This is a genomic window from Deinococcus sedimenti, assembly GCF_014648135.1.
Taxonomy (GTDB): domain Bacteria; phylum Deinococcota; class Deinococci; order Deinococcales; family Deinococcaceae; genus Deinococcus; species Deinococcus sedimenti.
The window spans coordinates 1-57,671 of the sequence record NZ_BMQN01000012.1 but is presented as its reverse complement, the minus strand read 5'-3'; the positions used below and the strand labels follow the sequence as shown (position 1 = coordinate 57,671).

Below are 57,671 nucleotides of genomic sequence, written 5' to 3'. Positions count from 1 at the left end.
GTGAGTGCGACGTCGTCCACGCTGACGACGATGTTGAACCTGGAGAACTTGCTGAGCGGGTACGCCTACAGCATCACCTGGGGCGATGGAACCACTGAAGCCCTCACACCCACAGCTGCCACCGCGCAACTGACCCACACCTACGCGCAGCCCGGCAAGGTGACGATCGGGGTCACGCCGCAGGGCGGCGTGACCGTGACGACCACCGCCACCCTGTCCGCTGGAACCCCCACGCTGACCGTCACCCCGAGCAGCGCTCAGATTCGCCAGACGGTCACGGCCACCCTGAGTGGCCTCGTGCCCGCCGTGACCTACGCCCTCGACTGGGGCGACGGCACCACCGAGACGCTCACCGGGACTGCCACCGCACAGAGGACGCACACGTACGCGATGCCGGGCACGTCTACGGTGACGCTGACGAGTGCCAGCACCACGCCGGTCACCGCCACCGTGACCACCACGGTGCCCGCCCCGACCGCACGCGCCACCGGAAATGGACTGACCGCCACGCTGAACCTGGGGAACCTGCTGAGCGGGTACGCCTACAGCATCACCTGGGGCGACGGAGCCACTGAAACCCTGACCCCCACGGCTGCCACCGCGCAGCTAACGCACACCTACGCGCAACCCGGCACGGTGACGATCGGGGTCACGCCGCAGGGCGGCGTGACCGTGACGACCACCGTCACCCTGTCCGCCGGAACGCCGACCATGACGGTCACCCCGAGCAGCGCCGAGATTCGCCAGACGGTCACGGCCACCCTGGGCAACCTCGTGCCCGCCGTGACCTACACCCTCGATTGGGGCGACGGCACCACCGAGACGCTCACCGGGACTGCCACCGCACAGAGGACGCACACGTACGCGACGCCGGGCACCTTCACCGCCAGACTTACCTCGAACGCCACCGCGACCGTCACCGCCACCGTGACCACCACGGTTCCGACTCCGACGGTGAATGCAACGTCGTCCACGCTGACGGCGACGTTGAACCTGGGGAACCTGCTGAGCGGGTACGCCTACAGCATCACCTGGGGCGACGGAAGTATCGAAACCCTGACGCCCACGGTCGCCACGGCACAGCTGACGCACACCTACGCGCAGCCCGGCGGCTTCACCATCCAGGTCACGCCGCAGGGCGGCGTGACCGTGACGACCACCGCCACCCTGTCCGCCGGAACGCCGACCATGACGGTCGCCCCGAGCAGCGCTCAGATCCGCCAGACCGTCACGGCCACCCTGGGCAACCTCGTGCCCGCCGTGACCTACACCCTCGACTGGGGCGATGGTACGGTGGCCGAGACGGTCACCGGAACGGCTGCCGCACAGAAGACCCACACCTACGCGACGCCGGGCACCTTTACCGTAACGCTGACGAGTGCCAGCACCACGCCGATAACCGCCACCGTGACCACCACGGTGCCCGCCCCGACCGCAAGCGCCACCGGAAATGGACTGACCGCGACGCTGAACCTGGGGAACCTGCTGAGCGGGTACGCCTACAGCATCACCTGGGGCGACGGAAGTATCGAAACCCTGACGCCCACGGCTGCCATGGCACAGCTGACGCACACGTACGCGCAGCCCAGCACGGTGACGATCGGGGTCACGCCGCAGGGCGGCGTGACCGTGACGACCACCGCCACCCTGTCCGCCGGAACGCCAACCATGACCGTTACCCCGAGCAGCGCTCAGATTCGCCAGACGGTTACCGCTGCCCTGGGCAACCTCGTACCCGCCGTGACCTACACCCTCGACTGGGGCGACGGCACCACGCAGACGCTCACCGGGACCGCCACCGCACAGAGGACGCACACGTACGCGACGCCGGGCACCTTCACCGCCAGACTTACCTCGAACGCCACCGCGACCGTCACCGCCACCGTGACCACCACGGTGCCCGCCCCGACCGCAAGCGCCACCGGGAATGGACTGACCGCGACGCTGAACCTGGGGAACCTGCTCAGCGGGTACGCCTACAGCATCAACTGGGGCGATGGAACGACTGAAACCCTGACGCCCACGGACGCTACGGCGCAGCTAACGCACACCTACGCGCAGCCCGGCGGCTTCACCATCCAGGTCACGCCGCAGCGCGGCGCCCCTGTGGCGACCACTGTCACGCTGAAGCTGCCCACTGCAACCCTGAACGTGACTGCCCTGCGACTGGACGCGGCGGCTGACCTGGCGCAACTCGTGGCCGGTCAGACGTACGCCCTGAACTGGGGAGACGGCACCACCGACACGGTGACGCCTACGGGTACTGCGGCCCGCCTGACGCACGCGTACGCTCAATCCGGCTCCTTCACGCTTCGCCTGACGGCCCAGGGGATGACCCCGGTCAATGCCACCCTGTCACTGAGTGCGCCCCCCGCCCTGAGCGTGGAGGCCACCGGTCTGACGGTCACGGCCCGGGTCTCGCAGCTGGTCACGGGCCTGACATACACCGTGACCTGGGGTGACGGGAAGACGGAAGCCCTGACGGCCACGGCCGCGCAGGCGACACTGACGCACCCATACGCACGCCCCGGCACGTACGCCGTGCGCGTATCCATGAGCACGGGTGAACGGGCCGACGCAACCGTGACTGTGACGGCCCCGGCCGCCACCCTGTCGGTCACGCCCACGGACGTGGCCGTCGGTGAGCCCGTTACGGCGACCCTCTCGGGCTTGACGCCAGGCCTGACCTACACGCTGGCCTGGGGGGACGGCACCACCGAGACCCTCACCGGCGTGGCCACTGCCACGCGCACGCACGCGTTCAATGACGGTCAGAAATACCTGACGGGCACCTTTGCCATTACCCTGAGCGCCCAGGGCGTGATGCCCGTCACGGCCCTCGTCACGGTCAGCGTACCCACCCCGACTCTCGCTTTCCGGGAGAGTGACCTCAGGGTTACGCTGACTGTCGGCCACCTGATCCCGGTGCCGTCTTCCGACTACCCGTACAGCGTGGAGTGGGGCGACGGGTCCGTGCAGACGTTTGTGAGTCCCGGGAGCGGCCTGACCGAGATCCTGACGCACGAGTACGCCAGGAACGGCACGTACACGGTGACGGTCAGGAATGCCGGGGGCGGCACGCCGGCCCAGGGCACCGTGACCCTGAACTATCAGACCCCGGTGCCTACGCTGACCTTTGCGCCCAGTGACCTTCGGGTGACCGTGACGGTCGGCAACCTGATGAGGACCACCTCGTCCGTCGATGCCTACCGGGTGGACTGGGGCGACGGCAGCACCGACACGTTCCTGAACCCGAACGGTGACCCGGCCGTGACGCTCGTGCACACGTACGCCCGCCCGGGCACCTTCCGGGTGGAAGTCCGCCACCCGCGCGTGAGCACCCCGGTGGTGGCCAGCGTCACGGTGTCCGTGCCCGACGCGACCCTGACGGTCACGCCTACGAGCGCGGCCATAGGACAGACCATCACCGCCAGTGTGACGGGGCTGTATCCCGGCCAGGACTACGTCCTCAACTGGGGCGACGGCGCCGCCGACACCCTGAGCGGCAGCGCAGATGCGCAGCGCACCCACGCCTACGCGGAGGCAGGCACCTCCGGGGTCACCCTGACCCTGAACGGTTCCACGGTCGCCTCCGCCACCGTCACGGTGACCATTGCCACCCCGACTGGCACCGCCGCCGCCACCGCTCCCCTGACCGCGACCCTGAACCTGGGGAATCTGCTGCCGGGCTCCGAGTACACGGTCACCTGGGAGTACGGCGTGACCGAGGTCGTCACGGCCACGGCCACCACCGCCAGCCTCACGCACACCTACCCGCGCCCCGGGCAGTACGGTATTTCCGTGCTCGCCACGGGCAGCCGGGCAGCTTTCAGCACGGTCGTGACAGTGGTCGCGCCGGTGCCGGTCCTGACCGTCACGCCCGCCTCCGTCACCCTGGGTACCCCGGTCACCGCTGGTCTGTCCAACCTGATGGCCGGGAGTTATAGCCTCGAATGGGGTGACGGCACCTCTGAAGTCGTGACCGTCGCCTCGGGCGCAAGCACGGCCCAGCGCAGCCACACGTACGCCGAACTGGGCCGCTTCACGGTGACCCTCAGCTCCTCGTCCACCGTGACCGTGACGGCCACGGCGACGGTCACCGCGCCAACCCCGGTGCTGGACGTGACTCCTGCCACGACCTTCGTGCGGGATGCCGTCACCGCCCGCCTGTCCACGCTGGTCCCGAGCGTGACGTACACCCTGGACTGGGGTGACGGCACCAGGGACAACGTGAGCGGCACCAGCACCACCCAGAAGACCCACGCCTACGCCCAGCCCGGCTCCTACGCCGTGACGCTCGGCTCGGCACAGACCACGCCCGTGACCGCCACCGTGACGGCCACGATTCCCACCCCCACCGCCACGGTCTCCGGGCAGGACCTCTCGGTCATCCTCAGTCTCAGCCATCTGCTGATCGGCGATTCCTACACGGTCAACTGGGGCGACAGCGTCACTGAGACGTTCGTGGCGACGGACCGGACGTCGGTGGTGAGGCACACCTACGCTGACCGCGGCACCTTCACCGTCCAGATCACGCACGCCGGGACGCCCCCGTTGAGTATCGACGTCACATCCAATCTGCCCCGCTACGACCTGCTGGTCGGTCTTGCGGCCACGGGTTCCGCGACGGTCGATCTAGGGCAGACCGTGACCGCCGAGCTGCTCGACCTGGTCGAAACCGCCGTGTACACCCTGAACTGGGGTGACGGGACGGTCGAGACGGTCACGGGCGTGACAACAGCCACGCGGTCCCATGTCTACCTGACGCCGGGACTGTTCACCATCTCGTCCCCTGGCACGGCCCGCTCGTACGCCCTGACCGTCAGGGTGCCTGAGACCTCCTCGATCTGGTCCCTGACCGCCGACGGCCTGACCGTCACGGCGCGCCTCCGTGAACTGATTCCCCAGCTGACGTACACCCTGAACTGGGGCGACGGCAGCCCGGAGACCACCGTTACCGGTGTCACCACGGCCGACGTGACCCACCAGTACACCACCGTCGGCCAGGGGGTCGACCGGGGTTTCCGGGTGGCTCTGAAGGTCAGCGGCCAGGCGTCCAGCGACAAATTCATCGTTCTGAACGTGACGACCACGATTGCCCTGAGCGCTGACCACCTGAAGGCCACGGCCAGGATCTCGGGCCTGGAAGCTGGCCTGACGTACGCCCTGGACTGGGGCGACGGCACGACCGAGACCGTCACGGGCACGACTTCAGCCGCCAGAACGCATGAGTACGCGCTGCCCTCCGACTACACGGTCACCGTCCGTGCCACGCGCGTCGATCCGGCGAGCGCCAGCATCGCCATCACAGCCCAGCCTGCCGTCCTGACCGTCACCGGCGGGGGGAACACCACCCTCACCGTGACGGCCCGCCTGAGTGGCCTCGTTCCTGCGGTCCGGTACACCGTCAACTGGGGCGACACGAGTGACACCGTGACCGGACAGACCGAGGTGACCCTGACCCATGCGTACACGACGTTCGGTCGGTACACGATCACGGTCGGCCCGGAACGTTCCGACCGACTAAACCTGGAATCCACGACGGCGGACGTGGCGGTGGGGCTGCTGGCCACTGAAAGCATCCGGGTGGCCGAAGTGGACGACAGCGGCGTCGGCTACCGGTTCGACCTGAGCGGCGTGCTGCCGGGCATGGAATACATCATCGACTACGGCAACGGCGTGCAGCGCTCCACCACGACCGACACCGTCCTGCGGACCCTGTACACCCGGTCGGGGACTTACGTGGTGACCCTCCTGGCGTACGATCCCCGGCGTACCCTCGTGCCGCGCGCCACCCTGACCATTCAGGTCAAGGTCACCCTCCAGCTGGGCCGCGCGTCCGTGCTGTGGGTGCAGCAGGGCGGCCGCGTCCTTTCCGAGAACGACTTCTTCACTCTGACCAGTTCCCAGCCCTTCCGGGTCACGCTGGACCTTCCCTTCGTCGGAGAGGGCCGCGTGTCGGGCCGCTGGCTGATCGACGGCCAGCCGGTCAGGACCACGACCCTGGACCTTCAGGGCGACGCGAACCCCCGGACCAGGGAGTTCACCGAGGAGTTCACGGAGCAGCGTCCTGGGCGCCACACGCTGACGTTCGAGTACACCCAGCCCGGCCAGTCCGCTCCGGTCCGGCTGGACCTCGATTACCGTCTGGATGTCCCCGAAACCGTGCGGTTCGGCGGCACGGTCGTGCAGGTCACGTCCCTTGAGAACGCCAACCCCGATGGCCTGACCGGCCGCGGCGTGGTGAATTCACTGGTGGTCGCCGGCCGGGACCTGGGGCGGTACACGGTCGACTTCGCCAACGTGCAGGCCACCGTCAGCGGCAGCGTGGCCCGCGTGGTCGGCACCCCGACGGCAGTCACCGTGGATCTCGGGTCGCGGCGCCTGAGTCTGGCGGCGCTCGGCGACGCTGCGGTCACCCTCGGCACCCTGAGTCTCAGCCGCGACGGTGTGGCCGTGAGCGGCACCGTGACGCTTCCAGTAGCTGGCGGCAACGTCAGCATGGCCCTGAACAGCACCCCGCTGGACGACAACGGCCACCTGCTGGCCCCACTGGCCCTGAGCGGCCCGCTGACGACCCCCCTGGCTGAAGACGGCCTGACGCTCAGTGCCAATACGGCCATTCTCGACCTGTCGGGCAGCAGGAATGCCGACGAACTGGCCGCCGCCTCCGGGAATCAGGTCGCCCCATCAACCGACTGGATGGGTCTGGTGTTCCCGGCCGCGAACGTCACGGTCGGCAGCCCCATCCTGACGTCGCCTCTGACCGTGACCGGGGCCGCCGCGTACAACGTGTCCGGGTTCGTCACCACCTTTGACGTTCCCACGGCTCAGACGGACCTGCTGGGCTGGACCGTGAGTCTGAGCAAGCTGCGCGCCGAGGTCCTTGCGGGGCGCATCTCGGCCCTGAGCAGCACCGGGTCGCTGCCGCTTCCCCTGGTCGAGAAGACGATGGACCTGAACATCGGCTGGGATGCCAGGGCGGCTGCCGGGGCGAGGTGGACCGTCCGTGCGAACGGACCGGTCACCCACACCTTCGGCCAGACCACCCTGGAACTGGGGACTGGCACCTGGACCGTCCAGGCCGGACGCCCGGTGGCCGACATCGTCTTTGCCAACGCCCACTGGAAAATCGGGAAGAGCGGAGACGTGCTTCTCAGCAATCTCCGCATGGACCCCCTGGGGAATGTCAGTCTGGACGGCCAGGCGTGGCGGGGTGCCACCTCGGGCCTGACGAGTCTGTACGGATACCCCTTCTCGATTGCGGAGGTGGGTATCGAGCGGCAGAGCAGCGGAGGCTACACCCTGGGACTGAACGGGCGCCTCGAAGTCAATTCCAAGCTGCCCGTCGAGCAGAACACCAAGTCGCTGTTCTGGGTGAACGGCGGGAAAGACGTGCGGTTTACCACCGAGCGCATCCACGCGGCCAACCTCATTTACGACATCACCCTGGACGGTGTGATCAACGATCAGGGCGCACTGACGTTTACCGGTGGAGGCCGATTGAAAGTGCTGGGCTTGCTGGAAGCCGACGCGAAGGCGACGTTCGGGCGGACCGGCCCAACCCCTAACTTTGTGGCGGACAGCGGCACCGACTCGGTCGGGTACGGGTCCATCCTGTTCCACGTTGCCTCCGGCTTCGACAACCTGACCGTGGGCATCAAAAACGTCGAGGTGTACGAGCTGTTCGGTGGGTACACCGTGAACATGGACTGGCCCAATGGACTGGACCGCGATCCGGTGTTCCGGACTGCCGGGCCGTACGAGGCCGTCCAGGGGGGCATGACCCTCAGCATGCTGGTCGAGCCCACTCAAGACACCAGTCGTCAGGGTCTGACGGGTCCGCCGATCGCGCCGCCCAAGACGTATGTCAGGGGGATCATCACCGGCAAGGGTGGACAGGGACAGGGCGGAGTGGACCTCACGGGTGATCTCTGGGTGGTCAACAGTGGCGATACCTGGGACCGCAAGACGCCCCAGGGCCGGGCCAAACTCGACGTCAACTCCCAGGGCGGCCTCCTGCTTCAGGGCTGCGTGGGCTCTGGAGGCGTCACAGCCGTGGCCGGGCTCGACTGCTCGAAGCTCCCTCCCCTTACCTTCGGCAGCATCATCAAGCTGAGCGGATTCCTGGAGCAGTACGCGGGCGCCCGTGGAAGCCACCTGTACGTCGGCACCAGGGAAAACCCCATCAAGGTCGAGGTCAAGAACGTCACGTCGGGCAACGGCTACCTGATGATCAATCCGGACCGTATCCGCTTCGGTGTCGGGGTCAGCAAGGAGTTCTCGCTCAGCGGGCAGAAGAGCTTCTTCCTGTGCACCGCGAAATACGGCATCTCTGGAGCGTACAGCTCGAACCTCGACCTGGGTATCCAGTCCGCTCCCTTCGCGCTGGACGGCGCGGTGTCGTTCAGCGCCGCGGCCAGAGCCTCCGGTGAATGCGGGAAGATCAAAGCCTCGGCCGCCCTGTCGGTGACCCTCAAGGGCAACGTGCATCTGGCGGACAACGACAGCTACTTCACAGGCAAAGCGTCCGGAACGATTGATATTTCCGGCATCCCCGATATCACCATCAGCACCGACGTCACGCTGAAATTCTGACGACGCGCGGGCTGCCGTGAGGTGGCCCGCGCATCCGTTCAAAGGAGCCCATGCGCACCCTGACCACCCTGATTCTCCTCAGCAGCGTCGGCCTTGCCACGGCCCAGAGTGGCCCCGACCGGACCACCGTGACCCAGACCACGCCAACCAGAACCGAAAAGACCGGCCTGGTCGTCCTGCCGACCCCGGACGGAGCCCACCTGCGGTGGTACCTGCCCGGAGACGTCATTCCGACAGGCGGGTTCGTCGTTCAGGTGACGGGCACGTCCCAACGTGACATTCCCGTCGCCTCACCGCAGCCCTTCACGGCGGCCTCCGGCATCTCCCGTGAGGAGTACGACGCCATTACCTCCGTCTACACCGCACCGCTCACGGCCGACAGCAGTTTCGAACGCGCCATCTTCAACCTGAACGTGGTGGCCCGCCCCGCCCTGGCCCGCGCGCTGGGCATTCAGACCACCCTGACGGGCCTGCAGCCGGGCGCCTACACGGCCACCGTGTACGCCGTGAACGGGGGCGCCCGCACCCGCGTGGGCGGCGCCAGTTTCCGCACCGGCCCCACCCCGCCGGTTCCCGCCCCGACCAACCTGACCGTCACGGGTGGAGCGCCGGCGCGCCTGACCTGGACTGCCGCGCCCCCCGACGACAGCCACGCCGTCGTTGCCTACAACGTGTTCCGCGCCGCCGCCACCGGCAGTTACACGCGACTGGAACCCGCTCCGTTCTTCATCACCCGGGAACCGGGAGGGGACGTCTTCACGGACGAGGAATCCAGGCCCGGCCAGACGTACCGGTATCAGGTCAGTGCCGTGGACCTGTTTGGCCGGGAGTCCGCGCCCAGCGCGCCCGTCACCCTGACCGCCCGCGAGGACACGCCCATCCCCAGCCCGGAAATCGCCAGCGCCACGCCGGGAAACCGCACCGTGACGCTGGCCTGGACGCCCGGAACCGACCCGCGCGTGCGCTCGGTGATCGTGCTGCGCGGCACCACGCCGGACACCCTGACGGCCGTGGCGAAGCTGACCCCCACCGACCGCAGCTACGTGGATCAGGTCGAGGGCGGCGTACCCTACCTGTACGCCCTGGCCGCCGCCGACGACACCGGGCAGGTGAGCGGCCGGGGCACGCTGACGGCCGCCACCGGACAGAACCTCACTCCGCCCGCCGCACCCGCCGGAGTGACCGTCACGCCCGGCCGGGACACCCTGACCCTGACCTGGACGGCGAACACAGAACGCGACCTGACGGGGTACTGGGTCTACCGCTCCGAGGGGGACCCGCCCACCGCGCCGGAATTCCTGCTGACCGGCCTGCCCATCACGGGGACCACGTACGTGGACGCCATCCCGCAGGGCGTGCAGACCCGCTATCACTACCGCGTGCTGGCCGTGAACTCCAGCCGCGTCAATTCCCTGCCGTCTGCTCCGGCTGCGGCCGCCCTGCTGGACGTGACCCCACCCCCACCACCCTTACTGCAACCGGCCGCCGTGACCGCCGCTGGCGTGACCCTCACCTGGGCGCAGTCCGAAGTGCCGGACCTCGCCCGGTTCGAGATCACCCGCGCCGCCCCGGCGTCGGACCCGGCGGTCGTGGGCAGCGTGGACGCCCCGGCGCGCACATACACCGACGCCACGGGAGTCCCCGGCGTGGCGTACCGCTACTCCCTGCGGAGCCTGGACCGCACCGGCAACCGTTCGGAACCTGCCGCGCCCGTCACCGCCAGCCGACCCGCACCGGCAGGCAGCACCCGGCCCACGGACGTGCGCGCCGCCCTGCTGCCAGAAGGGGGCGTGCGCCTGACCTGGACGGCCGGCGCCGCACCCGCGCGGTACGTGGTGTACCGCCTGGACGGCACCCGCCTTCTGGAAGTCTCGGACGTGCTGCCCGACCTCACCTACACCGACCCGGACGGCAAGGCCGACTCCCGGTATGTGCTGCGGGCCCTCAGCAGCGAGGGGGAGATCAGCGCCCCGACCGAAGAGGTCAGTGTGACCCCGTGACAGTCAGCTCCCTGTGAGTCCGGCTTCCCGATGACGGTGATGCCCGCGTTGATGGTGTCGGCGGTCATGCGAACGCCGGAGTCTGGACTTCGGTCTGGCCAATGCCGGTTGGAGCCGTGCTCCGAATTACGGCATCAGGACAGCAGGCGTCTGATGCCCCCATTTTCTGCTTCGCAACGGTTCCATTCCGTCCTGGTCTGTAAAATTCACTCGCTCTCCTGCACAGCTTCACAAGTCCGCCTGGCCATAGTGAACAGCTCTTTCGGAAAGACGCTTTAGGGGGGTGCAGCGGTGGCCGCGCTCGCGCTGGGACATGGGCCGCATATGCAAAGGGGATGATCTGATCGTGATTGGCGCAGATTTTCTATAGAAGTGAACTATATTACAAGCTGCGGTCAGGCGAGTGTCACGCCTGACCTACGGTGCGCGCATGACCAGCACGTACGCCCCGGACGACAGGCCGGACCACGCCACTGACCCGCAGCGGACGCCCCGCAGCTGGCATAAATCCCACCGCCTCACCGCGCTGCTCGCCGAACTGCAGGCCCGCCCCCAGAGCACCGCCCAGCTGGCCGAGCGGTTCGGTATCGGGCAGCGCAGTGTCCAGCGCGACCTCGAAGCCCTGCGCCGGATGGGACACCCCGTGCACGAGCAGACGCCCGGGCAGTACGTCATCCCGCGCAGCGGGACCCTCCTGCGGCCGACCGAGGTGCTGGCCGCCTACACGGCGCTGCGCCTGGCGCATCATCATTCCCCCGCGCTGGGCGGCCACTACCGGCAGGCGCTGACCACGCTGTCCCTCGCGCTGCCGGAACGGGTCCGTCACACCCTGAACGCCAGCCTGCGTGGCGGGGGCGGCACCATGTTCACCGACCGGCAGATGGAAGTCATCGGCAGCGCGTGGCTGGACGGGCAGGTGCTGCACTTCGATCACCGCGAGGGCAACGGCATCCTGCGCACCGGCGTGGAACTGTGCGTGTACTTCGTGGAGATCAGCCGCACGAACCTCGCCCCGTTCGTGATCGGCCTCAACCGCGCCACGGACCGGGTAGAGATGTTCAAGCTGGCGCGCATGACCAACCTGCACCTGCTCGCCGAACGGTACGACCCCGATCCCGGCTTCGACCCGCAGGCGTACCTGTCCGACGCCTGGGGCGTCATCGGCAGCGAGCAGGGCGTGACCGTCACCGTCCGCTTCGACCCAGAGGCCGCCTACCGGGTGCTGGAGGGCGGCTTCCCGCAGGCGACCCTGATCCGCGGGGACGGTTTCGTCGACATCGAGTTCTACGCCGGCGTGGACGAGACCGGCCTGCCGCGTGACCTGATGCCGTTCCTGCTGTCGTGGGGCGCGCGGGCCGAGGTGCTCACTCCCCTCGACGTGCGCGCCGCGTGGCTGGCCGAGATGCGAGACGCCCTCGCCCGGTTCGGTGGCGCCTCCCTGGCGGCCGACTGACCGCCGCCGCCCGGGACCCGCACGTGGCCACGGGGGCCGGCCGCAGGGCCCGCTGCTGGCCCCAGGGCCTTACCTCCAGCTGCGGTCAGTCCGGATCGCCGAGCAGCAGGTGCTGCTCCCGGTCCAGCACCCACGGAAAGGCATGCACGCCCCGCAGGAACGCCGGGATGGGCTGCCCGGCCCGCTGCAGGTTCAGGATGTCGTACGACCAGGCCGCGCCGGGATCAAGCTGGTACCGGCCCCGGACGTGCGTGACGCTGCCGGGCCAGCCCAGCCCGCCGCGCAGGGCCTGCAGCGCGCGCGACACCCGCTGCGCCCGCTGCCGGGCAGACCGGGGCGCGTCGTCGCGCACGGCGTCCGCCAGCGACTCCGCGTCGAGGGTGCCACCCGCGTCCAGCAGCGCGACCAGCGCCACCACCGCCAGGTCCGGCAGCGACACCGGGCGCCCACTGACGCTCACCTCGGGGTACCCGGCCGCCGTGACGGTCACCTGCAGCGTCCCGGCGCGGGGCAGGGGAGAGGGCGCGTCCGGGCCCAGCAGCGCGAACAACTCCGGCTGGGCCGCCGCTTCCTCCCGCGTCCACAGCATGCGGGGGTTCAGGTCCCGCAGCAGCTGCCGGGCGTGGTCCAGGTGCCCCTGCCGTCGCGCGAGTTCCGCGCGGACGATCACCGCGCGGGCCGCGTCCTCACTGCCCAGCGGGCCCGTGCGGTCCAGCAGGTCCGTCACGTGTGCGGCGTCCAGCTGGGGGAGGAAGACGTGCGCGGCCGCGAGGTCCACGTGCACCCAGCTGTGGCCGTGGTCCCGCTCGGCCGGGATGGTCACGGCCGCCTGCGTGAGCCACTCAATGGCGCGCAGCCCCTGCCCGCGCAGGCGCGCCGTGTGGCCCAGGCCGCGGCGCGCCTGCTGCAGGTGGTGAAGGTCCCCACTGTCCTGCGCGCGGGTCAGGGCCTGCTGGTACAGGGCCTCGGCGCGGTTCCATTCGCCCCGGGCGCGCAGCACGGCCGCCAGCCCGGTGTGGCCGGACCCGCGGAAGGTCGGTGCCAGCCGCAGGCAGGCCTCGAAACAGTCCTGCGCCTCGTCGAGTTCGGCGTGGTGCAGGTGCGCGTAGCCCTTGGTGCTGACCACCCAGCCTTCCAGTTCGTCTCCGCGCGCCCCCAGCGCGGCCCGGGCCAGGAGTTCCATGCCCTCCGCGTGCCGCTCGGTGTGCAGCAGCGAGACGCTGTATTCCATGGTCGTCAGCGTACGGGCGCGGCCCTCCGTGAGGGGCAGGGCGGCGCGGTAGTCGTCCTCCCAGCCGGGCAGGTGCAGGCGCAGCCTCGCCTTGGCGCGCGCCCGCAGGGCCATGCCGTGCTCGTAGTCGTTGAGGCGCGTGACGTCCTGCAGGGCGAGCTCGGCGGACGCCAGGGCCGGCCGGAAGTCGCTGGACGTGATGCTGTGCGACCAGGCAAGCAGGGCGTGCGCGTTCGGCGCGGTCGCGGGCCGCTGCGCGTACATCCGGGCGACCCGTTCGAGGTCCGGTTGCAGCGGCACGTTCGCGTGCAGCCGCAGGTGCAGCCGCGCGGCGGCGAGATCGTCCGGACCGGCGGGCGGCAGCGCCTCGAACCAGCGCAGCAGCTGCGTGAAGCGCGTCCCGGTCCGCGCGACCGCAAAGGCCGCCTGGATGGTGCGCCGGGCCGCGTCCCACTGCGCCAGGTCGATCAGGGCGGTGATGGAATCGGCGAAATCGTCACGTTGCGCGGACCGGGAGGGCACGCGAGCATGCTAGGGCACCGCGACCCCGGCCCCGTCGAACTCCGGCGGTCCTGCCCGCCGGCCCCGCCTCAGGGCGCGCCCGGACGGCTGCCCGTGACCCTCTGAGGCGCGGGCGGCCGTCCGGGCAGGTAAGCTGAGCGGTACCGTGGTCACGCCCCCTCCGGCATCCCCGTTTCAGGCCCTGCTGGTGCGGGTCGGGCAGGCCCGTTTCCTGATGCCCCTGGCGCGGGTCGAGCGGCTCTACCCGATGGTGCACCTGCCGCCCGGCCCGCCCCGCGTGCACCTGAACGGCGAGACCCTCAGCGTCGTGGATCCGCGCCCCGCGTGGGGGCAGGCGCCGACCGAACCGGCAGCCGCGCAGCGCCTGATGGTGCTGCGCGCCCCCACCCGCGAAGTCTGGTGGGTGGACGAGGTCGGCCCGATCCTGGATGTCGAGCGGCCCGGCCCGGCCGTGATCGGCGGGCAGGTGGTGAACGTGCTGTGGTGACGCTCGAGGACCTGCTCGAACGCACCGCGGGGCTGCGCTGGACCGCGCCGCTCGACCGTCTGGCCCGCTCGCGCCTGCAGCGGCTCACGCAGGCGCACGGCTCCCCGGACGCGCTGCTGCAGGTCGCGGCCGCGCGGGCGGACCTGGCGGCGGACGTCGCGGCGGCCTTCACGGTCGGTGAGACATGGTTCCACCGTTTCGGTGAGCAACTCGACGCGGCCGCCCTGGCCCTGCGCGCGCTGGGCCGGCCGGTCCGCGGCTGGAGCGCCGGCTGCTCGACCGGGGAGGAAGTCTGGGCGCTGCTGGGCGCCTGCCTGCACGCCGGCGTGGACGCGCGCGTGCTGGGCACCGACCTGAACCCGGCCGCCCTGGCCGCCGCGTCGGACGGCGCCTACCCGCGGCGGGCCCTGCGGGCCGCGCCGCCTGAGCGCGTGACGCGGGTGTTCACGGCGGGCGGGCCGCGCGTGCAGGTCCGGCCGGAGGTGCGGGCCCGCGCGCAGTTTCAGGTGCACAACCTGCTGCGCGACCCGCCCGGCCGCGGCTTTGACGTGATCGCCTGCCGCAACGTCCTGATCTACTTCACGCCCGCCGCCGCGCGGGCGGTGGGCGAGCAGCTCACGTCGGCGCTCGCGCCGGGCGGCCTGCTGCTCCTCGCGCCGAGTGACCCGCGCCCGCCGGCCGTGCGGCAGCTCGAACAGGTGCGGGTGGGCGGCACGGTTCTGCTGCGCCGCCCGCTGGAGGCCCCGCCGGTCCCTGCCCCCCCAGGCCCCACCGCGCCGCTCCCGGTCCGGCGTGACCCCGGGCCCGCGTCCGCGCCGCGCCCGGCGCCGGAGCGGCCCGACCTTGCCGGTGCGCGGCAGCGGGCCTTCGCCGATCCGGAGGACGCGCAGGTGCACCTCGATCTCGCGCAGGCGTTCCTGCTGGCCGGGCAGCCCGCGCGGGCCGCGTCGAGCCTGCGCGGCGCTCAGGCGGCCCTGGACGGGCAGGCGGACTCCTGGCAGACCGTGCGTCAGCTCGCGCGGCTCGATCAGCTGCGCCGTGAGGTCCGCGCGGCCGGCGGTGAGGCGTGAACCGTCTCGAGGCGCGCGCCGCGGCGCTGGCCGCACCGGCCCGCGCGCAGCGGCCCGCCGTGGACGCCGTGGTGGTCACCGTGCGCGGCGAGGCGTTCGCCGTGCCCCTGCGGGCCCTGCGCGCCGTGCTGCCCGCCGCGGTCACGCCGCTGCCGCTCAGCGCGCCGCACGTGGCGGGCGTGCAGCCCGTCCGGGGCGGACTGGTGGGCGTCGTGCGGGCCGACGTGCTCCTGACCGGGCAGGCAGGCGGCCCGCCCGGACCGGACGCCCGCGTGCTGCTGACCGCCACGCAGCCCGGGGCGCTGGGCCTGCTGGTCGACGCGGTCGGCGACCTGATCTGGACCGGAACGGTGCGCGCGCCGGCCACGTTCGGCACGCCGGGCGTGCTGGGCCGCACCGCCGCCGGCCTGGCCTGCCTGGACCTCGACGCGCTCGTGCAGCATCTGCCGCCGGCCTGGCCGGCCCGGACGGCCGACCCGTGACGCGCCGCGCCCCGCCTGATCCGACCGCCCCCAGTCCCGTCCTGCCCGTCACTGGTCCCGTCCCCGCCCTGTCCCCGCTGGAGTGCCCATGCCCATCCGACTGAAACTCGCCGGCGTCCTGCTGCTGCTGCTGCTGCCCCTGATCGTCACGGCCGTCATCTCCGTGCGGGCCCTCAACGAGGCGGCCGGGATCAGCGCCGACCTGAACCGTGGCCTGATTCAGGCGCGCACGCTGACGAACCTGCGGGCCGCCGCCAACCGCGTGACGCTCCTGAGCGCCGAGCAGCTGCTCGTGCCGGGCGGCGCGTGGCTGAACGTACAGGACGCCCGCAGCGACGCCCTCAAGGAACTCTCGGCCCTGCCCGACAGCGCCCGCCTGACCGCCGTGCGGCAGGACTGGACCGCCTTCGACCGGGAACTGGGCCTGGTTCTCGACCGCACCGCCAGCCGCGCCCTGACCCTGCAGCGCTTCGAGCGGAACCTCGAACCCGCCCGGCAGCAGTTCGGCCGCTCCGTGAACGCCTACCTCGACGCGCAGGAAGCGGCGCTGAACGCCACGCGCGCGCAGCTGCAGACGGACCTGAACCGCGACCGGCTGACCGTCCTGATCGCCAGCCTGCTCGGCGGCCTGATCGCCGCGCTGGCCGCGTGGTGGATCACGCGCCGCCTCGTGCACGCCATCGAACTCGTGGAACGCTCGGTGGGCCGCCTGGCCGACGGGTACCTGGACGACATTCCCGACACCCGCAGCCGCGACGAGGTGGGCCGCATGCTGCGCGCCCTGGCCCGCCTCGCCGCGCACCACCGGCAGCTCGTGCAGACCATGGAACTGCTCAGCCGCGGCGAACCGCAGCCGCCCCTGCCGCTGCGCCACCCGGACGACACCCTGAACGTCGCCGTGCAGAACCTCAACCGCCACGCGCAGGAAACCGCCGCCGCCGCCCTGGCCGTCGCGGGCGGGAACCTCGCGCACACCGTCCCGGTCCGCTCGGACCGCGACGCGCTCGGCGGGGCGCTGCGCGACATGATCGGCCAGCTGCGCGCGTTCGTCCTGCAGAGCCAGGACGCCAGCGCGCAACTGTCCCTGGCCAGCCAGAGTCTCGTGGCCGCCACCGCCCAGCAGAGCACCAGCGTCCACCAGCAGTCCGCCGCGATCGCCGAGACCACCGCCGCCGTCGAGGAGGTCCGCACCACCAGCCGCCACGCCGTGGACCTCGCCGGACGCGTCGCCCGGCAGGCCGACGCCGCGCGGCTCGTCGCCGAGCAGGGCGTGCAGGCCACCCAGGACGCCGAGCAGGGCATGCACGCCCTGCAGGGCCGCGTGGACACCATCGCGCAGAACATGCTGCACCTCTCCCGCCACTCCCGGCAGATCAGCGAGATCGTCGAGACCGTCAGCGAACTCGCCGATCAGTCCAACCTGCTGGCCCTGAACGCCGCCATCGAAGCCAACCGCGCCGGTGAGCACGGCCGCGGCTTCGCCGTCGTCGCGCAGGAGATCCGCACGCTGGCCGAACAGTCCAAGGAGGCCGCCCTGCAGATCCGCCGGACCCTCGAAGACGCCCAGCAGGCCACGAACGCCGCCGTGCTCGCCACGGAGGAGGGCAGCAAGCAGGCGCAGGTCGGCACCACCCTGATCGACCGGGCCGGGCAGACCATCCAGGAACTCGCGCGCGTGAACGACGACGCGGCCCGCATGGCCTCACAGATCGCCGAGGCGGTCGAGCAGCACGCCCTGAGCATGGAACAGATCGCCGTGGCCATGAACGACATCAACGAGGCCACCGCGCAGCACCTGAACGTCACGCAGGACAACCAGCAGGTCGCGCGCCGACTTCAGGACCTCGTGAGCGACCTGAACGGGCATGCCGGACGCTACCGCACCTGAGCTGCGCGCGGCGCTGCAGGCCGAACTGCGCGCCGCCGAGCCCGACCTCACGGCGGGCGGCCCGGCCGCGACCCGCGCGCTGCACTCCCTGCACGCCGCCGCTGCCGCCGCCGGTGACGACCCGCTGCGCGCCGCCCTGCGCGCCGCTCAGACCTTCCAGGCCGCCGCGCCCGCCCCGGCCGCGCTGCGCGAGGAACTGCGGCGCCTGGCCCTGCTGCCCACCGACCCGGCCCCCAGCGCCGACCCGCCCGCCACGGTCCGCGTCGACGTGCGCAAACTCGACGCGCTGCTCGCCCTGGCCGGCGAACTCACCAGCGCCCGGCTGCAACTCGCCGAGCGTCTCAGTCGCGCCCGCAGCGGCGAGCCGGGCGCGTGGCGCGACGTGCGCGGCGCCCAGCAGACCCTCGCGACCCTCACCGACGACCTCGCGCGGGAAGTGCTCGCCGCGCGGCTCGAACCCGCCCGGCCGTTTCTGCAGTCCTTCGAGCGGGCCGTGCGGGACGCCGCCCGGCAGGCCGGCCGGCGCGCCCGCCTGCACGTCGACGCGGCCGACGCCGAACTCGACCGGCACGCCATGGACCGCCTGCGCAGCCCGCTGCTGCACCTGATCCGCAACGCCGTCGACCACGGCATCGACCCGCCAGACGCCCGGGCCGCGCGCGGCCAGGACCCCACCGGCACCGTCACCCTCAGCGCCTTCAGCGCCGCCGGGCAGGTCACCGTCACCGTCCACGACGACGGGCCCGGCGTGAACTACGCCGAGATCGCCCGCCTCGCCGCGCGCGCCCCGGGCCGCAGCGAACCGTTGAGCGAATCCGAACTCACCGACCTGCTGTTCACGCCGGGCTTCACGTCCCGCAGCGAGGTCACCGACCTCTCGGGGCGCGGCGTGGGCCTGGACGTCGTGCGCACGCAGGCCCGCGCGCTGGGCGGCGACGTCACGCTGCGCAGCGGCCCGCACGGCACCACCGTCACCGTCCAGTTCCCCCTGACCCTCGCCACCACCCGCGTGGCCATCGTGCGCGCCGCCGGGCACCTGCTGGGCATCCCGGTCCGCTGGGTCGACCGCGCGGGCCGCGCCCAGGTGCACCAGCGCGAGGGCCGCCCCGCCGTGCAGATCGGCGAGCAGGTCGTGCCGGCCGCGTCGCTGGCCGCCGCGCTGCACCTCGGCCCGGCCCGCGACGGCGCGTACCTGCTCGTCCGGCAGGGCGACGCGCCCCTGGCGCTGCTCGTGGACGCCCTGGTCGGCGAGGAGGAACTCGTCATCAAACCCCTGGCGTTCCCGCTGGCCGGCGCCCCGCACCTCGAGGGGGCCGCGCAGCGACCCGACGGGCAGATCGTCCCGGTCCTGAACGTCCGCGCGCTGCGGCCCGCCGCGGCCCCCACCGCCCCGGCCACGCCGCTGCGCGCGCCCCGCGTCCTGCTGGCCGAGGACACCGCCGTCACCCGCCAGCTGCTGCGCGGCATCCTGACCGGCGCGGGCTTCGACGTCACGGCCGTCGAGACCGGTGCGCTCGCCTGGGAGGCCCTGCAGCGCGCCGCGCCGGACGTGCTGCTCACCGACGTCGAAATGCCGGGCCTGTCCGGCCTCGACCTGACCCGGCAGGTCCGCGCGCATCCGCCGCTGCAGCACCTGCCGGTCGTGCTGCTCACGTCCCTGGCCCGGCCCGAGGACCGCCAGCTCGGCGCTGAGGCCGGCGCCGACGCGTACCTCGTCAAGGGTGAATTCGACGAGGCCCGGCTGCTCGCCACCCTGCGGCGGCTGCTGTGACCCTGGTCGTGCTGCTCGCCCCCGGCGACCTGGGTCAGGTCCGCGCGCTGCCCGCCCCGCGCCGGCTGTGCACGTCCCTGAGCGCCGCCCTGGGCGAACTGCGCCGCGCGCCCCCCGGCGCGACCCTGCTGATCGTCACGCCCGACCCGGACCTCGACTGGACCGCCCTGAAAGAGCAGCTGCGGCCCCTGCGCACCCGCCTGATCACCTGCGGTCCGGCCGCCCCGCCCGGCGTGCGCCACGCCCCCACCCTCGACGCGGCCCTGCCCCTCCTGACCGCCCGCCCGGCCCCGCCCGGCGCGGACGGCCCGCCGCCCGGCAGCCCCCTGACCGGCCGCGCCGACCCGGGCGCCCCTCTGAGCGGCGCTCCCTCGGCCGACCCCACCCCGCCCGCCCTGTCCGGCGCCTCCGGGCGCGCGCCGACCCTCACCCTGATCGGCGCGAGCACCGGCGGCCCCCGCGCCCTGCAGGACCTGCTGCGCCACCTGCGTCCCCGCGGCGCCATCGTGATCGCCCAGCACCTCTCTGAGGGATTCAGCGACAACCTCACCCAGTGGCTCGGCACGCTGACCGGCGCCCCGGTCCTGAGCGCCTCCAGCGGCGAGCCGCTGCGCCCCGGGACCCTCACCGTCGTGTCCGGCACGCACGCCACCCTCAGCGGCGGCGCGCTGCACCTGCACGCCGGGCAGCCCGGGCGGGAGTACCTGCCGTCCATCGACCGGCTCTTCCAGTCCGCCACCACCTGGCGCGCCCCGGTGAACGCCCTGCTGCTCAGCGGCATGGGAGACGACGGCGCCGCCGGCCTCGCCGCCCTGCACGCCGCGGGCGCCCGCACCGCCATCCAGGATCCCGCGACGGCCACCGTGCCCTCCATGCCCGCGCAGGCCCTGGCCCGCACCCGCCCCAGCCTGCTGGCCGACCTGCGGGGCCTGCGGTCCTTCCTGGAGCGGCACGCATGACCGGGTCCCCCCACGACTTCATTCCGCTGTTCGCCGAGGAAGCCCGGACGCAACTCGACGCCCTCGACGCCGCGCTGCACCGCCTCGAGGATCAGCCGGACGACCCGGCCGCCATCCGCGCCGCGTTCCAGGCGGTGCATTCCATCAAGGGCGGCGCCGCCATGCTCGACCTGCGCGCCCCGCAGCAGCTCATGAGCGCCTTCGAGGACCTGCTCGCGCACCTGCGCGCCGGCCGGCCCCCCCCGGACGCCTGGCTGGAGGCGGCCTTCGTGGCCCGCGATCAGTTGATCCGGCAGCTCGGCGCCCTGGCGCCCGGCACGCCCCCCCACCCGGACGACGAGCGTGCCACGCACGCCCTGCGCGCCCTGCTGACCCCACCCGGCCCCGACCCGAGCAGCGGCGCAGCGGAGGTGAGCCGCGCGGACACGGTCCAGCCGGACGTGCAGCCGCCAGACGCCCGCCCCCCAGACGTCCGCGCCCCAGACGCCCGAACCCCGGAGTCCGGCGCGGCCAGCCAGGACACCGCCCCGGCGCTGGCGGCCCCGCTCCCGGGGGCGTCCGGGCCGGACGCCCGTGCACCGGTGGCTCCCGCCCCCGGCGTCCCGGACGCCTCCGGTGCGGCGCCCAGAACGGCGCCCGGCGGGCGCGCGCTCCTCCAGGCGCTGGTGCTCGACGTCAGTGCCCTGAGCCGTGACGTGCTCGCCCGGCACCTGCGGGCCCTGGGGTACGACGTGCACACCCACGGGCACGTGCCCGCCCCGACCGGCGCGACCCTGGTGCTGGTCAGCGCGGCGCTGCTGCCTGCCGCGCTGGAGGCCGGCTGGCCGGCGCGGGCCCTGCACGTGCTCAGCGAGGACCCGCAGCGCCGCGCCGACGCCCACGCCCGCGGCCTGAGCGTCAGCGCCCGGCCCGCCCACGACACGCGCCCCCAGGACCTCCCGCCCCGCTGGACCCCGGACCTCCCATGAACATCCTGATCATCGACGACAGCGCCCTGATCCGCGCCCTGCTGACCCGCACCCTGACGCCCCTGGGCACCGTCCACGCGCCGCCGGACCTGCACGGCGCCCGCGACCTGCTGGGCTTCCACACCGGACACTGCGACCTGGACGTCGTGCTGCTCGACCTCGAGATGCCCGAACTGGACGGCCTGAGCTTCCTGCGGGACCTGCGCGCCCATCCGCACCTCGCGGACCTGAGCGTCGTGATGGTGACCAGCACCCAGGAAACCGAGCGGCTCGACGACGCCTTCACCGCCGGCGCCACCGACTACGTCACCAAACCCGCCCACGACAGCGTCCTGCGCGCCCGGACCCTCAACGCCGCGCGGCTGTCGCGCGCCCTGCGCGCCGCCAAGACCCGCGAGCGCGAACTGGCCGCCGCGAACGCGCAACTCGAGCAGCTGTCTCGCACCGACGCGCTGACCGGACTCGCCAACCGCCGCGCCTTCGACCAGCAGTACGCGCACACCCTGGCCCTGGCGCAGCGCACCGGCGTCCTGGCCACGCTGATCATGGTCGATCTCGACCACTTCAAACGCTACAACGACACCCTGGGCCACCCGGCCGGCGACACCTGCCTGCAGCAGGTCGCGCGGATCCTGCAGGCCAGCTGCCAGCGCCGCACCGACCTCGCCGCCCGCTACGGCGGGGAGGAATTCGCGCTGCTGCTGACCGACACGGACCTCGCGGGCGCGCAGCAGGTCGCGCAGCGCGTCCACAGCGCGCTGCAGGCGGCCGCGATCCCGCATCCGGGTCACCCGCTCGGCCGGGTGACGGTCAGCCTCGGGATTGCCAGCACGGCCGCGCCCGACCTCAAGGACGCCGCCGATCAGGCGCTGTACCGCGCCAAGGCCAGCGGCCGCAACACCACCGCCACCTGATCCGCCCTCTCCCGGGGTCCGCGCGGTGCAGCCGGGTCAGGGGGTGGCGATGAGGGCGCGGCCGGTGCCGGTCAGCGTCACCCGCTGCGCCCACGCCGGGACCAGCACCGTCCCGAACGGCGCCACCTCCACCCGCTCCCCGCCGGCCTCCACCGTCAGCGTCCCCTCTACCACGGTCACCAGTCCGAACGACCCGCCCAGTTCGGTCGTCTCGCCCCCCCGCACGCCCACCAGCGTGAACTGGGCGCAGCGCACCAGTTCTCCCACGCCCCCCGTCTCGCTCGCCGCCGTCCACGCCCCACCCAGGTCCGCGCGCGTCACCGCGACCGACTCCTCCAGGTGCAGCGCCCGCCCCGCACTGGCGGGCCGGTCCCAGTCGTACACGCGGTAGGTGGTGTCGCTCGCCTGCTGCACCTCGTACAGCAGCAGACCCGGCCCCAGGGCGTGCAGCGTGCCGGCCGGGATGAACAGCGTGTCACCCACCACCACGCCCGCGAGGAGTTGCGCGCCGGGGTCGACGTGCAGGAAGTGCCACGCTTCGGTCTTGCCGCGCTCGCCGGGGCTGACCATGGCCTGGGCCTGGGCGTCGTCGGGGTGGACCTGGACGCTGAGCCAGTCGCGGCAGTCGAGGAGCTTGATGAGGAGGGGAAAGCCGGAGGCGGGGTCGAGGCGGGGGCCGAGGAGCTCCCCCGGGTGAGCGTGGAGGAGGTCCTGCACGGTGTGGCCGGCGAGGGGACCGGTGGTGACGACGCTGTGGCCGTCGGCGATCCAGGCCTCGCCGACGGGGGTGTCGCCGATGGGGGGGCGAGGCGGTCGCCGCCCCAGACGCGGGCGTGATACCGGGGCGCGAGAGGCAGCAGGGCAGGGAGGGTGCGCGTCACGCGGACCTCACCGGGTCCCGCCCGCTCAGGGCGGCCGCGCCGAGCAGCGGGGCGAGTTCGAGGTGCGCGCTGCGCCGGACCTGACAGGCGCCGACGTTCAGGGTGGGGGCGAACAGGTCGAACGCCTGGCTGACGTTCCCGCCCAGCACGAGCACCTGCGCGCCGAACGCGTCCGTCCAAGGCTGGAGCCGCTGCCCGGCGTGGCGGCCGAACTCGGCCCACACGGCCAGCGCGCCGGTGTGGCCGTGCCGGGCGGCCTGCGCCCAGTCGGCGGCGCTGCCCTGCCGGCCGGTCAGGGTCGCGCCCAGGCGCGTGACGGCGGCGCCGCTCAGCGCGTCCTCCAGCTGGCCTTCCGGGGTGGGCACGTTCCACAGTTCCCCGCCGGGGGGCACGCCGGGTCCGGTGTGCTGCGGCTGGCCGCGCCGAATGAAGCCTGAGCCGAGTCCGGTGCCCAGGGTCACGCCGAGCAGCCGCTCGGGCCGGTCGGCGCCGCCCCACCACTCGCCCAGGGCGAAGAGGTCCGCGTCGTTCCCGAAGTGGATGGGCAGTTCAGGAGCGAGGGTGCCCGCGAGGGCGGCGCGCAGGGCCGGGCGGAGCGGCACGCCGCGCAGCGCGGGGAACTTGTGGGTCATGTGGGACGTGCCGTTCGGCGCGTCGAACGGGCCGGGGACCGCCAGACCCAGGTGAGTCACCTGCGGAGCCTGGGGTCCGGCCGCCTCCAGCGTGGCCTCCGCCCAGGCGCGCAGGATGGTCGCCATGGGCGCGCTGTGCGGCACGTCCCGGCGGGCGGTGCGCTGCACGTGGCGGGTGTCCACGTCCACGAGGCCCGCGGTGACGTGACTGCCGCCCACGTCCAGGCCCAGGGCGAGCCGAGTCACGCGCCCCCCCGCGTCAGGCGGACGCTCAGGACCTCGAAGGGCCGAACCGGAATCTCCACCGGGCCGGGCTGCGCCGGGCCAGCCGGGTCCTCGAGCAGATTGACGACCTGCGCGGTGCCGAAGGCGCCGGGGTCGAGCCGCAGGACGCCGCGCCTCCCGTGCGGTTCGAACACGCGCAGGATCACGCCGTGGCCGTCCTGGGCGTGTTTGAGGCTGCTGAGCATCACGTCCAGGCCGCTCAGGCGCGGCGGGGCGGCCAGGGTCAGCGTGCCGGGGTGGGCCAGGAGGGGACTGTTCACCTCGAAGCCCGCGCGGGGGGCCTGCGCGGCGCGCCAGTCGCCCGCGTGGGGCCGCAGGGCGAGGCGGACCTCGTGCGCGCCCAGGTCCGCCTGCGGGTCGGGCCACATGGGGCCGCGCGCGAGGCTAAGCGCCACCGTCTGCCCGCGCACGCTGTGCCCGTAGCGGCCGTCGTTCAGGAGGGTCAGGCCGAAGTCGGGTTCGCTGAGGTCCAGCCAGCGGTGCGCGCTCACCTCGAACTGCGCGGCGTCGGCGGGCAGGTTGCGGTGGGTGGGGCGCGGCTGGGCGCCCATCGCGGTTTCCGCCCAGGCCTCGTGCGTCAGCACCGGCACGTCCGTCTCTGCGCGCAGCAGCGTGTGCCGCTCGTGCCAGTCCAGCGTGACGGTCACGTCCAGCTGCGCCGCGCCCGCCTGGAGCGCGAAGGTCTGCGTGACGACCGAGTCCCGCCAGCGGCGCGTGACGCGCACGGCCGCGCGGCACGGTCCGGTCTCGGTGACCTCCAGCGTGCAGGGGCCGCCGAGCGGCTGCCCATCCTGGCCGACGTCCCGCGCGACGTCCCAGGCGTCCCAGGCGTACGGCAGGTCCGGGTACGCCACGAGCCGGTGCCCGGCAGGCCCCAGCGCCTCGCGGCCCGTGGCGCGGTCGAGCAGGCGCGTCACGCGCCCGTCGTGGGCGATCTCGGCGCGCAGTCCGGCGTGCTCGAGGATCACACGGTCCCCCTCGTCGTGGACCATGACCGGGCGCTCCGGTGCGGGAGAGAGGTCGGCCGCGCCCGTGCCGGCTCGCGTGTCTTTGTCGGTCCGCGCGTCCGTAACGGTCAGCGTGACCGTGCTCAGCGCGGGCACCGTGACGTCATGCGCGACGACGAGCCGGCCCCCCTCGACCGCCTGGGTCGCCAGCGGCTGGCCGTCCAGGTTCACGCCGCCGGTCACGCCGGGCAGCGTCACGGCGAGCGGGCGGTCCCAGGTCACGGCGTTGAAGACCGTCCAGGTCGCCCCGCCCGCGTCCCAGTGCGCGCGGGTCAGGTTGGCGGCGCGCGAGGTCACGTGCGAGAGTTCCGGCAGGGCGTCACGGTACACCTCGTGAATGCTGGACCCGGGCAGGATGTCGTGGAACTGGTTCAGCAGCGTCGTCTGCCACAGGCCGTCCGTTTCACTCGGCATGGCGGGGGAGGCCGGGTGCAGCGCGCTCACGGCCTCGAGTTCCAGCAGGCGGTGCTCGGCCTGCCGGTTCAGCCGCTTGATCGCCGACTGCGAGGTCAGCGTCCCGCGGTGCAGCTGCAGGTACAGTTCACCCACCCACACCGGCAGACCCTCCCTGGGCAGCGCGCGGTAGTAGTCGTCCACGCGGGTCATGCGCAGCGCGGGCAGCGCCGGGAAGGCCTTCAGGGTGTCGTAGGCGCGCAGCATCGCCTCGCTGGGCCCGCCGCCGCCGTCGCCGTACCCGAACGTGAACAGGCTCTCGGGCGCGTGGTCCCCCCAGGCGCGGCTGGTCTTCGTCCCGAAGCGTTCCCAGGTGCCCAGCAGGTCGCCGGGGCGCACGTCGCCGTTGTACCCGCCCAGGCCGGGGCGGCTGCCGCCGGGGTTGTTCAGGCTGTGGGCCAGGACGCGCGTGCCGTCCAGCCCCTGCCACCAGAACAGGTCGTGCGGGAACGGTGTCTCCTCGTTCCAGTTGAGTTTCGTCGTGAAGAACCCCGTGACGCCCGCCTGGGCCAGCAGCTGCGGCAGGGCGGGCGTGAAGCCGAAGGTGTCGGGCAGCCACGCGACCTCGCAGGTGCGCCCGAACGCCTGGCGGAAGTACGTCTGGCCGTACAGCAGCTGACGCGCCAGGGACTCCCCACCGGTCATCTGGCAGTCCGGCTCGACCCACATGCCGCCCACCGGTTCCAGCCGTCCCCCCGCCACGTGGGCCTGCACGCGGGCGAACAGTGCCGGGTCGTCCTGCTCCAGCCACGCGAACAGCTGCGCGCTGGACTGATTGAACGTGAAGTCCGGGAAGCGGTCCATCAGGCCCGTGACGGTGTGCAGCGTCCGGCGCGCCTTGCGCCGCGTCTCGTGGACCGGCCACAGCCAGCCCAGATCCAGGTGCGCGTGCCCGGTCAGCGCCAGCGCCCCACGCGCTGGAAAACGCGCCCGCAGGGCCTGCAGCCCCGTGAGCATCTGCCCGTGCGCGCGGGACGTGCGGGCCCTGAGCCCTTCCGGCAGCGGCGCCCGCGCCGGGCGGATGTCCGGCAGCGCCCACAGGCCCTGCGTGAAGCTCTCCCCGCCGCCCAGTTCCCCCAGGCGCGACAGGTGCGCGTCGGCGCTGCTCGTCCAGTCCAGGCTCCGCAGGACCTCCTCGGCGAGGTTCAGGAGGTGCCCGGCGACCTCGCTGCCGCTCTCATGGGCTGACGCGTCACGGCCGCCCTCCAGCCCCTCGCGGCCCAGCGTGCGGATCGCGGCGGCCGTGACCTCCAGCGCGTCGTGCAGCGCTGTCACCTGCACCTGCGGCACGCCCACGCGCGCGCGTTCCAGATGCGGGCGGGGCGTGGGCGACCCGAACAGGCCGCGCGGGACCGCCGTGATCTGCACCTCCAGTGTCGCCCCGCCCCGGAGGACCCCCAGCGGGAAGCGGCGGTGGTACGGGTTCAGGCCGCCACTGGCGACGACCTGCCCGTCCAGCGTGGCCGTGACGAGCGCCTCGCCGCCCACGTCCAGGTCCAGCTCGCCGCTCTGTCCGTCCAGCCCGGCGGGCACCGTCCAGCGGGTGCGGAACGCCACGGGCTGCTCGCGCAGGTCCCGCGCGCCCACCGGCCAGGGTTCACCCGGCGCGAGGGTCACGGCCGACTGGCCGGGCGCCTGGAAGGTCCAGTCGGGCAGGGGGTGCAGGGCGTCGTCGCGCCACGCGCCCAGCCGCGCGATCTGCGCGTCGAGTTCCCGCAGCCTCCGCTCGAAGCGTGTCAGGGTCACGCGCGCTCCGTCAGGACGTCCAGGTGCGTCCGGATCGTCTCCGCGAGCAGGCTGTTCGCCCACGCGAACCACGGGCGGCTGAACTCCGCGGGATCGTCCGGGTGGAAACTCTCGTGCATCAGGTCCGTCCCGGCGGTCGTGGCGGCCAGCGTGTCCAGCAGCGCCCGGATCTCCGCGCGCCCGTCCGGCGTGAGCGGGTCGGCGGTCAGGGCCTGCATGCACAGCGCGATCGGCCACACCCGCCGGCCCGGCGTGTGCGGACTGCCGATCCCGGCGGCGCGGGCGCCCGCGTGGTAGTGCGGGTTCTCGCCGCTCAGGATCAGGCGCCGCGTGTTGAGGTACGTGGGGTCCGTGGGCGCGCAGTATCCCAGGTACGGCAGCGACAGCAGGCTGGGCACGTTCGCGTCGTCCATGAACACATGATTCCCCAGTCCGTCGGTCTCGTAGGCGTACACCCGCCCGAACGTGGGGTGCTCGGCGGTGCCGTGCGTCTCGATGCCCTGGCGGATCTGTCCGGCGGTCGCCTCACAGCGCCCCGCGAGTGCCTCGTCGCCGTACACGGCGCGCATCAGGTGGGCGGCGCCCTCCAGCGCCGTGACGGCGAACGCATTGGCGGGCACCAGGTACGGGTACGTGCAGGCGTCGTCACTGGGCCGGAACCCGGTCCAGACCATCCCGGTCGGGCGGTGCGCCGCGCCGCGCCCGCCGCGCGGCAGGGTGTCACTGGGCAGCACGCAGTACTCGGCGGGCCGCTCGAAGGTGTAGGCCGAACGCGCGTCGTGGTCCTGCTCGGCGTGCATGACGTCCAGCACGGTCCGCAGCATCGGGCGCAGGTCCAGCGGCACCTCGCCCGTGACCTGCCACGCCCGCCACGCCAGCCACAGCGGGAAGCACAGCGAGTCCAGCTCGAACTTCCGCTCCCACACCCACGGGCCCGGCGCGGGCCGGTCGAAGTGGTACTCGTGGCCGGGCTCGCGGTTGAACGCGTTCGCGTACGGGTCCACGCCCAGCAGGTGCGCGTGCTGCCGGATCACGCCGTCCACCGCGGCCCGCACGACCGGGTCCGACGCGCACAGCGGCAGGTACGGACTCATCTGCGCCGCCGAGTCCCGCAGCCACATGGCGGGAATGTCGCCGGTCTGCACGAACACCCGCCCGCCGGGCAGGTCATGGAGGGTCGTCTGCCAGGTGTTCGGGTAGCAGCGGCTGAACAGCGCCGCGAGGTCCGCCCGGCTGCTCAGGCGGGCCTGAACCTGCGCCATCAGCTCGGACTGCGGCGCGGTGAGAGGCTGGCGGGGCGCGGGCATCGGGTCCTGATGGACAGGTGGGGCGGTCACGGTGTGGGTCATGGGGGCCTCTTGGGAAGACCCGCAGGCCCCCACCGGTGATGGGGACGGCCTGCGGGGCGGGAACTTATTTGCAGCTGGACTTGTACACGTACTGCGCGAAGGCGGGCAGGCCGATGTTTGCGCGGGTCAGGCCGACCCCGCCGGTGGGGATGGACTTGGCCACCGACTGGCCCATCAGGGCCTTGCGGGCGGTCTCGACGGCCAGGGCGCCCATCTGGGCGGGTTTCTGCGCCACGATCGCCTGGATCTGGTTGCTCTTCAGGGCGTCGACGAGCGCGGGGGCGGCGTCGAAGCTGACGACACTGATCTTGTCGCGGCGCGCGGCGGGCAGCTGGCGGATCGCGCCGGCGGCGACGAGGGCCTCGTTGTTGGCGATCAGGAACATGCCGGTGATGTCGGGGTTCGCGGCGAACGCGGCGCTGAACGCCGAGGCGTCCTCGCTGACGCCCTTGTAAGCGATCCTGATGTTCTTGTGGTGGGCCTTCATCTCGTCGATGAAGCCCTGGATGCGGTCGGCGACGGTGGTGATGCCGGGCGTGATGGGCGGAATCAGAGCGGTGCCCTTCTCACCCATGAGTTTGGCGAGGGTGCGGGCCGCCTCGGCCCCCAGGGCGCGGTTGTCCGAGGAGATGTTGCTGGTCACGAAGCTGGAGTCCGCGAGGCGGGTGTCGACGCCGATGATCTTGATGCCCTTGTCGTGGGCGGCCTTGAGCGGCGCGAACAGGGCGCGGCCGTCGTTCACGGCGATGGCGATGGCCTGCGCGCCGCTGGCGGTCACGGCGTTCACGACCGGCGTCTGGAGGGTGGCGTCCCAGCGGGGCGCGCCCTGCACGGTCAGTTCCACGTCCCCGAATTTCCGGGCGGCTTCCACGGCGCCGCACTGCATGGAGGTGTAGAAGTTGTCGGTGGTGGTGCCCAGGATCAGCGCGATCTTGTACTTCTTGGGGGCGGTCTGGGCCTGCGCGGGCTGCGCGGCGGTCAGGAGAAGAAGGGTGCTGAGGGCGGCGGTGCTGAGGTGGCGCATGGTCCTCTCCTTGTGGGTGGTCCCTGGGACCAGGTGGGGGATCGGGATGGGGTGAAACTCGGACCCGGTGCGTTAACCGCCTTCGGTGCGGCCCCGGCGTTTGACGAGATTGATGTAGACCACGGCGATCAGGACGATGCCGACGATGATGTACTGCCAGTAGGGAAGGACCTGCATCATCACGAGGCCGTTGGAGAGCACGCCGGGGATGAACACGCCGACGGCCGTGCCGACGACCGTGCCGGTCCCGCCGAAGAGGCTGGTGCCGCCCAGCACCACGCCGAGCAGCGCGGTGAGGTTGTCGTTCTGATGGGCGGCCAGGGTGGTCGAGCCGTAGCGGGCGAGGCTCATGAAGCCCGCCAGGCCGGCCCCGGCGCCGGAGATCAGGTACAGGGTGATCGCGACGCGGTCGATGTTGATCCCGGCGCGGCGGGCCGCCTCGGCGTTCGAGCCGGTGGCGCAGGTGTACTGCCCGAAGCGGGTCTGCGAGAGGACGAACGAGCCGATGGCGACGGCCAGGGCGGCCACGACGATGGGGATGGGCAGGCCGAGCAGCTTGCCCTGGCCGATGTGGTCGAGCATGACCTTGGGCACGGCGTACAGGTCCACGCCGCCGGTGAGGACGTACGCGGCGCCCTGCGCGACACTGAGGGTGCCGAGCGTGACAATGATGCTGGGCACGCGCGCCTTGACGATCAGGAGGCCGTTGACGAGTCCGGCGAGCAGGCCCGTGCCGAGGCACACGGCCAGTCCGATCAGGACGACGCCCCAGCCGCCGCTGGCGCCTCCCAGGGCGCCCATGGCCTTGGTGCCGAGCACGCAGGAGAACACCAGGACGGCGCCGACCGACAGGTCGAAGCGGGCGCTGGTCATGATGAACGTCAGGCCCACGCCGAGCAGGACGATGCCGGAGTAGTCGACCATCAGGGTCTGGAGGTTGTACAGGGTCGCGAACTTGCCGGGGAACAGCACGGTGAACAGCGTCATGACGACCAGCAGCGTGCCTGCGGTGAGCATGGCCTGCGAGGCGAGCACGCGGCGCAGCGCGAGCCGGGCGGGGGCGGGTGGGGTGGGGCGGGTGGTGGTCATGCGGCTCCCGTGACGCTCAGGCCGGTCATGTCGGCCACGACTTCCTCGATGCTGGTGTCGGCCTTGCGCCGCGCGGCGACCCGCTGGCCCAGGCGCAGGACCTCGATGCGGTCGGCGACCTCGAAGACGTGCTGCATGTTGTGGCTGACGAGCACGACGGCCACGCCCTGGTCGCGGACGCGCAGGATCAGGTCGTTGACGTGCCGGGACTGCACCACGCCGAGCGCGGCGGTGGGTTCGTCCATCAGGACCATCTTGCTGGCCCAGACCATGGCGCGGGCGACGGCGACGCCCTGGCGCTGCCCGCCGGACATGCCGATCACCTTGGCCTGCGCGTCCTGGATGTTCACGCCCAGGCGGGTGAAGGCCTCGACGGTGCGGTCGTGCATGGCGCGGCGGTCGAGCATGCCCAGGCGGCCCAGCAGGCCGGGGCACAGGAGTTCGCGGCCCAGGAAGAGGTTCCCGGCGGGGTCCATGTCGGGCACGAGGGCGAGGTCCTGGAAGACGGTCTCGATGCCGAGGGTGCGGGCGTCGAGGGGCGAGGTCATCTGGACGGGCCGCCCTTCGAAGAGAATCTGACCCTCGTCGGGCTGGATGGTGCCGGTGATGGCCTTGACGAGGGTGCTCTTGCCCGCGCCGTTGTCGCCGAGCAGGGCGACGACCTCGCCGGGGTAGACGGTGAAGTCGGCGCCGCGCAGCGCCTCGACGTGCCCGTAGCGTTTGGTGATGCCTCGGGTTTCCAGCAGGGGTGGGGCCGACATGAGTTCCTCCGGGGGCGTGCAGGGGACGGCGTCACGGCGGGGTGGCCGGGACGGAACGGGGGTGATCCTGGGTGGGATCCAGACTGTGTGACAACGTTGACATGACAGTAGGCGGTGGAAGGAGGGAAGTCAATGGATGCCCGTCTTCCCTCCCCCGAATTCCCCCGAAATTCGTCTATGCTCACGCGCATTGCTCACCCGTGGTCATCAAAAAACGTTCGAATTGAACCGGGTCGAGACAGCGTTGACATGACGTCCTGGCGGATGCGTAGCGCCCGCCCCCGCCCGGCGGTACACTGCCCCCATGAACGCCCGACCCACGATGCAGGACGTCGCCCGCCTCGCCGGCGTCAGCATCAAGACGGTCTCCCGCGTGGTCAACCAGGAACCCCGCGTCGACCCCGACACCCGCGCGCGCGTGCAGGCCACCATCGACGAACTCGGCTTCCGCCGCAACGAACAGGCCCGCAGCCTCCGCCCCGGCCAGAGCAGCTCCCTGATCGGCCTCGTCAGCGGCGACCTCGGCAACCCCTTCTACTCCGCCATCGCCCGCGGCATCGAGGAGATCACCTACGGACACGGCCACCTGCTCCTCACCGCCAGCAGCGAGGAACAACCCGCCCGCGAACGGCAGCTCATCGAAACCTACCTCCAGCACAACGTCGCCGGACTCATCGTCGCGCCCACCCTGGACGCCGCCCGGACCATCACGCCCGAACTGCTGCGCGGCGTGCCCCTCGTCAGCGTCGACCGACCCGTCAGCGACCCCGACCCCTTCGACACCGTCCTGCTCGACAACCGCGCTGGCGCCCGCCGGGCTGTCACCCGCCTCATCGAGGACGGCCACACCCGCATCGCCATCATCGACGGCAACCCCCGCGTGTACACCGGACAGGAACGCACCGCCGGATACCTCGACGCCCTGCGCGAAGCCGGCATCGCGCCCCAGCCGAACCTGATGATCCACGGCCACCACGGCGCCCGCCACGCCGAACAGGCCACCCACGACCTCCTGAACCAGGACCAGCGGCCCAGCGCGATCTTCGCCACGAACAACCGCATCGCCACCGGCGTCATCCGCGCCCTGCACGCCCGCCGCCGCACCCTGGCCGTCGCCAGCTTCGACAACTTCGAATTCGCCGACGTCATCAACCTCCCCCTGACACTGGTCTCCTACGACGCCATGGACCTCGGCCGCGCCGCCGCCAAGCGACTCATGCAGCGCATCCAGGGCGACGGCGGCCCCCCACAGCGCCTCATCCAGCCCGTCACCCTGCGCGTGCCCGGCGAGCAGCCGTAGAACCCCCGCTGGCCTCCGCGGCCGGGGCCATTCAGCGCGGCGACGCACAATCGGATGCATCTCGATCGCCGGCACACCGGTGGGCGCATCCCGCAGCAGGCACGGCCGACGGGAAAGCGGCGATCGCGCGTGTGGCCGTCACGGGACTAGACAGCGCTGGGATGCCCGTCATCAGGTACGCCTCGGCGATCAAGTGCCCGAGTGAACCCCCACAGCGCTCTATCACGTCTCATCGTCAGTCTGCGCATAAGGCAGGCCTACTGGCCCGCTACTCTGTCCTCCATGAGTTACCGGATCCAGCTGAGTGAAGAGAGCAGTGGGGGCCTGAGGGCCGAGTTGTACGCGATCTGCAAAGTCACGTCTCAGCTCGTGCAGGGCACATCCGGCGCCACCCCGACCTTCAGGGATATCTATACCGATACCGGCCAGCGCCAGCTCAAGTTCACGCTGCAGGACGACAGCGTGGTGCTTGAACCCGGCATCCTCTCCTACGCGCACGGTCGGCTGAAGTTCGAAGTCATCCAGCAGCAGGCCGGGGGCGGCGGTTTCCTCGGGCGCGCCATGCGCAGCGCAGGCACAGGAGAATCGGCCTACGGCACCCGCGTCACCGGGACTGGCGAAGTTTGGACGGAGCCCACCCATAAACATTTCGTCTTCGCGAATATGGAAAGTGGCGACAGTATGCTCGTCGACGACAAAGCGTACTACGCAGCGCAGGGCTCCCTGCGCCTCAGTACCCATCAGCATGCCAGGGTGCAGGGCGCCGTCAGCGGGAACGGCCTGATGCAACCCCGCCTGGATGGGCGAGGCCTGCTGGTCATCGAGTCGCCCGTCAGCGTCCATGAGATCGAGATGCTGGACGTGCCCGCTGGGGAGACCGTCACCGTTGACGGGGACATGATGCTGATGTACACCGCCACCATGAACCCCCGCCTGGGGCCGCTGGTGCGCGGTCTGCGAAATTCACTTCGCAGCGGCGAAGGTCTCGTGTATACCCTGGATGGTCCGGGGCAGGTGTTCCTGACGCCCACGCACGTTGCCACTGGCAGCTTGGCCTGACGATCACCGTCCGAGTCCGCACGTGGTGATGCTCCCGTCGCCAGGTGCCCTCGCCCCTGTTCATCCTCACCTCACTGCCTCAGGAGTTTCCATGCGAGCCTACTTCAACAAGAATTTCACCGGGACGGCCGATCAGATCCGCGCCCTCCAGTACAGCGGGCACGACGTCGTCGTCTCACACACCGACCCCGCGCACGCCATGCTGGACGCCGCGAGGGGGTGCGGGATGACCGCCATCGTCGAGCCCCGCAACCTTGAAACGGCCCTCTATCTGGACTACATCGCGAATCTGCTCCGCGAGCAGCGGATTGACGCATTCATTCCAGGAAAGCTCGCCGAGCAGTTCGCCGAGCAGCGCGGCCGGTTCCCTCAGGCGATCGTACCGGCCGACCCGCACACCCTGCGTCTGATCAACAACAAAGCGCGTTTTCTGGCGGACTGGCCACAGTCGCTCCTGCCGCTGCCGCGCTGGCAGGTGTTCCACTCCCTGGAGCAGTTCGACGCGGCGCGCGCCGATCTCGCGCGGGAGGGCGTGAGGCTGTGCATGAAACCTGCCGAGGGGATCTATGCCAGCGGTTTCCGGATGCTCAGCGACACGCCCCGCGTGACCACCTTCCTGAAAGGTGAATTGTACGAGATGAGCACTGCAGCCGCCCGGGAGATGATCGCCGCGGCCGAGACGTGGCCCGAATACCTCCTGATGCATACCCTGCCCGGTGACGAGCGCAGCGTGGACTGCGCGGCCCTGAACGGGGAACTGCTGGGCTGCGTCGTGCGGCGCAAGACCAGCCAGGATCAGGTCATCGAACTCCGACCCGATCTGGTTGCCGTGGCGCGCGCCATGGCGCGCCGCTATCATCTCAGTGGTCTGTTCAACTTCCAGACCCGCGACGATCGCGCCGGGACCGCGCACCTGCTGGAGATCAACACCCGCGCGTCTGGCGGCATCCGCAACGCCCTGGCGTCGGGCGTGAATCTCCCAGGGCTGCTCCTCGACGCGGTGAGCGGCGTGCAGCGCCCGGACGTGGTGACGCCCGCGCAGGTCATGCATGTCCGGGAAGACAAGCGCGCCCGGAGGGTGAGAGAACCCCATGCCCACTGAGCATCACGTCACTCTTCCCAGCGGCACCCTGCGCCTCACTGTGGAGCGCGAACTGCAGCCACTGTCGGATCTGGTCAAGTACGCTGTCCGGGAGAACCCCAAGCGGGGATTCCTGTTCGTCAGCACCGTGCTCGGCAAGCACATCCCCACCCTGCCCGAGCGCGCAGCGTGGACGCACCAGGCGCTCGCCCGTGCGCTGCCCCCGCTGACGTGGCCGCACTTCATTGGCCTGGCGGAAACCGCCACCGCGCTGGCGGAAGGGGTTCACGCCGAGTGGCAGGCCCTCTGGCCCGATGTGCAGTCCAGCTACCAGCACACCACCCGGTACCTCACGGGTGAGGCTGTGCTGCTGCGCTTCGATGAACCCCACTCGCACGCCCCCGCGCACATCCTGCACCAGCCGGACGGGGACGTGAGCGGCGTGCGGGAACTGGTGCTCGTCGACGACGAGATCACGACCGGCACCACCCTCACCAACCTCGCGCGGGCCTGGTGTGACCTGTACCCTCAGGTTGACCGCATCATCCTCATCTGCCTTACCAGCTGGGCTGATCCGGCCGCACTCCAGGCGCGCGTCACGCCGCTTCTGCACCTGCTCAGCCTCACGCAGGGGAAGTACGAGTTCACGCCGAACCCCACCTGGCCGTCCCCGGTGACGCCCCCCGTCCACGGCACTGATGGCGTGAGCAGGACCCACCTCCAGCAGTCCAGGCGCACGGCCAGCCGGCCGCTGACCTTACCCGACATGGAGGCCCTCGGCCTAACCGGCGCGTCCCGACTTCTGGTGCTGGGCACTGGGGAACATCAGTACCCGGCGTACGCCCTGGCCCGCCACCTCCAGGACCAGGTGGCCCAGGTCCGTTTCAGCGCGACGACCCGCTCGCCCGTCCTGCCGGGCCTGGCCATGACACGCAAGCTGACCTTCACCGACAACTATGGGGACGGCATGCCCAACTACCTCTACAACGTCGACCCGGACGTGTACAGCGACATCATCGTCGTACATGAGCCTGGCTGTGACGTGCCCGAACTGCTGGCTCTCCTCGGCCGACATGCCCGGAGCGTGATCCTGTGACCCCCGCCTTCCTGGCTTTCACTGACCTGGACGACACGCTCTTCCAGACCCCGGCCAAGTGCCCGCCCGGTGATGACCTCATCCTGGCGGCGCAGCATGCCACGCCCGAGCGGCAGAGTTTCACAACCAGCGCGCAACGTCAGCTCATTGACGCACTTGACCAAGCGGGAGGCCTCCTGATTCCCGTCACGGGCCGCACACCGGCCGCCATGGCCCGGGTACGGCTGCCCTTCCGCGCGGAAATCATCTGCGATCATGGCGCGACCCTCCTGGATCCGGGTGGCGCCGTGAACGAGGAGTGGGCGGAACGCGTCCGGGCGCTGCTGGCCGATGGGATCGTCGACAGCGTCCAGCCTGCCGCTCAGCAACTCGCTGCGCTGCACGGCTGCACCCTCAGCACCCACACCGTGCTGGGCGCGCCTTACATGCACGTGCTGAAACACCCGGCGCGCGGTAGCCTGACCGCGGCGTACCACGCCGCCCGCACCTTGCAGGGTGCGGGACTGAACGTGATCGCCAACGCATCCCACATCAGTCTTCTGCACGCGCAGGTCACTAAAGCGGCCGCCGTGGCCTTCGTGCGCGCCCGCTACCCCGCCCAGCTGCTCACACTGGGCCTGGGAGACAGCCTGTCCGACCTGCCCTTCATGCGTGCCTGTCACTTCTGGTTGACTCCCGCCGGACGGCAGATTGACCACGCCCTCGATCCTGACGGAGCTCACCTGTGAACCACAGCTTTCCACCCGGCGACGTGACGTTCCACCTCAACGAAGGGACACCGCAGTGGGTCAGCGTGGCCGAAAAGGAGCGGCTCCTGCGGGAGGGCACGTCGTACGCCACGCTGCTCACGCCTGAAGCCGAGCCGGTCTGGGGCGGCGTGTTCGATGCGGTGCTGCCTCGACTCGCCGCCCGCACAGCGGGTCTGGTTGAGCAGGTCACCGCGCAGATCGCCGCGCACCACGTCCGGCCCGTCCTGATCTCCCTGGCGCGGGGCGGCACCCCGGCGGGTGCGCTGATCCGCCGCGCGGCCGCCCGGCGTGGCCTGGACTGGCCGCATCACAGCCTCAGCATCATGCGTGCCGAGGGGCTGGACCTCGTCGCCTACCAGGAAGTCCTGGCGCTCCACCCGGAGCGGGAGGTCATCTTCGTGGACGGCTGGACGGGCAAAGGCAGCATCCGCGGCGCCCTGGAGCGCAGCGTGCCGCAAGCGCGGCTGGCCGTCCTGAGCGATCCCGCCGGGATCAGCACGTACGCAGGCACCTATCAGGACGTCCTGATCCCCCACGCGCTACTGAACGCCACCGTCTGCGGCCTGCTCTCCCGCACGTTCCTCAGTGGACCAGGGCGGCACGCCGCGCAGGTGGAACTGAATCTCGGGACGCACGACCGGACGCAGGTGTACCTGGACGCGGTCAATCAGGCCACCCCGCAGCCTGTCCCACCCGGTCCGCGACCCGACGCGCCCTTCGTCGCCACGTACGCCCTCGCTGCTCAGTACGGTGTGACCGACCCGCACCGCGTCAAACCCAGCGTCGGGGAGGCCTGCCGGGTTCTGCTGCGCCGCGCTCCCCACGCCCTGCTGCTGCGGCAGGCCGGGTACCTCGACACGCGTCACCTGGAACAACACGCGCTCGCCCACCAGATTCCTGTTCACGTGCACGCCGATCTGCCCTACCAGGCCTGCGCGCTCATCCAATAAGGACGGCCCATGGCTCACCTCGGCATTACCCTCTACACCCCCGCCACCCACCCGGACCTCGGCGCGATCGCGGCCGGCAAGTTCCCTGGCCTGACCAATCACGTCTGGTGCACCGAAGACGCCATCCGGGACGAGGAACTCAGCGAGGCTATGCAGAACATTCTGCGGCACCTGGATTACGCGGAATCGTTCACCAGTCGCGTGTACCTGCGCGTCCGCTCCCCGGACGTGCTGACCGAACTGGCCCGGCATGACCTGTCGCGCGTTCACGGCTTCATCCTGCCGAAAATCCACGATGGGAATCTCCGGGCGTATATGGACGTCCTGCCCGCCACGCATGTCGCACAACTGACCCTGGAAACCCGCGAAGCACTGAGTGAGCACCGCATGATGGTGCTGCGCGACCTGATCTTCCAAGAGAGCTGGCAGGGGTACGTGGAGGCCCTGCGGATCGGTGGAAATGACCTGATGAACGTCCTGGGTGTGCGCCGCGCGCCAGGGCGCACCGTGTACGAGGGGCCGCTGGAGCGGATCGTGAGCATGCTCGTCGGCGTCTTCCGGCCATACGGGTTTCAGCTGTCCTCCCCGGTGTACGAGGTGTTCAGTGATCTCATTACCCTTGCGCGCGAAGTGCAACAGGATCTGGAGTACGGCCTGTCCGGTAAGACCATCATCCACCCCGTGCAACTCGCGACCGTGCGGCAAGGGTACCGTGTGCCCGTCCGGGATCTGGAGGAGGCCCAGGCGATCCTGAAGCCAGACGCCCCGGCCGTCTTCCAGATGAACGGGCGCATGTGTGAACCTGCCACGCACCGCCGCTGGGCGCACGATACCGCCGAGAGGGCCACCCTGTACGGACTCCTGCCGCCCAGTGCTGGAGACGCCCTTCACTACCTGCCTGCGCTGGGCGCAATCTGAATCACGCAGCCCGGTTGCTGCCCAGCGTTCCGCAGCCGGCAACAAGGACACCACATGCCACCACTGCTCAAAGGTCAGCGACTTCCCCTCGGACCTCAACACACCGGGTTGATCCTCACACTTCACGCGGAACTGGACCATCCGGACGTCGACCTCAGCCTGTTCGCGCTCGACGACGCCCGAACCATCAGAGACGACGCCTACCTGACGTTCTTCAACCAGCCTACCTCGCCCAACGGTGAAATCCGCATGACCGCCGCCGGGGCGGGCGTGCAGTTCACCCTCAGCCTCGATCAGCTGCCCCCGTGGATCTCGCGTCTGGTGTTGTGCGCGACCAGTGACTCGCAACCGATCGGGCGCCTGCGCCGTGGTCAGGTGACGGTGACGCCCTCGTCGGGCGACGCGCTGAACTTCGACCTCAGCCCCGGCGGTGACGAACTGGCCGTGATGCTCGTCGAGGTCTACCGGCACCAGGGGGCGTGGCGTGTCACGGCAGTCGAGCAGGGCTTCAACGGCGGGATGGACGCTCTGGTGCGTTCCTTCGGCGGGGAAGTGGCCGATGAGGTGCCGGCGGCGCCTGCGCCAGTGGATCCGCCACCACCGATCCCTGCAGCCCCGGCCGCGCCCGAGCCGACCACGAAAGTGGAACTGCGCAAACAGCAGGTGGGCGTGGTGCTGACCAAGGCGGGCATCAGTGGTCTCAAGGCGCGCGTGATGGTCGTCATGGACGCCTCTGGCAGTATGGGCAGCCTGTACAGCCGCGGCACCGTGCAGGAGACCCTCGAGCGCCTCATCCCTGTAGCGGCTCGACTGGACGACAACAACGCCATGGAATTCTGGTATTACGCCGACCGGTTTGCCCGCATGGGCGACCTGGATGAGGATAGCGTGCTGGGCGTGGCCGGGACGCAGATGCCGCAGATCACCGGCGTCGTCCCGGCCGTCAGGAAAATCGGGTACGGCAACAACGAGCCGCCCGTGATGCAGGACGTCCTGAGTATCCACCGCGCCGCCGCTGCGGAGGACCGCGCCGAAGGAGCGCCAATCATGCCGACCCTGGTGCTGTTCATCACCGACGGAGGCATCAGTGGGGGGACCAGCCGGCAGATCGAGACGATCATCAAGGACTCGGCCCGGGACGCTCTGTTCTGGCAGTTCGTCGGACTGGGCAACGCGAACTACGGGGTGCTGGCCAAACTCGACACCCTGCAGGGCCGCGCAATCGACAACTCCGGCTTCTTCGCGGTCGACGACATTGACCGGATCAGCGACGAGCAGCTGTACACGCGTATGCTCAGCGAGTTCGCGGCGTGGTGGAAGAAGTGGAGCTCACTCGGGCTGGACAGCGCGACTCCAGCCTCCAGCGGCGCCCGTCCGCCTGCCCCTGCCGCCCCCACCGGCCAAGTCAGTCTCAAGAAGAACACCAGCGTGAACATCCAGAAGGGCAAGAAGATCACGATCACCCTCAGCTGGGCCGGCAGTGGTGACCTGGACCTGTACGCCTTCTACGTTCTGAAGAACGGCTCGACCGGCAAGGTCTACTACAAGGACAAAGGCGCGGCGGCCACACCGCCCTACATCACCCTGTCCGGGGACAGCCGGAGGGCTGGGAAGGAAACGGCGGTCATTCACCGCCCGGATGAACTTGCGCACGTCCTCTTCGCGGCGTACAGCGCTGTCTCAAACGGTGCGGGATCGTTTGCCAGCTACAAGCCCACAACCATCTTCACCGATGACTTGGGACAGGAGGTGCGTGCGCCCGTGCTCGGCCGCAACCACTTCTCGTTCTGGGTGGCCCTGTCTGCGATTGATCTGACGGGCGCGCAGGCAAAGATCAGTCACCTCGAGCGGTACTCCAGTTTCGGCACAGAACGCAGCCCGATCCTGCACGCCAGCGGGAAACTCGAGATGAACAAAGGGGTCATCGAGTTCAAGTGACGCTGCGACTTTATGTCAGCGGGGCTGCGTCAGCCCCGCTGCGCACGGGCGTGCTGTTCACCCAGGGCGCGCAGCGCGTCGGTCGCCGTGCGGCGCAGCGCGGGCAGGTCCTGCACCATCATCGACCGGGCGCGGGCCAGCTGATCGCCGTCGAGGTGCGCTTCGACCCCGTCCGCCAGTACCCGGATGCCGATGCCGCCCAGACCTGTCAGCAGTCCCGCCACCAGGGCCTGATCCACCTCGCCCTGCACCCTTAGGGTCCGTAGGGGGTACGCCGCGCGCCAGTACGCCTCGCGCAGGGCCATGTGTACACGCTGCGCCACGCTGCCCCCAAAGGCCGAGAGCGCTTTGGGATTCAGTCGGTCAACCAGGGCGGCATACCGACCTGAGTCTACGCCGTCCAGATGCGCCCAGGCCTCACTGCGGTGCCGCGCGAGGATCTGCAAGTCCATCACGCCCAGCACCCGCTCGATTTCCGCCGGCGTGAGCGTCGGGTCGTCTACCAGGCGCTCCAAGGCTTCGTCCTGACGGTCCGTGCCGAGTTTGGCCAGTTCCAGCTGCGCTTCACGCAGCGAGTCGAGCACCGACAGGTCCTGCGTGACGGGCAGCCCCGGGTCGATATCGAACAGGGTCATGTCGTTCGCCTGCAGGTGCGTGAGCAGTAACCGCGTGGCGTTGGTGCGCTCACCGCCGACGCCGCGGCGGGCGAGTTGAAGGAGCTTGAGTGCGCGCGTGCGGGCGGGCTGGTCAGGGGGAGGACTGTGGTTCATCTGGACGTCTCCAGGGAAGAGTGGTGAAGTGGAATCGCGCGATTGTGTCCCCGCGCGGACTGTTGAGTGGAGTCCAGACGGCGTCGGCGCAGGTGGTCCGGGGGGCGGGGCAGCCACAACGCGATCAATGCGCTCAGTAGCCACCATTCAACCGCGTGTGCGACTGCGCTCCTTGGGACGTCTTCAAGTGCAGCGTGCGCGCACAGCAGGCCGAAACTGATGCCGCAGGCCCGTACCTGCCGGCGAGGCAGAGGTGGCTGCCACGGCCGGGTGGTCCAGCCAGTCACGAGCCCTAGGAGGGCCAAGCCGACCAGGACGCCCATGGAAAGGTGTCCGACCAGGTGGGTCACGGCGTCCACTGCGATCCAGGTGAGTACTGTGGATGGAAGCCACGCGAGGAGCGTCATGCGTGCTCGTGATGAAAGAACCGTGTCATGAAAGCTGCCTCCAGACGGCCCTGTGGGCATTCTGGAGGCAGCATAGCAGCGCGTTACGCTGACTGGTTACGCAGTTCCGCCACCCAGGGCGTCCTTCTTGTTCGCGCGGAGAGAGGAGATGATCGAGAAGACGATGAAGCCCACGCCGATCAGGCCAGTGACCACTTCAGGAATGTGAATGGCGGGATTCATGTGCAGCAGCATGATGATCGCCAGCGCCAGAATGCCGTAATGCGCGCCGTGCTCCAGGTAGCGGTACTCAGCCAGCGTCCCCTTATGCACGAGGAACAGCGTCAGCGACCGCACGAACACAGCGCCGATCGCTAGGCCTGCCGCGATGATCACGACGACGTTGGTGATGGCGAACGCGCCGATCACGCCGTCCAGGGAGAAGCTGGCGTCCAGGATTTCGAGGTACATGAACGCAGAAAAGCCTGCGGCGCCCGCTTTGGCCGCCATGTCGTCCGGATCGAACAGGTTCCCGATGGCGTTCATGATCAGGTACAGCACCAGACCGACCAGCCCGGCCGTCAGAGCCGTGACCTGCTCGGCGACCGGTACCATGAACTTGGTGATCAGCAGCAGCGCCGTGACAGTCACCACGACCTGAATCGTGTCGAGTTTGCCGATGCCGGCGAGACGACGCTCGAAACCGCCCAGCCAGTGCAGGTCCTTCTCTGGATCCATCAGGTAGTTCAGGGCGACCAGCAGGAGGAATACGCCGCCGAATGCGCTGATGGCGATCTCTGCCTGCTCAAGGTACTCAGCGTACCGGTTGGAGTCGTTCAGGGCGAGGTTGGCCACCTCACCGAAACCCAGGCCGGATGTGACGGCCACGATCAGGATGGGGAAGATCAGGCGCATGCCGACCACGGCGATGAGGATGCCCCAGACCAGGAAGCGCTGCTGCCACTTCTTGGTCATGTTCTTCAGGACCGAGGCGTTCACGACGGCATTGTCGAAGCTCAGGGAGACCTCCATCACGCCGAGCACGATGGCGATGAACAGGTAATTCAGAGCGGTACTGATTCCGCCCACGCGCAGGCCGTACCAGAAGGCCAGCACGAGGGACAGTGCGGTGATGATGAAGGCGAAACCGAATTCTCGTTTGATCATGACGTCCTTACCAGGGTGAGACAGGAGAGGGGCCTCCCACGCCGGATACCCAGTGTTCCGGTGGAGAGGCGCGCGGAAGACTTGAAGTTTAAACGTTCACGCCGTAGCCGCGGGCCATCGGCGCCAGGCCACCGGCAAAGCCCTGCCCGACCGCGCGGAACTTCCACTCGTTACCGTAGCGGTACACTTCACCGAACACCACGGCGGTTTCCGTGCTGAAGTCCTCGCCGAGGTCGTAGCGGGTGATCTCGCGGCCCGTCGCGTCGTCCACAATGCGGATGAAGGCGCCGCCCACCTGACCGAAGTTCTGACGGCGGGCGTCGGCCTCGTCGATGGTCACGCCCACGACGATCTTGGCGATGTCGGCCGGGACGCGGCTCAGGTCGATCTTGATGCTCTCGTCGTCCCCGTCACCCTGACCGGTGCGGTTGTCGCCGGTGTGCTCAACGCTGCCGTCCTGGCTGCGCAGCTGGTTGTAGAAGATAAAGTCATGGTCACCGCGCACGCGGCCCGAGGCGGTCAGCAGGAACGCGCTGGCGTCCAGGTCGAACTGCTGACCGTCACTGACGCGGGGGTCCCAGCCGAGACCCACGAGGATGCGGGTGAGATTGGGAGCTTCTTTGCTCAGGGAGATATTGCTGCCTTTGGACAGGGACAGGGCCATGGGGTCCTCCAGGGACGGGGAATGAAACGGGTGGGGAGTATGGATTCAGAGACGGACGCCCCAGGGTAGGGGGTTCCAGGGTCTCACAGGTGAGCGCGGATGTCGGGCAGGTTGTCGTGGTACGTGCGGCCGGACGCAGCAGCACCGATCGCCTTGAAGGTCCAGTCGCTGCCCTCGCGCCTCAAGCTGGCAATAATCAGGCCGTTGTGATTGCCCTGCCCGGCCAGTTCATAGCGGGCGAGTTCCTTCTCACCCTGCTGATTGATCAGGCGGCAATACGCCGTTTCGATGCGGTTGAAGCTCTGACCGCTGTAGTTGTTCACGCTCAGGATCACGGTCTGCACAGCGGAGGAGAGACGGGTCAGGTCGATGGTGATCGTCTCGTCGTCCCCGTCCCCGTCGCCGGTGCGGTTGTCGCCACTGTGACGGACCGAGCCGTCCTTGCTCTGCAACTGGCGGAACCACACTTGGTCGACCAGCGTCCCCTGCGCATCGAACATCAGGGCGTTCGCGTCAAGATCGACAGCTTCCCGCCCAGCGCCGAAGCCCAGGATGCCTTTTTTCTTGATGCCCTCCCAGCCGACGCCGAGGCGCACGGTGGTGAGGGTGGTGCCGCTGGTCTTGGCCAGGCTGATCTGTTGACCTTTCTGCAAACTCAGTGCCATGGTGACGCTCCTGTGGGGATGAATGGTGCGGATGAATGGGCTGCGAGGCGTTACTTACTCCCCGCCACCCAGCGGAACCCGAAGCCGTAGTGCTCATCGCACTGCTGCGCGCCCAGGAAATACCGTTCTTCTTTGGTGACCTTGATTTCCCCGCCAATGTTCTCGATCAGGGCGATCCCGCAGAAGGTGCGCTGAATGTCCGGGTTGCTCAGGTGGACGGCGATCTCGTTGCCCTGCGGGTCCTTGAGCGAGAGCCGGGCACCCACCTGGGTGAAATCGTTGGTGCCCTCATAGATGCACGTGAACACCAGCACGGTGTGGATCAGATCAGGACGGAAGATGGTGAGGTTCTCTCCGTCAAGCGCCGCCCCGGTCCGGTCGTCCTTGTCGAGCAGAATGTGCGGCAGGAGCCGCTCGGAACCGAAGCTGTTCCCGAGCGCCTGAATGACGCCGCGTTGTCCGTCGTTCAGGACGAACATGCATCCCAGATCCAGGTCGGCGGCGGCCGTGATACGGCTGAACATCCCGCTGCGTTTCCCACCGCGGTCCCAGTTGAGGTTCACGCGGATCGGTTCGGCGTGCCCGGGTTTCTTCAGGGAGATGCGGGTGCTTTCCCCCTTCTTGTCCAGCGTGATCTTCTTGAGGTTGATCGGTGGGGCAGGAGGGGCAGGGGGCGTCGCGGGGGCTGGTGAGGACGTGGGCGTGGGCCGGGGCGGTGCGGGCGCGGCGTTCGGCGCGGGGCTAGGTGGGGTCGGACCGGGCCGGTCAGCAACTTCGCCGCCGTAGTGACGGACGAGCGCCGCAAGGCCACCGTTGAACCCCTGCCCGACCGCGCCGACGCGCCAGAGGTCCTTGAAGTACACGTCGAACAGCATCACGGCGCGCTCCTGCTGGAAGTCCCGGCCGGTCACGCGGTAGGACGCCACGGGTCGGCCATCGGCGGAGAGGGTAATCTCCGCGTGGTCAATCTGCCCGAAGGTGCCGTCATCTACGGTCGCGGTGAGACTCAATCGCCGAATGGTCTGCGGGAGGCGCTGCAGGTCAATCGTGAAGATCTTCTCGCCGCGCGCGCCGCTACTCATCTGCACGGCCCGCTCGGGCGTGGCGGGCTGGTTGAAGAACACGAGGTAGCGGTCGTCGCTGAGTTGACCGCCGGCGTCGAGGCCGAACAGGCTTAAATCGTACTCAGCGGCAGGACCGGTGACGCGCGCGGAGATCGTGAGAAGATTCGAGGTGGTCAGGTGGCTGAGCGGCGATTTCTGCCCGGTCTGAAAGGCCTGCATTCAGCCGGCCCGCTGGTGAATGGGAATCATGGACCCTCCTGCGGATCGTAGGGACTGTGAGCATATTAAACGGATTTCGGGACGCGCGTTGCCTAAAATGCGCGTCCCTGTGGGGATTTGACTGACCACCGGGTCAGCGTGGGTGTCTTACAGGATGCCGGCCCGCTTCGCGCTGCGTTGCCAGCTGTCGAGTTCGTTGACGAGCAGGTCAAACAGCTCCTCGTCCGGCAGACGGATCGGCGCTTTGACCTTGAAGAAGTCCGCATTGTCCACGGCGCGCCCGGTGAGGTCATCGAGTGTCTCTAGGAAGTCGAAGTTCACGCGGCCTTCTTCGATTCCCATGAACTTCCAGAAGATCGCTTCACGGGACATCTCGCGCATCAGGCTGATGACGCTGCTGGGGTTACTGGTGCCGCCGTCGGTGATGAACAGCACCAGCGTTGGGATGCGTTTGCCGCTGCGCTGCACATCCTCGCGGACCAGTTTCATGACGGGGCCGTAATGTGTGCCGCCTTCAAGGTCCACGCGCATCCGTTCGACGAAATCACAGGCGTTGCTGAGGCTCAGGGTGCCCTTGCGGTGCGCGCGGATCCCGAAGAGGTACACCTCGACCTCGCCGTCGTCATCGAGCTGCGTGGCGAGCGCGAGGGCGCGGTTGGCGAGGTCCTGCACGCTGCCGCTGCGGTACTCGTTCGACATGCTCGCGCTGATGTCGAGCACCAGTTTGACCTGATAGCGCGCCTCGTCCAGGCCACGCTTGGCAAGGCTGACGGAGGCGGCCTTCATCAGCGACACCAGCTGCGGCTGCTCCTTTTCCGCCTTGGCGAGCAGCACCTTCTGCCGCTCCTTGACCAGGCTGACCGGTGCCGCTGGCCTGGGCGCCGCAGGAGTCGGTGCCGCGTCGTCGGCCACCTCACCACCGAAGTGCTGCACCAGCGCGGCCAGGCCGCCATTGAACCCCTGCGCGACCGTGCCCAGGCGCCACGCGCCATCCTTACGGTAGAAGCGGACCAGCATGACGGCCATCTCGTCTTTCAGCGCTGTTCGGGCGTTGAACACGTGCGTTCCGATCGCCACGTCCAGGCGCGTCGCGGCGCTGATCGGCCGGGTGTCATGCGTGGCGGTCAGGTACACCTCGTCGACGTTCGTCGCCAGTCGATCGAGATCCAGTCGGAAGCGCTGGGCATCGTCCTGCACGAGCGCGCCGTCCGGAGAGGCCGTCTGGTTGAAGAACACCATCCAGCGGTCGTCCTTGAGGGTTCCTCCCTGCAGGCCGAACAGAGTGAAGTCGGCGTCCGCGAGGTCGCACGTGACCTGCACGGTGAACTGGTGGCTGAGGCCAAGCTGGGCCAGCGGCAGGCGCTGCCCTTGCGTGAGTTGACTCATGAACGCTCCAGGGAGAAGAGGCGGATCACGGGAGGATCCTCGCGGCTTTCGCCTTGCGGACCCAGTCGGGGAATTCACTCAGGATCCGGTCGTACAGCTGCGCGTCCGAGATGCGGTCCAGGTCATCCACGGCGAAGAAGCCAGAATTGTCGATCGCGCGGCCCGAGAGCGTGTCGAAACGCTCCAGGATGCCGTAGTTGGCGTTTCCGAGACCCACGAACTGCCAGAACAGGGCGTCACCTGCGCTGCCCTTGATGATCTGCTCGATCTTCCGACTGGTGTGCCCGTCAATGCCGCCGTCCGTGATGAACAGCACCAGCGTCGGCAGGGATGTGCGTTCCGCTCGGTGTTCTTTCAGGACCGCTTCCATGACGGGGGGCTCGTTATTCCCGACCCCGTCCGCATTGTGATACCGCCGCCCGATGCGCCCCATGACGTTCTGCGCGGTCAGGTGCGGTTGTTTGGAGAAGCGGGAGGCGTAGTAGAAAAATTCCATCTCCCCGTTGTCGTCGAGTTGCATGGCGACCGGCACCAGCCGCTCCAGCGCGGCCTGCACCTTGCCCTGCTGGTACAGACCCATCATGGAGCCACTGGCGTCCATCACGAGCATCACGCGCGCCTGGATTCCCGCTGCGCCTTTTTTCTCCAGGGTGAGCCGCACCGCCTCCTTGCGCAGGCTCAGGGTGCTGTGGATGCCAGCCGTTGTGGCGGGGCCTACTGGAGCCGGAGTCGAGGCAGGCGTCGGCGCGGAGGTGCTGGGCGCCGCGCCGCGCAACATGTCCAGTACCTTGCCCATGAGTCCGCCGGAAGGTGCGGGCGGTACCGGGGACGTGGCGGATGTGGGACGTGGGGAGGGAACTGCGGCAGGTACCAGCTGCTCGGAGGGGACCCGGAGATGCTGGGCGAGGCCCGGCAGGTCACGGAACCCGGCATTCATCGCGGCGTACTTCCACTGGCCCTGGTGGCGGTAGAAGCGTCCGAACACGCCGCAGACCACGCCGTCGCCCACGTCGGCGAGATCATAGTCAGCCGCGCCGATGCGTGCCGGGCCACTCAGCGCTGCAGTTGACCAGGCCAGCAACAGTACGTCATCCACCACGTCCGGCAGGGCGGAAGGCTGGAACTCCGCCTGACTGGCCGTGCTGACGGTCACGCCAGACCCATGGGGGGACTGCATGGAAAGCAGTTCTTCGACCTGGCCGCCGCAGCGGACAGCGATGAGCAGGTCGGCGCGGCTCAGGTGAATGCGGAGGGGGGCGGGACCCAGTTCGCCCAGTGGCAGGCGCTGCCCAGCCTGGAGTTTCAACCGAACCCTCTTTTGGACGTTGGCATCAGCGGCAGACCTCGGTGTGGAGACGGGCGCCGCATCCAGTGAGGAACGCAGCGCCCGCCTGAAACAGGGGAGATGGGATCAGACGTTGACGCCGAAGTTCCCGGCGAGGGCCGCGAGGCCGCCGGCGTAGCCCTGGCCGATGGCCTTGAACTTCCAGTCGCCGCCGTGGCGGTACAGTTCACCGAAAATCATGGCGGTTTCGGTGGAGTAGTCCTCACTCAGGTCGTAGCGGGCAATTTCCTTGCCGTCGGCGGCGTTGAGCACGCGAATGAAGGCGTTGCTGACCTGACCGAAGCTCTGCTTGCGGGCGTCGGCATCGTGGATGGTCACGCCGAATGCGACGCGCTGCACGTCGGCCGGGACGCCCGTGAGGTTCACGTCGACCGTTTCATCGTCGCCGTCCCCCTGGCCGGAGCGGTTGTCGCCAGCGTGCGTGACGCTGCCGTCGGCGGAGGTCTTGTTGTTGTAGAAGACGAAGTCCGCGTCGCTGCGGACCTTGCCGGCATCGTTCAGCAGGAAGACGCTGCCGTCCAGGTCGAACTCGGTGCCGTCGGTCACGCGGGGATCCCAGCCCAGGCCGATCTTGACGGCGGTGAGACCAGGGGCTTCTTTGCTGAGGGAGACGTTGCCGCCTTTGGAGAGGGAAACAGCCATGGTGGTACTCCTTAGTTGAGAGAGCGAAAATAGGAGGGGCGTGCCCCTGAGCTTACAGCCCGAATTCGTTCGGGTCGAGTTTCAGGGCGAAGACCAACTCGCGGACGACCTTCTGCTCATGCTGGTCGAAGTTCCCATCGGCGTTGCCGATCAGGACAGCGAGCTGAATGACGGCGCGGGCCTCCTCGGGCTTCTTGATCTTCCCGACGACCTGCATCAGTTCGATCTTGCCGAAGTCGAAATCAGTGTCCAGCTTGCCGCAGTACTCGTCGTAGCGGGTGCGGAGCTTGTTCGTGTCGAACGCCTTGAGCTTGTCGCTGGACATGATGAATCCGGCGGTCTTGCGGCGCTCCTCGGGGCTGACCGAGCCGTCCGCGGCACTGATCAGGGCGCAGGCGGCCATGGTGGCGTCCGCGAACGCCGCGTTCTGGAAGCGGGCGATGTTCTGCTGCGCGGCGGCGCTGCCGTCCTGCGCCAGTTGCTTGAGTTTGTTGAGAAATCCCATGTGTGGTGCCTCCTCGGTGGGCCGCGCAGGGCGGCCCTGGGATTCATTATGTCGGCGTCCCGTTCATTTGTTTTGCTTTTTTGACGCACCGCCGCTGGATACCTGCAGGGGACGCCCCTGCGGGAAGGGCGTGGGGCGACGCAACCGGGAGGCAAGGGAGCATCGGGCGCGGCGCAGGCATCAGGGAGGCCTATGAATGACCCTCGACCGCTGCACAGCTCCTGGTGCAGACGATGCGTCAGAGCGATGTTCCGTTCCTGCCGACATCGTGACTGTCTTGTCCCGTCGGCCTGAGTAGCGATGGGGCCGGACGCCTCGCCACGTGCGGTCCAGCCACGGAACAGGACCGATGGTTCGGTTCGGCGGTCAAATCCGTGTCGCCTCACTGCATGGAGCGGGTAAACTTCGCCAGCCATGGATTGTGCTTCGTGAAGATGAATAGTGTTCTGGACGGCCTATTCGCGGTTTTCCCGACTGATTCCGTCCTGATTCAGGGCGTTGTCGGCATTCCGGGTAGTTGGCTGGAACCAGACGTTGTTGACGAATGCAGATGAGGGCTCCCAGACTCCGCATTTCTAGTGGCCGAGTCCCGATGAGCTGCCCCGCCGAACAGCAGTTTTCGAATCCGCCAACAAAGTCTAGTGGATGACCACAGGCATGAGGATAGCTATTCATTGATGTGGTAGTGGCGTTTGAGCTTATCCCGTGCCGCCGATATCGGGAACTGCCCATTCGCCCGCACCGACCGCGCATTGCGGTCGGTTTCCCACGCCAGCAATTCCGCTTCGACTGCGTCCACACTGGCCAAGCGCTGCCCCAGACACTGTCGTTGCAGGACTGCCCACTCCAGTTCCGCCATGTTGAGCCACGACGCATGTTTGGGCGTGTACACCCACTCGAAGCGTCGGCTCAGCCGACGCGCCTCCTCTGCCGGGAGGTACTGATACAGCGCGGCCGGACTCTGCGTCGACAGCTGATCCAGCACCAGCACGATCGTGTCTGCTGCCGCGTACCGCACGTCCAGCGCCTGGAGCTGCGCCGCGAACTCGGCGTTCCCTCGCCGCTCCGTGACTGTCACGGTGCGCTGACCCATCAGCGGTTCGAAGGCCACGAAGAAATTCACCGTGCCACAGCGTTTGTATTCATGATCAACCCGTGCCGGGATACCCGGCACGGGTGGCAGCGGATCGCGCACATGATCAAGCAACTGGTAGGACTTCTCGTCGAAGCAGATTACGGGCCGACGGGCATCGTAGGGCAGCGCATAAGTGTCCAGTACGGCTTCCATGCGCCACACGAAGTCTGCGCCTACCTGGGCGACACACCACCTCTCGACCTGCCACGGCTTGAGGACGTTTTTTTCAGCGTACGCCGGACAGTTTCATCACTGATGCGGTCCACGACCCCCAGCGTCACCAGGCGATCAGCCAGCAACCGCATCGTCCAGGTTTCGCGCCCGACGGGCGCGGAGCACACTTCGGCAATGAGGATGGCCGTCCCGTGCGCATCAAGTTTGGGCGGCTGTTTCGGCCGGGCTCTTTCGTACAGGGCGGCCTTCAGGCCGCCCTGTACGAACTTACGTCGGATGGACGCTACGGTCACGGTGCTGACACCCACGCGCTCGGCGACGTCCCGATCCTTCAGTCCCTGGTCACTGAGTAGCAACAGCCGTGCGCGGGTGATGACCCGCGCACTGTGGACGCCTTTGCGGGTCATATCCGTCAGTTCCTGCCGCTCGTGTGCCGTCAACGCCACCACACACTGTTTCTGTCGCCCCATCCCTCAGCTTAGATCAAGCCAAGCCTGTGGTCATCCACTAGGCGGACAGATGCTGATGAATTTAGGCGAGCAGAGCGTGGTTCATGGGGTCCCTCTGACCCCGGCCAGGGGTGAAGGCCGTTGGTCGTGCGTCGGCATGCTCCTTGCAGTGTCCGCTGCACCTGGGTGGCGGCGTGTCAGGGGTCGCCGCTGGCCGTCATGGTTCCGTGACCCGCGCATGTGTAGGCTACCGGCATGATGTCCAGTTGCCCCGCGCCGGCCACGACATTTCACCTGCCGATGTCCTGTGAGGCGGCGTCGTGACGCTGACCCTCCTGCCCGGCGAGCGACGGGCCCTGCGGGACCTGGGTGTCATCACCCACGTCGAGGTGACCGTGGCGTACGGGATGCCTGACCTGCACGTCGCCGTTCTGGCCCTGGATGAGCAGCGTCACCTGCGGCCGTCAGGCGTGGCGTCCCCGGCCACACCGGACCTGCTGGGCGGCGCGGTGACCGGCGCGTACGCAGAGGGAAAGGCGCGCTTCGCTGTCCACCTCACTGATCTCCCTGAAGAGGTCAAGCGCGTGGTGCTGGTGGCCGGTCACGACGAGCGTCCAGTTGCCCAGGCCCAGGCTCTGACCGTCCAGCTGGGCGGGCATGTCTTCGAGCCGCTGCCGCTGCTCACGCACGAAAAAGCCGTGGTGCTGCTGGAACTATACGCCACGACCACCGGCTGGCGGGTCGCGGCTGTTGGTCAGGGCCACCAGGGCGGATGGGATGACCTGCTCACAGCGGTTGCCGCCACCCCCGAGCAGATCACCGCGTGGTCGGGTCAGCGCCTGGCCATGCGTCAGCGGGACGCGTTCACGGAATGGGAGGTGCAGGACGCCAGCGGCGCGGCGCTCCTCAGCCTCCGGGAAGCGCAACCGCTCGATTTCAGGGACGCGGCCCCGGTCACCCTGTCTGACGATCAGAAGGTTCAGTTGGGCCACGCCCTGCAGGGCGCTGTCCGGATGGCAGGAGCGACCCTGCCGTCCCTGCTCAGCGCCAGCACCTACCGCCTGGTGCTGAATCCCGAGATGCAGAAAGCCATTCGCGGCGGCGCGCAGATGATGAACGTCGACGGTGGCCTGACCGGCTTCGTGCGAAACGCGCAGACCGGCCGCATCATGGGCGCCGGGCATTTCCGCCCGGATCAGCTGATGCGCGTCACGGCCGTCGCCACCGTCGCGTTTCAGGTGGCCGCGTTCGTGACCGCGCAGTACTACCTGCACGCCATCAATCAGGAACTGAAATCCATCGACCGGAAACTCGACGGTCTGCAGGAATTCCTGGACGGCCAGGCCATGGGCCGCCTGCTCGCCCGCCTGAAAAGCGTGCAGCGGAATGCGAAGCTCCTGCAGCAGCGGCCCCTGGATGCCGAGGAGCGGACAGCCGCGCTGGCCAGCGTGCTGGAGTTGATCCATGAGTCCGAAAGTCAGGTCGCGCAGCATGAACTGCCTATGGCCAATCTGGAAGACGCCCTGAGGGACAGCGGGACCTTCAAACTGGAGGAGGCCAGACGCAGCCTGAAGAAGCACACGCGGCACATGAACACCGCGCTGTTCGCCGCGGCGACCAACATCCGGGCGTTGGAGGTCGGCGTGCAGCTGGGGTGGGCGCCGGACCGGGTTTCACTGCACGAGGAGGACCTGCGGCGGTCCCTGCAGACCCTCGAGCGCGCCACGGCCGTGTTTGCGCAGGCGCTCACGCACTACGACGCGCAGGCCAGCGCCCGGAACGCGCCGGGCAGCGAGACAGAGTTCTCGGTGCGTGGCGTGGTGGCCGGCCTGTTCGGCCGCCTGATGCAGGGCCGCCGGAACAAACAGGACCAGCAGCGGGCCGCGTTCAAAGATCAGCCGGACGGCTGGGTGCCCACCTTGACCACGCACCAGCACATGCTGACCCAGCTGCAGGCCCAACTCGGTCAGTTCCAGACGATGCGCGCTGGCATCCTGCGCGAACAGCAGAAACCGCAGACCCTGATCCTTCAACTGGACCACCAGGGCACTGTGGTTCAGTCGTACCTGGAACAGGAGCGGGAACTGGACACCGTCCGCTGACGCGCACTTCTGAGTGCCTGTGGGCGGCGGGCCCCGTTCTCCCTCCTCGCCTCAGTGGGTGGGCAGGTTGCTCATGGCCGGGGACTCCTCGTAGGGCTGCACGATCACGAAGCCGCTGCCCTGGAAGGCCATCTGCAGGGTCTCGCCGCCGCCCCGCCCGAACATGGACCGCAGGTCCTGCGCGACCCGCAGGTCCGGGCGTAGGTGCTCACTCCAAGCGATGGTCGCGTTGGGGTCCGTGAAGACCGGCTCCTGCGGCGTGACCCGCAGGGTCAGCGGTTTGCCGTGACTCAGGATGGCCACCAGGCCGTACCCACTCATCCGCACGCTGAACAGCCCGCCCGACACCATGCCTGCCACGGAGCGCTGCATCGTGATCTCATGGGTGACGGTGTCCTCAAACGCGAGCAGGTCGTTGCCGCTGACGTTCAGCGTGTCGCCCTGCAGGCGGATGATCGACACTTCCTTGCCCTGATCGGCGAGGTAGCACACGCCCTGCCCCTGAATGCTCACGAGGGGCCCCATCTCCCCGCTGCCCATCCGCATGGCGGCGCCCAGGAGGCCGCCCATGCCACCGCCGCGCATGCCGCCCATCAGGTCACTCAGCGTGCTGGCCCGCTGGAAGTCGAGCCGCCCCTTGTACGCGACCATCGCGCCGAGCTTGCTCCACACCCGGCCGTTGACCTTCACTTCCAGCATCTTGCTGGACTCGAGCTCGAAGACCTCCCCGGGCCGGTCCTGCTCGGCGCTGGCCCGCAGGAAATCCGCGATGCTGGCGCCCTGCCCGCCCGGCCCGCTGGGGGATAGGTCCGCAGGAGGGACGGGAGGCGGCGCGGGAGGCGTAGGTGCAGGAGGAGTGGGCGTGGGTGTCGGTGCTGGCGGCGTCGGGGTCGGCGTCGGTGCGGGGGGAGGGACCGGCGTGGGCGGCGTGGCCGGCGTGTCCTCAGCGATCTGCCCACCGAAGTACGTCAGCAGCGCGTCCAGCCCGCCCTGGAAGCCCTGCGCGATACTCCCGAGTCGCCACTCGCCGCTGTGCCGGTACAGTTCCGCGATCATCAGGGCGCGTTCCGCCGTGAACGCCGTGCCGGTGAGCTGCACAGCGGCCCGCTCGGTGCCTGCCGGGTCCTGGAGACTCAGGCGCAGCTGCCCCAGGCGGCTCATGGGGCTCTGGTCGTGCGAGATCACGAACACCAGCCGCTCGATGCTGGGCGGCAGCGCCCCGAGGTCCACGTCGAACGTGGCGCGCGGGCCGTCCAGGTGCAACTGCACCTCCCGCGCGGGGCTCTGGAGGCTGTTGAAGAACACAAAATACCGGTCGTCGCGCAGCTGGCGCTCCCGGTCCAGGCCGAACACGCTCACGTCCGCGCCGCTCAGGTCATGGGTGACCTGCACGCGCACTCGGGTGTCTGGGGTGAGGTCGGATAGGCGGCGTTTCTCGCCAGGTTGCAGCAGGGTCATGGGGCACCTCGGGTGAAAGTAGGCGGGCCCGGGGGGGCCGGTCGTGGCCTTCAGTCTAAGAGGTGCCGAGTGCGGTGGGGTCAGTGCACGGCGCGCCCAGTGCCCTCACCGGCTCCGGCGAGTGCTGCCCGGTGGCCCGCTTCGATCTCGTTGAGCTCGCGCAGTTCACGCAGGAGCGCATCCCGGCGCTGCGCGATGGCCGACAGGGCGCCGCGACGCTCGTCGGGCGTCAACGGGGCGTGCTGGGCCGCGTGGGCGGTGGGGGTGCGGGGCATGGCCAGTCCTCCTCTCGGCAGGGTACGGGGCGCGTGGGTGAACGCCCGAGAGGCGCCGCCTCTCCTGCTCGCGAATGGTCCGCTCTGTGCAGGGGGCTCAGGTGCTCAGCGGCGCGCGGGCTGGGCCTGTCCGAGCGCGGTGACGACCGACCGCGCCTCTGGCCACCCGCTGCGCCAGAACGCCGGGTCAAAGTGCCGCGCCACCAGCGGCTGAACGAGCAGGCAGGCTTCGTAAAACTGCGCCCGCGCGTCATCCATCAGGAGGGGGCGCTGCGCCCGGGCCGGAACTCGACATGGCCGGGTTCTTCCTGACGGCCGCCGAGGTCACCGACTACTGCCGCGCGCATGGGATCCTTGCAGCGGGCCGAGGCAGTGCCGCTGGGAGCGTGCTGTGTTACGCGCTGGGCATCACCCTGAGTGATCCCCTGGCGCATGGCCTGCTGTTCGAGCGTTTCCTGCACACCGGCAGGACGTCCATGCCGGACGTGGACATCGACATCGCCAGTTCCCGGCGGGATCAGGTGCTGAGCTGGGTGGAGGACCGCTGGGGCCTGACCGGCACCGGGGAGGCGATGGTCGCCAACCGCATCACGTACCGCCTGAAGAGCGCCATCCAGGACCTGGGGCGGGCGCTGGGCCTCCCACCGGAGCTGCGCGACCGGCTCTCTCGAGCCCTGGGACGGGACTACGGGCACCTGCGGCCGCACCGGGCGAGGGAAGCCGAAGCGGTCTTCACTGAGGTGCTGGGCGACGCGCCTGTGAAAGACGCCCTGCTGACGCTCCTGGAGCGCCTCGAGCCGAAATTCACCCGGCACCTCGCGCCGCACTCGGGGGGCGTGGTGCTCAGCAGTGAGTCCCTCACGCACTACAGCCCCCTCACGCGCAGCTCCGGGGGCATCCGGATGCTGACTTTCGACAAGGACGACGTGGAACGCCTGGGCCTGATCAAGCTGGACCTGCTGGGGTTGCGGATGCTCGCAGCCCTGGAACGCGCCCGGGAGGAGGTCCTCAGACTGACCGGTGAGTGGGTCGAGTACGGGCAGCTCCCCGATGACCCCGGGGTCTGGCGGGAGATCAGCACCGGCGACACCATGGCGCTCTTCCAGATCGAGTCCCCGGCGCAGGTGCAGATGACCGCCCGGCTGCAACCGAAGGACATGACGCAGCTTGCGCACCAGATCGCATTGATCCGCCCCGGACCCATTCAGAGCGGCACCGTGCATCCGTACGTGCGCCGCGCCAGGGGAGAAGAGCCTGTCCCAGACCTGCCTGAGCCTCTCCAGTCCATCCTGGCCCCCACCCACGGGACGCTGATGTTCCAGGAGCAGATCCTGCGCATTGCCGTGCAGTACGCGGGCATGGACTGGCCGCAGGCGGACCGCTTCCGGAGTCGCCTGAGCAAGGTGGAGGACCCGGACGAGCTGGCTGCCCTGCGCGTGAGCTTCCTAGAGGGCGCAGCCGCGACGGTCGGGGCTTTTCCCTGGGAGGCGGACGCGGTGTTCGAGCAGTGCGCGGCGTTCCGGGGGTACGGGTTCGCGGAGAGTCACGCGCACGCGTTCGCCCAGCACAGCTACGCCAGCGCGTACATGCGCCGTCACCATCCAGCGGCGTACTTCGCAGCGTTCCTGACCGAAGCGCCCGGCATGTGGCCCGCGAGTACCATCGCCTCGGAAGCGGCCCGGCGAGGCGTCCGGCTGACCGGTGCGTGCGTGAACCGCTCAGGTGTGTCGTACCGCGCAGAGTCCGTCCACACGGTCCGCGTGCCCCTCACAGCTGTTGAGGCGATCAGTGCGGACACGGCCCGGCAGATCGTGCAGGAACGCCTGACGAATGGCAAATTCCAGGGCGTCGAAGACTTCTACGACCGCGTGCAGATCAAGCGGGATGCGCTCGACACCCTGGTGAAGGCTGGGGCGTTCGACGCGCTTGACCGGCAGCGCAACCGCCGGGAGGCGTACTTCGTCCTCCAGACGGTCGCCCACGCCCGCCCGCCCGGGACGCGGGCCCTGCTCGCGCCTGAGGCGGCCCTGCCCGACGTGCCTGAGTTGCCCATTGACCTGCAGGCCGCGCTGGATACGGGGCTCACCGGGACGACCCCGACCGGGCGTCATCAGCTGGACGCCCACCGCGCTCGGCTGCGCGACCTGGGCTGCGAGACCCTGGCCAGCTTGCGGCACGGGGCCACCTGCTGGGCCGCAGGCGTGATCGTGGCGAAGCAGCGGCCGCCCACCGCGAAGGGCTTCGCGTTCTACGTGCTGGAGGACGCCACAGGACGAGTCCAGGCGATCATCAGCCCGGACCTGTGGGAGGCCCACCGGGCCCTGCTGCGCGACGCGCGCGCCCTGATCGTCCGTGGGCAGGTCACGCGGCAGGGCAGGGCGGTCACGGTCCGGGTCGAAGGACTGGCGGAACTCCCGCTCCGACCAGGCGGCGCGGCGCAGGCGGCCGACTGACACGTGGCACGCCCGTTCTCCCGATCGATATGCGGTCAATGGAGACGCTCGCCGGTGCCATGTCAATTCCTGAGGCAAGCTATACTCCTCAGTACCCGACACTTTCCGGCGATTTCGTCTGGGACGCCACCAACAGGTGGATCAAGTCACA

42 protein-coding genes and 1 pseudogene (1 of these 43 running past the window's edge) are annotated in these 57,671 nt (G+C 69.7%); 21 read left to right on the top strand and 22 right to left on the bottom strand.

Annotated elements, in window-relative coordinates:
* The 3 genes from IEY69_RS16680 to IEY69_RS16670 form a co-directional block, all read left to right on the top strand.
* Positions 1–8,598, top strand: partial view of a hypothetical protein gene (locus tag IEY69_RS16680; protein ID WP_189074280.1) — the 3' portion only. Its footprint begins 1,347 nt before the window's first position; the window shows 8,598 of its 9,945 coding nt (coding positions 1,348–9,945); its start codon lies beyond the left edge, outside the window; its stop codon occupies positions 8,596–8,598.
* Between the two features lie 50 nt (positions 8,599–8,648).
* Positions 8,649–10,598, top strand: a complete 1,950-nt coding sequence (locus tag IEY69_RS16675) for a fibronectin type III domain-containing protein (RefSeq protein WP_189074279.1) — start codon at positions 8,649–8,651, stop codon at positions 10,596–10,598.
* 430 nt (positions 10,599–11,028) lie between these two features.
* Positions 11,029–12,051 (top strand): helix-turn-helix transcriptional regulator, encoded by a 1,023-nt coding sequence (locus tag IEY69_RS16670; RefSeq protein WP_189074278.1) that lies wholly within the window; start codon positions 11,029–11,031, stop codon positions 12,049–12,051.
* A gap of 85 nt (positions 12,052–12,136) precedes the next feature.
* Here the strand turns inward: IEY69_RS16670 and IEY69_RS16665 are convergent, their stop codons facing one another.
* Positions 12,137–13,804 (bottom strand): tetratricopeptide repeat protein, encoded by a 1,668-nt coding sequence (locus IEY69_RS16665; protein ID WP_189074277.1) that lies wholly within the window; start codon positions 13,802–13,804, stop codon positions 12,137–12,139.
* 145 nt (positions 13,805–13,949) lie between these two features.
* On the opposite strand from IEY69_RS16665, the gene IEY69_RS16660 reads away from it, so the two are divergent.
* The 8 genes from IEY69_RS16660 to IEY69_RS16625 all read left to right on the top strand — a co-directional run bounded on the left by IEY69_RS16660 (position 13,950) and on the right by IEY69_RS16625 (position 22,343).
* Complete coding sequence (locus IEY69_RS16660) at positions 13,950–14,291, top strand: chemotaxis protein CheW (protein WP_189074276.1); 342 nt, start codon at positions 13,950–13,952, stop codon at positions 14,289–14,291.
* Entirely contained in the window at positions 14,288–15,361 is a 1,074-nt protein-coding gene (locus IEY69_RS16655; RefSeq protein ID WP_189074275.1) for a CheR family methyltransferase, read from the top strand. The genes IEY69_RS16660 and IEY69_RS16655 overlap by 4 nt, the downstream gene beginning before the upstream one ends.
* The gene (locus IEY69_RS16650) at positions 15,358–15,843 is read left to right on the top strand and encodes a chemotaxis protein CheW (RefSeq protein ID WP_189074274.1); all 486 of its coding nucleotides are present in this window, start codon (positions 15,358–15,360) and stop codon (positions 15,841–15,843) included. Before IEY69_RS16655 ends, IEY69_RS16650 begins: the two co-directional genes overlap by 4 nt.
* An 88-nt stretch (positions 15,844–15,931) precedes the next feature.
* Positions 15,932–17,731, top strand: a complete 1,800-nt coding sequence (locus IEY69_RS16645) for a methyl-accepting chemotaxis protein (RefSeq protein WP_189074273.1) — start codon at positions 15,932–15,934, stop codon at positions 17,729–17,731.
* Positions 17,709–19,502 (top strand): hybrid sensor histidine kinase/response regulator, encoded by a 1,794-nt coding sequence (locus tag IEY69_RS16640; RefSeq protein WP_189074272.1) that lies wholly within the window; start codon positions 17,709–17,711, stop codon positions 19,500–19,502. Before IEY69_RS16645 ends, IEY69_RS16640 begins: the two co-directional genes overlap by 23 nt.
* The gene (locus IEY69_RS16635) at positions 19,499–20,461 is read left to right on the top strand and encodes a chemotaxis protein CheB (protein WP_189074271.1); all 963 of its coding nucleotides are present in this window, start codon (positions 19,499–19,501) and stop codon (positions 20,459–20,461) included. Before IEY69_RS16640 ends, IEY69_RS16635 begins: the two co-directional genes overlap by 4 nt.
* The gene (locus IEY69_RS16630) at positions 20,458–21,429 is read left to right on the top strand and encodes an Hpt domain-containing protein (protein WP_189074270.1); all 972 of its coding nucleotides are present in this window, start codon (positions 20,458–20,460) and stop codon (positions 21,427–21,429) included. Before IEY69_RS16635 ends, IEY69_RS16630 begins: the two co-directional genes overlap by 4 nt.
* Positions 21,426–22,343, top strand: a complete 918-nt coding sequence (locus IEY69_RS16625; protein ID WP_189074269.1) for a diguanylate cyclase — start codon at positions 21,426–21,428, stop codon at positions 22,341–22,343. The genes IEY69_RS16630 and IEY69_RS16625 overlap by 4 nt, the downstream gene beginning before the upstream one ends.
* 36 nt (positions 22,344–22,379) lie before the next feature.
* Here the strand turns inward: IEY69_RS16625 and IEY69_RS16620 are convergent, their stop codons facing one another.
* The 7 genes from IEY69_RS16620 to IEY69_RS16590 form a co-directional block, all read right to left on the bottom strand.
* Positions 22,380–23,111, bottom strand: coding sequence for a type I phosphomannose isomerase catalytic subunit (locus IEY69_RS16620; protein ID WP_229784051.1), 732 nt, complete (start codon positions 23,109–23,111; stop codon positions 22,380–22,382).
* Positions 23,112–23,220: 109 nt separating this feature from the next.
* Positions 23,221–24,102, bottom strand: coding sequence for an ROK family protein (locus IEY69_RS16615; RefSeq protein WP_189074268.1), 882 nt, complete (start codon positions 24,100–24,102; stop codon positions 23,221–23,223).
* Positions 24,099–27,347, bottom strand: a complete 3,249-nt coding sequence (locus IEY69_RS16610; protein WP_189074267.1) for a glycoside hydrolase family 38 N-terminal domain-containing protein — start codon at positions 27,345–27,347, stop codon at positions 24,099–24,101. The genes IEY69_RS16615 and IEY69_RS16610 overlap by 4 nt, the downstream gene beginning before the upstream one ends.
* Positions 27,344–28,696, bottom strand: a complete 1,353-nt coding sequence (locus IEY69_RS16605; RefSeq protein WP_229784047.1) for a glycoside hydrolase family 125 protein — start codon at positions 28,694–28,696, stop codon at positions 27,344–27,346. Before IEY69_RS16605 ends, IEY69_RS16610 begins: the two co-directional genes overlap by 4 nt.
* A 64-nt stretch (positions 28,697–28,760) precedes the next feature.
* The gene (locus IEY69_RS16600) at positions 28,761–29,720 is read right to left on the bottom strand and encodes an ABC transporter substrate-binding protein (protein ID WP_189074266.1); all 960 of its coding nucleotides are present in this window, start codon (positions 29,718–29,720) and stop codon (positions 28,761–28,763) included.
* 72 nt (positions 29,721–29,792) lie between these two features.
* Complete coding sequence (locus IEY69_RS16595; RefSeq protein WP_189074265.1) at positions 29,793–30,809, bottom strand: ABC transporter permease; 1,017 nt, start codon at positions 30,807–30,809, stop codon at positions 29,793–29,795.
* A complete protein-coding gene (locus tag IEY69_RS16590) occupies positions 30,806–31,570 on the bottom strand; it encodes an ATP-binding cassette domain-containing protein (RefSeq protein WP_189074264.1) in 765 nt (254 codons plus the stop codon). Before IEY69_RS16590 ends, IEY69_RS16595 begins: the two co-directional genes overlap by 4 nt.
* Before the next feature lie 304 nt (positions 31,571–31,874).
* Between IEY69_RS16590 and IEY69_RS16585 the strand changes: the two genes are divergently transcribed.
* The 8 genes from IEY69_RS16585 to IEY69_RS16550 all read left to right on the top strand — a co-directional run bounded on the left by IEY69_RS16585 (position 31,875) and on the right by IEY69_RS16550 (position 40,661).
* Positions 31,875–32,870 carry a LacI family DNA-binding transcriptional regulator gene (locus tag IEY69_RS16585; protein ID WP_189074263.1) on the top strand — a complete coding sequence of 332 codons (996 nt, stop codon included), beginning with the start codon at positions 31,875–31,877 and terminating at the stop codon, positions 32,868–32,870.
* Between the two features lie 282 nt (positions 32,871–33,152).
* Complete coding sequence (locus IEY69_RS16580) at positions 33,153–33,929, top strand: AIM24 family protein (protein ID WP_189074262.1); 777 nt, start codon at positions 33,153–33,155, stop codon at positions 33,927–33,929.
* Between the two features lie 91 nt (positions 33,930–34,020).
* On the top strand, positions 34,021–35,031 hold the full coding sequence (locus IEY69_RS16575) for an ATP-grasp domain-containing protein (protein ID WP_189074261.1): 1,011 nt from the start codon (positions 34,021–34,023) through the stop codon (positions 35,029–35,031).
* Positions 35,021–36,106 (top strand): phosphoribosyltransferase domain-containing protein, encoded by a 1,086-nt coding sequence (locus IEY69_RS16570; protein WP_189074260.1) that lies wholly within the window; start codon positions 35,021–35,023, stop codon positions 36,104–36,106. Before IEY69_RS16575 ends, IEY69_RS16570 begins: the two co-directional genes overlap by 11 nt.
* Positions 36,103–36,834: an HAD family hydrolase gene (locus IEY69_RS16565; RefSeq protein ID WP_189074259.1), complete on the top strand. Its 732-nt coding sequence runs from the start codon at positions 36,103–36,105 to the stop codon at positions 36,832–36,834. Before IEY69_RS16570 ends, IEY69_RS16565 begins: the two co-directional genes overlap by 4 nt.
* Entirely contained in the window at positions 36,831–37,805 is a 975-nt protein-coding gene (locus IEY69_RS16560) for a cysteine protease StiP domain-containing protein (RefSeq protein WP_189074258.1), read from the top strand. The genes IEY69_RS16565 and IEY69_RS16560 overlap by 4 nt, the downstream gene beginning before the upstream one ends.
* 9 nt (positions 37,806–37,814) lie before the next feature.
* Positions 37,815–38,723 (top strand): HpcH/HpaI aldolase/citrate lyase family protein, encoded by a 909-nt coding sequence (locus tag IEY69_RS16555; protein ID WP_189074257.1) that lies wholly within the window; start codon positions 37,815–37,817, stop codon positions 38,721–38,723.
* Positions 38,724–38,777: 54 nt separating this feature from the next.
* On the top strand, positions 38,778–40,661 hold the full coding sequence (locus tag IEY69_RS16550) for a VWA domain-containing protein (protein ID WP_189074256.1): 1,884 nt from the start codon (positions 38,778–38,780) through the stop codon (positions 40,659–40,661).
* Positions 40,662–40,690: 29 nt separating this feature from the next.
* Here the strand turns inward: IEY69_RS16550 and IEY69_RS16545 are convergent, their stop codons facing one another.
* The 11 genes and pseudogenes from IEY69_RS16545 to IEY69_RS16495 all read right to left on the bottom strand — a co-directional run bounded on the left by IEY69_RS16545 (position 40,691) and on the right by IEY69_RS16495 (position 51,253).
* On the bottom strand, positions 40,691–41,431 hold the full coding sequence (locus IEY69_RS16545) for a hypothetical protein (RefSeq protein ID WP_189074255.1): 741 nt from the start codon (positions 41,429–41,431) through the stop codon (positions 40,691–40,693).
* A 503-nt stretch (positions 41,432–41,934) separates the two neighbouring features.
* Positions 41,935–42,984 (bottom strand): DUF475 domain-containing protein, encoded by a 1,050-nt coding sequence (locus IEY69_RS16540; RefSeq protein WP_189074254.1) that lies wholly within the window; start codon positions 42,982–42,984, stop codon positions 41,935–41,937.
* Positions 42,985–43,072: 88 nt separating this feature from the next.
* Positions 43,073–43,648: a TerD family protein gene (locus tag IEY69_RS16535; RefSeq protein ID WP_189074253.1), complete on the bottom strand. Its 576-nt coding sequence runs from the start codon at positions 43,646–43,648 to the stop codon at positions 43,073–43,075.
* Between the two features lie 83 nt (positions 43,649–43,731).
* Positions 43,732–44,313 (bottom strand): TerD family protein, encoded by a 582-nt coding sequence (locus IEY69_RS16530; RefSeq protein WP_189074252.1) that lies wholly within the window; start codon positions 44,311–44,313, stop codon positions 43,732–43,734.
* A gap of 50 nt (positions 44,314–44,363) precedes the next feature.
* Positions 44,364–45,596, bottom strand: coding sequence for a TerD family protein (locus IEY69_RS16525; protein WP_189074251.1), 1,233 nt, complete (start codon positions 45,594–45,596; stop codon positions 44,364–44,366).
* 147 nt (positions 45,597–45,743) lie between these two features.
* Positions 45,744–46,982: a VWA domain-containing protein gene (locus IEY69_RS16520; RefSeq protein WP_189074250.1), complete on the bottom strand. Its 1,239-nt coding sequence runs from the start codon at positions 46,980–46,982 to the stop codon at positions 45,744–45,746.
* Between the two features lie 25 nt (positions 46,983–47,007).
* On the bottom strand, positions 47,008–48,288 hold the full coding sequence (locus tag IEY69_RS16515) for a vWA domain-containing protein (protein ID WP_189074249.1): 1,281 nt from the start codon (positions 48,286–48,288) through the stop codon (positions 47,008–47,010).
* 105 nt (positions 48,289–48,393) lie between these two features.
* Positions 48,394–48,969: a TerD family protein gene (locus IEY69_RS16510; RefSeq protein ID WP_189074248.1), complete on the bottom strand. Its 576-nt coding sequence runs from the start codon at positions 48,967–48,969 to the stop codon at positions 48,394–48,396.
* Positions 48,970–49,021: 52 nt separating this feature from the next.
* Positions 49,022–49,474 carry a tellurite resistance TerB family protein gene (locus IEY69_RS16505; RefSeq protein WP_189074247.1) on the bottom strand — a complete coding sequence of 151 codons (453 nt, stop codon included), beginning with the start codon at positions 49,472–49,474 and terminating at the stop codon, positions 49,022–49,024.
* A gap of 667 nt (positions 49,475–50,141) precedes the next feature.
* Positions 50,142–50,777, bottom strand: a pseudogene (locus IEY69_RS16500) (IS630 family transposase); the annotation flags it as partial.
* 5 nt (positions 50,778–50,782) lie between these two features.
* A complete protein-coding gene (locus IEY69_RS16495) occupies positions 50,783–51,253 on the bottom strand; it encodes a helix-turn-helix domain-containing protein (RefSeq protein ID WP_189074246.1) in 471 nt (156 codons plus the stop codon).
* Positions 51,254–51,552: 299 nt separating this feature from the next.
* On the opposite strand from IEY69_RS16495, the gene IEY69_RS16490 reads away from it, so the two are divergent.
* Positions 51,553–53,334, top strand: coding sequence for a TerD family protein (locus IEY69_RS16490; RefSeq protein WP_189074245.1), 1,782 nt, complete (start codon positions 51,553–51,555; stop codon positions 53,332–53,334).
* 51 nt (positions 53,335–53,385) lie between these two features.
* On the opposite strand, the gene IEY69_RS22070 is transcribed toward IEY69_RS16490, so the two are convergent.
* From IEY69_RS22070 to IEY69_RS16475, 3 genes are all read right to left on the bottom strand, one after another.
* Positions 53,386–54,792 (bottom strand): AIM24 family protein, encoded by a 1,407-nt coding sequence (locus IEY69_RS22070; RefSeq protein WP_189074244.1) that lies wholly within the window; start codon positions 54,790–54,792, stop codon positions 53,386–53,388.
* Between the two features lie 80 nt (positions 54,793–54,872).
* On the bottom strand, positions 54,873–55,067 hold the full coding sequence (locus IEY69_RS16480) for a hypothetical protein (protein WP_189059453.1): 195 nt from the start codon (positions 55,065–55,067) through the stop codon (positions 54,873–54,875).
* Between the two features lie 105 nt (positions 55,068–55,172).
* Positions 55,173–55,325, bottom strand: a complete 153-nt coding sequence (locus IEY69_RS16475) for a hypothetical protein (protein ID WP_189059451.1) — start codon at positions 55,323–55,325, stop codon at positions 55,173–55,175.
* Positions 55,326–55,360: 35 nt separating this feature from the next.
* Here IEY69_RS16475 and IEY69_RS16470 point away from each other — a divergent pair, with 35 nt between their 5' ends.
* On the top strand, positions 55,361–57,520 hold the full coding sequence (locus IEY69_RS16470) for a helix-hairpin-helix domain-containing protein (RefSeq protein ID WP_189074243.1): 2,160 nt from the start codon (positions 55,361–55,363) through the stop codon (positions 57,518–57,520).
* Positions 57,521–57,671 lie beyond the last annotated feature (151 nt).

What these genes read in the sequence shown, in the direction of transcription:
- IEY69_RS16575 (WP_189074261.1), top strand. Translation starts at nt 34,021, where the DNA reads ATGCGAGCCTACTTCAACAAGAATTTCACCGGGACGGCCGATCAGATC.
- IEY69_RS16495 (WP_189074246.1), bottom strand. Translation starts at nt 51,253, where the DNA reads ATGGGGCGACAGAAACAGTGTGTGGTGGCGTTGACGGCACACGAGCGG.
- IEY69_RS16645 (WP_189074273.1), top strand. Translation starts at nt 15,932, where the DNA reads ATGCCCATCCGACTGAAACTCGCCGGCGTCCTGCTGCTGCTGCTGCTG.
- IEY69_RS16550 (WP_189074256.1), top strand. Translation starts at nt 38,778, where the DNA reads ATGCCACCACTGCTCAAAGGTCAGCGACTTCCCCTCGGACCTCAACAC.
- IEY69_RS16590 (WP_189074264.1), bottom strand. Translation starts at nt 31,570, where the DNA reads ATGTCGGCCCCACCCCTGCTGGAAACCCGAGGCATCACCAAACGCTAC.
- IEY69_RS16625 (WP_189074269.1), top strand. Translation starts at nt 21,426, where the DNA reads ATGAACATCCTGATCATCGACGACAGCGCCCTGATCCGCGCCCTGCTG.
- IEY69_RS16525 (WP_189074251.1), bottom strand. Translation starts at nt 45,596, where the DNA reads ATGCAGGCCTTTCAGACCGGGCAGAAATCGCCGCTCAGCCACCTGACC.
- IEY69_RS16530 (WP_189074252.1), bottom strand. Translation starts at nt 44,313, where the DNA reads ATGGCACTGAGTTTGCAGAAAGGTCAACAGATCAGCCTGGCCAAGACC.
- IEY69_RS16555 (WP_189074257.1), top strand. Translation starts at nt 37,815, where the DNA reads ATGGCTCACCTCGGCATTACCCTCTACACCCCCGCCACCCACCCGGAC.
- IEY69_RS16605 (WP_229784047.1), bottom strand. Translation starts at nt 28,696, where the DNA reads ATGACCCACACCGTGACCGCCCCACCTGTCCATCAGGACCCGATGCCC.
- IEY69_RS16595 (WP_189074265.1), bottom strand. Translation starts at nt 30,809, where the DNA reads ATGACCACCACCCGCCCCACCCCACCCGCCCCCGCCCGGCTCGCGCTG.
- IEY69_RS16510 (WP_189074248.1), bottom strand. Translation starts at nt 48,969, where the DNA reads ATGGCTGTTTCCCTCTCCAAAGGCGGCAACGTCTCCCTCAGCAAAGAA.
- IEY69_RS16475 (WP_189059451.1), bottom strand. Translation starts at nt 55,325, where the DNA reads ATGGATGACGCGCGGGCGCAGTTTTACGAAGCCTGCCTGCTCGTTCAG.
- IEY69_RS16630 (WP_189074270.1), top strand. Translation starts at nt 20,458, where the DNA reads ATGACCGGGTCCCCCCACGACTTCATTCCGCTGTTCGCCGAGGAAGCC.
- IEY69_RS16480 (WP_189059453.1), bottom strand. Translation starts at nt 55,067, where the DNA reads ATGCCCCGCACCCCCACCGCCCACGCGGCCCAGCACGCCCCGTTGACG.
- IEY69_RS16640 (WP_189074272.1), top strand. Translation starts at nt 17,709, where the DNA reads ATGCCGGACGCTACCGCACCTGAGCTGCGCGCGGCGCTGCAGGCCGAA.
- IEY69_RS16570 (WP_189074260.1), top strand. Translation starts at nt 35,021, where the DNA reads ATGCCCACTGAGCATCACGTCACTCTTCCCAGCGGCACCCTGCGCCTC.
- IEY69_RS16670 (WP_189074278.1), top strand. Translation starts at nt 11,029, where the DNA reads ATGACCAGCACGTACGCCCCGGACGACAGGCCGGACCACGCCACTGAC.
- IEY69_RS16545 (WP_189074255.1), bottom strand. Translation starts at nt 41,431, where the DNA reads ATGAACCACAGTCCTCCCCCTGACCAGCCCGCCCGCACGCGCGCACTC.
- IEY69_RS16675 (WP_189074279.1), top strand. Translation starts at nt 8,649, where the DNA reads ATGCGCACCCTGACCACCCTGATTCTCCTCAGCAGCGTCGGCCTTGCC.
- IEY69_RS22070 (WP_189074244.1), bottom strand. Translation starts at nt 54,792, where the DNA reads ATGACCCTGCTGCAACCTGGCGAGAAACGCCGCCTATCCGACCTCACC.
- IEY69_RS16520 (WP_189074250.1), bottom strand. Translation starts at nt 46,982, where the DNA reads ATGAGTCAACTCACGCAAGGGCAGCGCCTGCCGCTGGCCCAGCTTGGC.
- IEY69_RS16585 (WP_189074263.1), top strand. Translation starts at nt 31,875, where the DNA reads ATGAACGCCCGACCCACGATGCAGGACGTCGCCCGCCTCGCCGGCGTC.
- IEY69_RS16580 (WP_189074262.1), top strand. Translation starts at nt 33,153, where the DNA reads ATGAGTTACCGGATCCAGCTGAGTGAAGAGAGCAGTGGGGGCCTGAGG.
- IEY69_RS16470 (WP_189074243.1), top strand. Translation starts at nt 55,361, where the DNA reads ATGGCCGGGTTCTTCCTGACGGCCGCCGAGGTCACCGACTACTGCCGC.
- IEY69_RS16505 (WP_189074247.1), bottom strand. Translation starts at nt 49,474, where the DNA reads ATGGGATTTCTCAACAAACTCAAGCAACTGGCGCAGGACGGCAGCGCC.
- IEY69_RS16535 (WP_189074253.1), bottom strand. Translation starts at nt 43,648, where the DNA reads ATGGCCCTGTCCCTGTCCAAAGGCAGCAATATCTCCCTGAGCAAAGAA.
- IEY69_RS16540 (WP_189074254.1), bottom strand. Translation starts at nt 42,984, where the DNA reads ATGATCAAACGAGAATTCGGTTTCGCCTTCATCATCACCGCACTGTCC.
- IEY69_RS16600 (WP_189074266.1), bottom strand. Translation starts at nt 29,720, where the DNA reads ATGCGCCACCTCAGCACCGCCGCCCTCAGCACCCTTCTTCTCCTGACC.